This is a genomic window from Pseudomonas sp. C1C7, from assembly GCF_013359595.1.
Taxonomy (GTDB): domain Bacteria; phylum Pseudomonadota; class Gammaproteobacteria; order Pseudomonadales; family Pseudomonadaceae; genus Aquipseudomonas.
In genome coordinates this window covers 56053-112168 of the sequence record NZ_JABFMP010000016.1, presented here as the reverse complement: position 1 = coordinate 112168, position 56116 = coordinate 56053, and the positions used below count along the sequence as shown (strand labels likewise).

The 56116-nt window shown below is 61.4% G+C and carries 53 protein-coding genes, 1 other RNA gene, 1 pseudogene and 1 riboswitch (1 of these 56 cut by a window edge); of the genes and pseudogenes, 19 read left to right on the top strand and 36 right to left on the bottom strand.

From position 1 onward, the window contains the following. From HNO86_RS15450 to rsmI, 6 genes are all read right to left on the bottom strand, one after another. A protein-coding gene (locus HNO86_RS15450; protein WP_175377802.1) for a penicillin-binding protein 2 crosses the window boundary here: on the bottom strand, positions 1 to 1729 show its 5' portion. Its footprint begins 14 nt before the window's first position; 1729 of the gene's 1743 nt are visible here — the first part of the coding sequence; its start codon is at positions 1727 to 1729; its stop codon lies off the left edge, out of view. Then, the gene (ftsL, locus tag HNO86_RS15445) at positions 1726 to 2019 is read right to left on the bottom strand and encodes a cell division protein FtsL (protein ID WP_175377801.1); all 294 of its coding nucleotides are present in this window, start codon (positions 2017 to 2019) and stop codon (positions 1726 to 1728) included. The genes HNO86_RS15450 and ftsL overlap by 4 nt, the downstream gene beginning before the upstream one ends. Further along, positions 2016 to 2963, bottom strand: coding sequence for a 16S rRNA (cytosine(1402)-N(4))-methyltransferase RsmH (gene rsmH / locus HNO86_RS15440; protein WP_372242534.1), 948 nt, complete (start codon positions 2961 to 2963; stop codon positions 2016 to 2018). Before rsmH ends, ftsL begins: the two co-directional genes overlap by 4 nt. Next, on the bottom strand, positions 2960 to 3415 hold the full coding sequence (gene mraZ / locus HNO86_RS15435; protein ID WP_175377800.1) for a division/cell wall cluster transcriptional repressor MraZ: 456 nt from the start codon (positions 3413 to 3415) through the stop codon (positions 2960 to 2962). Before mraZ ends, rsmH begins: the two co-directional genes overlap by 4 nt. A gap of 354 nt (positions 3416 to 3769) precedes the next feature. Beyond that, positions 3770 to 4123, bottom strand: an RNA gene (rnpB, locus tag HNO86_RS15430) — RNase P RNA component class A. Positions 4124 to 4198: 75 nt separating this feature from the next. After that, entirely contained in the window at positions 4199 to 5071 is an 873-nt protein-coding gene (rsmI, locus tag HNO86_RS15425; protein ID WP_175377799.1) for a 16S rRNA (cytidine(1402)-2'-O)-methyltransferase, read from the bottom strand. A gap of 209 nt (positions 5072 to 5280) precedes the next feature. Between rsmI and HNO86_RS15420 the strand changes: the two genes are divergently transcribed. From HNO86_RS15420 to HNO86_RS15405, 4 genes are all read left to right on the top strand, one after another. Beyond that, positions 5281 to 7092: a penicillin-binding protein activator gene (locus HNO86_RS15420; protein WP_175377798.1), complete on the top strand. Its 1812-nt coding sequence runs from the start codon at positions 5281 to 5283 to the stop codon at positions 7090 to 7092. Then, positions 7092 to 7454 (top strand): YraN family protein, encoded by a 363-nt coding sequence (locus tag HNO86_RS15415; protein ID WP_175377797.1) that lies wholly within the window; start codon positions 7092 to 7094, stop codon positions 7452 to 7454. Before HNO86_RS15420 ends, HNO86_RS15415 begins: the two co-directional genes overlap by 1 nt. Before the next feature lie 101 nt (positions 7455 to 7555). Next, complete coding sequence (locus HNO86_RS15410) at positions 7556 to 8149, top strand: phosphoheptose isomerase (RefSeq protein ID WP_175377796.1); 594 nt, start codon at positions 7556 to 7558, stop codon at positions 8147 to 8149. Further along, positions 8146 to 8724, top strand: a complete 579-nt coding sequence (locus HNO86_RS15405) for a BON domain-containing protein (RefSeq protein WP_175377795.1) — start codon at positions 8146 to 8148, stop codon at positions 8722 to 8724. The genes HNO86_RS15410 and HNO86_RS15405 overlap by 4 nt, the downstream gene beginning before the upstream one ends. Before the next feature lie 68 nt (positions 8725 to 8792). On the opposite strand, the gene HNO86_RS15400 is transcribed toward HNO86_RS15405, so the two are convergent. The 7 genes from HNO86_RS15400 to rplM all read right to left on the bottom strand — a co-directional run bounded on the left by HNO86_RS15400 (position 8793) and on the right by rplM (position 13681). Continuing rightward, on the bottom strand, positions 8793 to 9206 hold the full coding sequence (locus HNO86_RS15400; protein WP_110964812.1) for a ClpXP protease specificity-enhancing factor: 414 nt from the start codon (positions 9204 to 9206) through the stop codon (positions 8793 to 8795). Positions 9207 to 9222: 16 nt separating this feature from the next. Beyond that, positions 9223 to 9840 (bottom strand): glutathione S-transferase N-terminal domain-containing protein, encoded by a 618-nt coding sequence (locus HNO86_RS15395; RefSeq protein WP_175377794.1) that lies wholly within the window; start codon positions 9838 to 9840, stop codon positions 9223 to 9225. Between the two features lie 150 nt (positions 9841 to 9990). After that, positions 9991 to 10773 carry a cytochrome c1 gene (locus HNO86_RS15390; RefSeq protein WP_175377793.1) on the bottom strand — a complete coding sequence of 261 codons (783 nt, stop codon included), beginning with the start codon at positions 10771 to 10773 and terminating at the stop codon, positions 9991 to 9993. Next, positions 10773 to 11984 carry a cytochrome bc complex cytochrome b subunit gene (locus tag HNO86_RS15385; protein WP_175377792.1) on the bottom strand — a complete coding sequence of 404 codons (1212 nt, stop codon included), beginning with the start codon at positions 11982 to 11984 and terminating at the stop codon, positions 10773 to 10775. Before HNO86_RS15385 ends, HNO86_RS15390 begins: the two co-directional genes overlap by 1 nt. Continuing rightward, positions 11984 to 12577, bottom strand: coding sequence for a ubiquinol-cytochrome c reductase iron-sulfur subunit (petA, locus tag HNO86_RS15380; protein ID WP_110964816.1), 594 nt, complete (start codon positions 12575 to 12577; stop codon positions 11984 to 11986). The genes HNO86_RS15385 and petA overlap by 1 nt, the downstream gene beginning before the upstream one ends. Positions 12578 to 12845: 268 nt before the next feature. Beyond that, the gene (gene rpsI, locus HNO86_RS15375; RefSeq protein WP_175377791.1) at positions 12846 to 13238 is read right to left on the bottom strand and encodes a 30S ribosomal protein S9; all 393 of its coding nucleotides are present in this window, start codon (positions 13236 to 13238) and stop codon (positions 12846 to 12848) included. A gap of 14 nt (positions 13239 to 13252) precedes the next feature. After that, positions 13253 to 13681 carry a 50S ribosomal protein L13 gene (rplM, locus tag HNO86_RS15370; protein WP_013789889.1) on the bottom strand — a complete coding sequence of 143 codons (429 nt, stop codon included), beginning with the start codon at positions 13679 to 13681 and terminating at the stop codon, positions 13253 to 13255. Between the two features lie 244 nt (positions 13682 to 13925). Here rplM and HNO86_RS15365 point away from each other — a divergent pair, with 244 nt between their 5' ends. Then, a complete protein-coding gene (locus tag HNO86_RS15365; protein ID WP_175377790.1) occupies positions 13926 to 14966 on the top strand; it encodes an NADP(H)-dependent aldo-keto reductase in 1041 nt (346 codons plus the stop codon). Positions 14967 to 15096: 130 nt separating this feature from the next. On the opposite strand, the gene HNO86_RS15360 is transcribed toward HNO86_RS15365, so the two are convergent. Further along, entirely contained in the window at positions 15097 to 16233 is a 1137-nt protein-coding gene (locus HNO86_RS15360) for an acyl-CoA dehydrogenase family protein (RefSeq protein ID WP_175377789.1), read from the bottom strand. A 222-nt stretch (positions 16234 to 16455) separates the two neighbouring features. Here HNO86_RS15360 and HNO86_RS15355 point away from each other — a divergent pair, with 222 nt between their 5' ends. The 4 genes from HNO86_RS15355 to HNO86_RS15340 all read left to right on the top strand — a co-directional run bounded on the left by HNO86_RS15355 (position 16456) and on the right by HNO86_RS15340 (position 20714). Next, entirely contained in the window at positions 16456 to 17376 is a 921-nt protein-coding gene (locus tag HNO86_RS15355; RefSeq protein ID WP_175377823.1) for a GlxA family transcriptional regulator, read from the top strand. Between the two features lie 239 nt (positions 17377 to 17615). Further along, the gene (locus tag HNO86_RS15350) at positions 17616 to 18503 is read left to right on the top strand and encodes a nitrilase family protein (RefSeq protein WP_175377788.1); all 888 of its coding nucleotides are present in this window, start codon (positions 17616 to 17618) and stop codon (positions 18501 to 18503) included. Between the two features lie 13 nt (positions 18504 to 18516). Beyond that, positions 18517 to 19701 carry a hypothetical protein gene (locus HNO86_RS15345; RefSeq protein ID WP_175377787.1) on the top strand — a complete coding sequence of 395 codons (1185 nt, stop codon included), beginning with the start codon at positions 18517 to 18519 and terminating at the stop codon, positions 19699 to 19701. Positions 19702 to 19736: 35 nt separating this feature from the next. Next, the gene (locus HNO86_RS15340; protein ID WP_175377786.1) at positions 19737 to 20714 is read left to right on the top strand and encodes an asparaginase; all 978 of its coding nucleotides are present in this window, start codon (positions 19737 to 19739) and stop codon (positions 20712 to 20714) included. A 78-nt stretch (positions 20715 to 20792) separates the two neighbouring features. Here the strand turns inward: HNO86_RS15340 and zapE are convergent, their stop codons facing one another. The 3 genes from zapE to HNO86_RS15325 form a co-directional block, all read right to left on the bottom strand. Next, a complete protein-coding gene (zapE, locus tag HNO86_RS15335; RefSeq protein WP_175377785.1) occupies positions 20793 to 21887 on the bottom strand; it encodes a cell division protein ZapE in 1095 nt (364 codons plus the stop codon). Positions 21888 to 21977: 90 nt separating this feature from the next. Beyond that, positions 21978 to 23330 (bottom strand): tryptophan--tRNA ligase, encoded by a 1353-nt coding sequence (locus tag HNO86_RS15330; RefSeq protein WP_175377784.1) that lies wholly within the window; start codon positions 23328 to 23330, stop codon positions 21978 to 21980. Positions 23331 to 23354: 24 nt separating this feature from the next. Continuing rightward, positions 23355 to 23984 (bottom strand): alpha/beta hydrolase, encoded by a 630-nt coding sequence (locus HNO86_RS15325; protein WP_175377822.1) that lies wholly within the window; start codon positions 23982 to 23984, stop codon positions 23355 to 23357. A gap of 144 nt (positions 23985 to 24128) precedes the next feature. Between HNO86_RS15325 and HNO86_RS15320 the strand changes: the two genes are divergently transcribed. After that, positions 24129 to 24563 (top strand): ZapG family protein, encoded by a 435-nt coding sequence (locus tag HNO86_RS15320; protein ID WP_175377783.1) that lies wholly within the window; start codon positions 24129 to 24131, stop codon positions 24561 to 24563. A gap of 88 nt (positions 24564 to 24651) precedes the next feature. Here HNO86_RS15320 and HNO86_RS15315 read toward each other — a convergent pair whose 3' ends face one another. The 8 genes from HNO86_RS15315 to HNO86_RS15280 all read right to left on the bottom strand — a co-directional run bounded on the left by HNO86_RS15315 (position 24652) and on the right by HNO86_RS15280 (position 34098). Then, entirely contained in the window at positions 24652 to 26037 is a 1386-nt protein-coding gene (locus tag HNO86_RS15315; RefSeq protein WP_175377782.1) for an aspartate aminotransferase family protein, read from the bottom strand. 21 nt (positions 26038 to 26058) lie between these two features. Further along, positions 26059 to 27531, bottom strand: coding sequence for an NAD-dependent succinate-semialdehyde dehydrogenase (locus tag HNO86_RS15310; RefSeq protein ID WP_175377781.1), 1473 nt, complete (start codon positions 27529 to 27531; stop codon positions 26059 to 26061). A gap of 267 nt (positions 27532 to 27798) precedes the next feature. After that, entirely contained in the window at positions 27799 to 28278 is a 480-nt protein-coding gene (locus HNO86_RS15305; RefSeq protein WP_175377780.1) for an Lrp/AsnC family transcriptional regulator, read from the bottom strand. 68 nt (positions 28279 to 28346) lie between these two features. Beyond that, the gene (gene doeB, locus HNO86_RS15300; RefSeq protein ID WP_175377779.1) at positions 28347 to 29348 is read right to left on the bottom strand and encodes a N(2)-acetyl-L-2,4-diaminobutanoate deacetylase DoeB; all 1002 of its coding nucleotides are present in this window, start codon (positions 29346 to 29348) and stop codon (positions 28347 to 28349) included. Positions 29349 to 29351: 3 nt separating this feature from the next. Continuing rightward, positions 29352 to 30542, bottom strand: coding sequence for an ectoine hydrolase DoeA (gene doeA / locus HNO86_RS15295; protein WP_175377778.1), 1191 nt, complete (start codon positions 30540 to 30542; stop codon positions 29352 to 29354). Positions 30543 to 30596: 54 nt separating this feature from the next. Beyond that, the gene (eutC, locus tag HNO86_RS15290; protein WP_175377777.1) at positions 30597 to 31589 is read right to left on the bottom strand and encodes an ectoine utilization protein EutC; all 993 of its coding nucleotides are present in this window, start codon (positions 31587 to 31589) and stop codon (positions 30597 to 30599) included. Between the two features lie 36 nt (positions 31590 to 31625). Beyond that, positions 31626 to 32597 (bottom strand): hydroxyectoine utilization dehydratase EutB, encoded by a 972-nt coding sequence (gene eutB, locus HNO86_RS15285; RefSeq protein WP_175377776.1) that lies wholly within the window; start codon positions 32595 to 32597, stop codon positions 31626 to 31628. A gap of 106 nt (positions 32598 to 32703) precedes the next feature. Then, positions 32704 to 34098, bottom strand: a complete 1395-nt coding sequence (locus HNO86_RS15280) for a PLP-dependent aminotransferase family protein (protein ID WP_175377775.1) — start codon at positions 34096 to 34098, stop codon at positions 32704 to 32706. A 281-nt stretch (positions 34099 to 34379) separates the two neighbouring features. On the opposite strand from HNO86_RS15280, the gene ehuB reads away from it, so the two are divergent. The 4 genes from ehuB (at position 34380) to ehuA (ending at position 37500) form a co-directional block, all read left to right on the top strand. Continuing rightward, a complete protein-coding gene (gene ehuB / locus HNO86_RS15275) occupies positions 34380 to 35237 on the top strand; it encodes an ectoine/hydroxyectoine ABC transporter substrate-binding protein EhuB (RefSeq protein WP_175377774.1) in 858 nt (285 codons plus the stop codon). A gap of 75 nt (positions 35238 to 35312) precedes the next feature. Continuing rightward, entirely contained in the window at positions 35313 to 35972 is a 660-nt protein-coding gene (gene ehuC, locus HNO86_RS15270; protein WP_175377773.1) for an ectoine/hydroxyectoine ABC transporter permease subunit EhuC, read from the top strand. After that, on the top strand, positions 35969 to 36625 hold the full coding sequence (gene ehuD / locus HNO86_RS15265; protein ID WP_175377772.1) for an ectoine/hydroxyectoine ABC transporter permease subunit EhuD: 657 nt from the start codon (positions 35969 to 35971) through the stop codon (positions 36623 to 36625). The genes ehuC and ehuD overlap by 4 nt, the downstream gene beginning before the upstream one ends. A gap of 80 nt (positions 36626 to 36705) precedes the next feature. Further along, entirely contained in the window at positions 36706 to 37500 is a 795-nt protein-coding gene (ehuA, locus tag HNO86_RS15260; RefSeq protein WP_175377821.1) for an ectoine/hydroxyectoine ABC transporter ATP-binding protein EhuA, read from the top strand. 108 nt (positions 37501 to 37608) lie between these two features. On the opposite strand, the gene HNO86_RS15255 is transcribed toward ehuA, so the two are convergent. The 7 genes from HNO86_RS15255 to HNO86_RS15225 form a co-directional block, all read right to left on the bottom strand. Further along, a complete protein-coding gene (locus HNO86_RS15255) occupies positions 37609 to 38337 on the bottom strand; it encodes an OmpA family protein (RefSeq protein ID WP_175377771.1) in 729 nt (242 codons plus the stop codon). Positions 38338 to 38437: 100 nt separating this feature from the next. Further along, positions 38438 to 39079, bottom strand: coding sequence for an MBL fold metallo-hydrolase (locus HNO86_RS15250; RefSeq protein ID WP_175377770.1), 642 nt, complete (start codon positions 39077 to 39079; stop codon positions 38438 to 38440). Positions 39080 to 39164: 85 nt separating this feature from the next. After that, positions 39165 to 41903 (bottom strand): LuxR C-terminal-related transcriptional regulator, encoded by a 2739-nt coding sequence (locus HNO86_RS15245; protein ID WP_175377769.1) that lies wholly within the window; start codon positions 41901 to 41903, stop codon positions 39165 to 39167. Positions 41904 to 42205: 302 nt separating this feature from the next. After that, positions 42206 to 43570 carry a DUF1329 domain-containing protein gene (locus HNO86_RS15240; RefSeq protein ID WP_175377768.1) on the bottom strand — a complete coding sequence of 455 codons (1365 nt, stop codon included), beginning with the start codon at positions 43568 to 43570 and terminating at the stop codon, positions 42206 to 42208. A 26-nt stretch (positions 43571 to 43596) separates the two neighbouring features. Next, positions 43597 to 45483 (bottom strand): DUF1302 domain-containing protein, encoded by a 1887-nt coding sequence (locus tag HNO86_RS15235; RefSeq protein ID WP_175377767.1) that lies wholly within the window; start codon positions 45481 to 45483, stop codon positions 43597 to 43599. A 339-nt stretch (positions 45484 to 45822) separates the two neighbouring features. Further along, positions 45823 to 47505 carry a fatty acid--CoA ligase gene (locus HNO86_RS15230; protein ID WP_175377766.1) on the bottom strand — a complete coding sequence of 561 codons (1683 nt, stop codon included), beginning with the start codon at positions 47503 to 47505 and terminating at the stop codon, positions 45823 to 45825. 180 nt (positions 47506 to 47685) lie between these two features. After that, positions 47686 to 48315, bottom strand: a complete 630-nt coding sequence (locus tag HNO86_RS15225) for a LysE family translocator (RefSeq protein WP_175377765.1) — start codon at positions 48313 to 48315, stop codon at positions 47686 to 47688. A gap of 91 nt (positions 48316 to 48406) precedes the next feature. Between HNO86_RS15225 and HNO86_RS15220 the strand changes: the two genes are divergently transcribed. The 3 genes from HNO86_RS15220 to HNO86_RS15210 all read left to right on the top strand — a co-directional run bounded on the left by HNO86_RS15220 (position 48407) and on the right by HNO86_RS15210 (position 51242). After that, positions 48407 to 49372 carry a 2-hydroxyacid dehydrogenase gene (locus tag HNO86_RS15220; protein ID WP_175377764.1) on the top strand — a complete coding sequence of 322 codons (966 nt, stop codon included), beginning with the start codon at positions 48407 to 48409 and terminating at the stop codon, positions 49370 to 49372. Between the two features lie 33 nt (positions 49373 to 49405). Further along, positions 49406 to 50404 carry a class I SAM-dependent methyltransferase gene (locus HNO86_RS15215; protein WP_175377763.1) on the top strand — a complete coding sequence of 333 codons (999 nt, stop codon included), beginning with the start codon at positions 49406 to 49408 and terminating at the stop codon, positions 50402 to 50404. Between the two features lie 40 nt (positions 50405 to 50444). Then, a riboswitch (yybP-ykoY riboswitch) is annotated at positions 50445 to 50567 on the top strand. A gap of 90 nt (positions 50568 to 50657) precedes the next feature. Further along, positions 50658 to 51242, top strand: coding sequence for a TMEM165/GDT1 family protein (locus HNO86_RS15210; RefSeq protein WP_175377762.1), 585 nt, complete (start codon positions 50658 to 50660; stop codon positions 51240 to 51242). Between the two features lie 80 nt (positions 51243 to 51322). Here HNO86_RS15210 and HNO86_RS15205 read toward each other — a convergent pair whose 3' ends face one another. After that, positions 51323 to 52138 (bottom strand): M48 family metallopeptidase, encoded by an 816-nt coding sequence (locus tag HNO86_RS15205; protein ID WP_175377761.1) that lies wholly within the window; start codon positions 52136 to 52138, stop codon positions 51323 to 51325. Positions 52139 to 52441: 303 nt separating this feature from the next. On the opposite strand from HNO86_RS15205, the pseudogene HNO86_RS30615 reads away from it, so the two are divergent. Together HNO86_RS30615 and HNO86_RS30610 are read left to right on the top strand one after the other, a co-directional pair. After that, positions 52442 to 53728: pseudogene (locus HNO86_RS30615) on the top strand (HAMP domain-containing protein); the annotation flags it as partial. 12 nt (positions 53729 to 53740) lie between these two features. After that, the gene (locus tag HNO86_RS30610; protein WP_372242536.1) at positions 53741 to 54583 is read left to right on the top strand and encodes a methyl-accepting chemotaxis protein; all 843 of its coding nucleotides are present in this window, start codon (positions 53741 to 53743) and stop codon (positions 54581 to 54583) included. Between the two features lie 372 nt (positions 54584 to 54955). Here HNO86_RS30610 and HNO86_RS15195 read toward each other — a convergent pair whose 3' ends face one another. From HNO86_RS15195 to HNO86_RS15185, 3 genes are read right to left on the bottom strand one after another with little or no spacing between them, the layout of a single operon-like run. Continuing rightward, positions 54956 to 55579: an SOS response-associated peptidase gene (locus HNO86_RS15195; protein ID WP_175377759.1), complete on the bottom strand. Its 624-nt coding sequence runs from the start codon at positions 55577 to 55579 to the stop codon at positions 54956 to 54958. Between the two features lie 36 nt (positions 55580 to 55615). Next, positions 55616 to 55876, bottom strand: coding sequence for a putative signal transducing protein (locus HNO86_RS15190; protein ID WP_175377758.1), 261 nt, complete (start codon positions 55874 to 55876; stop codon positions 55616 to 55618). Between the two features lie 8 nt (positions 55877 to 55884). Next, a complete protein-coding gene (locus HNO86_RS15185) occupies positions 55885 to 56067 on the bottom strand; it encodes a CPXCG motif-containing cysteine-rich protein (protein WP_175377757.1) in 183 nt (60 codons plus the stop codon). Between the last annotated feature and the right edge of the window lie 49 nt (positions 56068 to 56116).

Below are 56116 nucleotides of genomic sequence, written 5' to 3'. Positions count from 1 at the left end.
CATTGGCTTTCAGCGGAACGACCGGGGTGGCGTTGACTTGTTGAACAGGTGGCAGGTTGTCGGGGGTGACGTTCATCAGGCGCAGGGTCCCGGACATCACGCGGCTGAACACCGGCGCCGATACCAGGCCACCGAAGTAACCGGCCTTGGTCGGTTCGTCGATGACCACCACGATGGCATAACGCGGGTCGTTCATCGGCCCGAAACCGGCGAACAGCGAGCGGTAGGAGTTCTCGGCGTAGCCTTTGGTGCCGACCGACGTTTTACGTGCGGTACCCGACTTGCCGCCCACGTGATACGCCGGCACCTGGGCACGGAAAACGCCGCGCGGGGCTTCGATCACTTGCTGCAGCATGCCCTGCATGGTTTTCGCGACGGTTTCCGGCAGGACCTGGGTGGTCTGCGGCGCCTTGTCGGTTTTGATCAGCGTCAGTGGCGCCAGACGACCGTTGTTCGCCAAGGCCGAGAACGCGTGGACCAGCTGAATCGCCGTCACCGAAATACCGTAGCCGTAGGACAGCGTGGCCGTCTCGGCCTTGCGCCACTCGCGGTAGTTCGGCAGGTTGCCGACACGCTCACCCGGGAAACCGAGGCCGGTGTCCTGGCCGAGGCCGAGTTTCTGCGCCAGACGGAAAATGGTTTCACCGCCGATGTCGAACGCGACCTTACTCATGCCGACGTTACTGGAATTGATCAGAATGCCGGTCATGTCCAGCACCGGACCCTCGGTCTTGGACACGTCCTTGATGGTGTACTTGCCGATCTGCAAGGTACCCGGATACACCTCGACGCTGTCGCTCGGTTTCCAGCGTCCGGTTTCGATGGCGGCGCTCATGGAGATCGCCTTCATGGTCGAACCCGGTTCGAACACGTCGATCATCGCGCGGTTACGCATCATCGCCGGCTGCAGGTTGCGACGGTTGTTCGGGTTGTAGGTCGGCTGGTTGACCATGGCGAGGATTTCACCGGTCTTCACGTCCATGATCACCAGGCTGCCGGCTTTCGCGCCGTTCTCGATGATCGCGTTACGCAGCTCGCGGTTGGCCAGATATTGCAGGCGCAGGTCAATGGACAACGCCAAGGGCTTTCCGGCCTTGGCGTTTTTGGTGACCTGGACATCCTTGATCAGCCGGCCTCGCCGATCCTTGATCACTTGCCGTTTGCCCGGCACCCCGGCCAGCCATTCGTCATAGGCCAGTTCGACACCTTCGCGACCGTGGTCGTCGATATCGGTAAAGCCGACCATATGCGCGGTGACTTCACCTGCTGGATAGAAGCGGCGGAATTCTTCGATGCCGTAGACACCCGGCACTTTCAGATCGAGTACGGCCTGGCCCTGCTCAGGGGTCAGCCCGCGCACCAGGTAGATGAACTCTTTATTGGCTTGCGCTTCGAGACGCTCGGCCAGGGCTTTCGGATCCTGACCCAGCGCGGCGGCGAGTGCCGGCCATTTTTCCTTGGCCAGTTGCATTTCCTTGGCGTTGGCCCACAGGGTGGTGACCGGCGTACTGACGGCCAACGGCTCGCCGTTACGGTCGGTGATCAGACCACGGTGAGCCGGAATGGGGATATGACGAACGCTGCGCGCGTCGCCCTGACCTTTCAGGAAGTCACGGTCGACCACTTGCAGGTCGATGATGCGCCAGCAAATCGCCGCCACCATGATGCCGAGCAAGCCCAGCACCAGGCGGAAGCGCCAGGGAAAGAGAGCGCCTTCGACGTTCATCATGGCGCCACCATCTGCACTTCGGCGGCACCGGGAATGCGCATTTTCAGTTGTTCGGTGGCCAGCACTTCGATACGGCTGTGCGCGGTCCAGGTGCTTTGTTCAAGGATCAGACGACCCCATTCGGCCTGGGCCTTGTCGCGCACGCTCAGTTCGTTGTACAGCGAGTTCAGCAACTGGCGGTTCCAGTGCGCGCTGTAGGACACGCCGATGGCAGAAATGAGCACGGCCAGAAACAGCAGCAGCATGAAAAAGCTGCCGCCGGGCAGTGGCTTGGCGAAAAGCTTGCTCACCGCAACTTCTCCGCGACACGCATGACGGCGCTACGGGAACGTGGGTTGGCTTTGAGTTCGGCGTCGGAGGCCGTCTGCGCTTTGCCGTGGATTTTGATTTTCGGTTCGAACGCGACGTGCCGAACCGGCAGGTTGCGCGGCAGGTTGTCGGCTTCGCCCTTCACCAGCTTGCGCATGAACAGTTTGACGATGCGGTCTTCCAGCGAGTGGAAACTGATTACCACCAGGCGACCGCCCACTTCCAGACAATCCAGCGCGGCTTCGAGGCCGGCTTCCAGATCGCCCAATTCGTTGTTGACGTGAATGCGCAGGCCCTGGAACGCACGGGTCGCCGGGTTCTTGCCCTTTTCCCAGGACGGGTTGGCGACTTTCAATACTTCAGCGAGATCCGCAGTGCGCTCGAACGGCTTGACGTCACGGCGCTCGACCACTGCACGGGCCATGCGTCCGGAAAAACGCTCTTCGCCGTATTCCTTGAACACCCGGGCAATTTCTTCCGCAGACGCGGTGTTGACGAACTCGGCCGCGCTGATCCCGCGGGACGGGTCCATGCGCATATCCAGAGGACCGTCATTGAGGAAACTGAAGCCGCGCTCAGGGTCGTCGAGCTGCGGCGAGGACACGCCGAGGTCGAGCAGAATGCCGCTGACCTTGCCGTGCAGACCGCGCTCGGCGACTTCGGATCCAAGCTCGGCAAAGCTGCGCTGCACAACGACAAAGCGGCCGTCTTCGGCCGCTAGCGTCTGCCCGGTGGCAATCGCTTGAGGGTCTTTGTCGAATCCGAGCAGTCGACCGCCCGGACCGAGCCGGCTGAGGATCAACCGGCTGTGCCCGCCGCGCCCGAACGTGCCATCCAGATAGCAGCCATCAGGACGTACGGCGAGAGCCTCGACGGCTTCGTCAAGCAGTACGGTGATGTGGTTAAAGCCGCTATCAATAGTCACAGGATCAAATCACGCAGTTCATCAGGCATCGCGCCCGGTTGTTGAATAGCTGCCAGGTCAGCGGCAGCCACCGCATTCCAGGCATCCTCGTCCCACAGTTGGAACTTGTTCAGTTGGCCTACCAACATCGCGCGCTTATCCAACTTGGCATATTCACGAAGACGCGGCGGAACCAGAAAACGACCACTGCCATCGAGCTCGAGGTCGACGGCATTACCAATCAATAAACGTTGCAGGCGGCGGTTCTCTTCGCGAAGCGAAGGCAGTGCGCGCAATTTGGTTTCGATAATTTCCCACTCATCGAGGGGGTAAACACACAAACATGGATCAACGGCATCAATGGTGACGATCAACTGACCGGAACTACGCGAATCGAGCTCGTCACGGTACCGACTCGGCATGGCGAGACGGCCCTTTGCATCGAGGCTGATTGCATTGGCTCCGCGAAACACGTCAGCGTTTCTCCAAATGTTAGCGTTTTGCGCTCAAAAAACCCACTTCGTGCCACTTTCCGCCACTTGTGCACACTATAGGAATGCGCCCACCGCACCGTCAAGGCGCGCATTAAAGGAAAACCCTTACAGAACTGAGATTTAGGAGCATAAAAGGAAGGGACACGAGAATCGGGCAGAGAAAACCGACCGATAACTTCAATCAGCACAGAGATCTGCGCGCGGAAGTTAAAGTAATTTATTAAGAGTAAGATTTTTTCGGTATTACGAAAGTGCTACGCCGACGATTCTGAAAGGAGGGAAATGGCTATCACTGGCACCCTGCTCAATGATTTAAGCAGAGGAAAGAAAAAGGTGGAGAGTCGATCTGTAAGCCGGGTTCTGTCTTGAACAGTCATTCGTCTACGATGGCCATCACTGGACATCTTTAGCAACCTACCCGGTCCCAGCGCGGGCCACGCCTTGGGACCCTATTTGGTCTTGCTCCAAGTGGGGTTTACCTAGCCACGAACTGTTGCCAGACGTGCGGTGCGCTCTTACCGCACCTTTTCACCCTTACCGGCGCCGAAGCGCTTAGGCGGTTATTTTCTGTGGCACTTTCCGTAGGCTCACGCCTCCCAGGCGTTACCTGGCACTTCGCCCTATGGAGCCCGGACTTTCCTCCCCCCTCTAATTTTCATAGAGGGCAGCGACTGTCCGATCGACTCTCCGCCGCGCAGGTTAACGGCAGAGCGCCTGAAGAACAAGCGCTAAAAGCCTTTAGCCATGCCTTTGCGTCGGTTTTTACTCGCCCTTCTGTTTATCCAGCGCAACCTGGTAGAGAACGTTCTTGCGCTCGCCGGTGATCTGCGCCGCCAAGGCAGCCGCCCGCTTGAGCGGCATTTCTTCGAGCAACAGATTGAGCACGCGCATCGCCTCGCTGCTGACCGTCTCTTCACCCTCGGGTGCGGACCAGCCCGCGACCAGCACGACGCACTCGCCGCGCTGCTGATTGCTGTCGGACTCGACGAACTGGCGCAGCTCGCTCAGCGGCAGCCCCTTGAGGGTTTCGAAGGTCTTGGTCAGTTCACGCGCCAGCAAGGCAGGACGCTCGGCGCCGAACACCAGCTCCATATCCTGCAGGCATTCGAGAATGCGGTGCGGCGCTTCATAAAAGATCAGCGTACGCGGCTCTTCCTTTATAGCCTCCAGACGCGCGCGCCTTCCCACGGCCTTCGCCGGCAGGAAACCTTCAAAGATGAAGCGATCGGACGGCAGTCCCGCCGCCGACAGCGCGGCGATCAAGGCACAGGCGCCCGGAACCGGCACCACATTGATCCCGGCGGCGCGGGCCTGGCGCACCAGGTGATAGCCCGGATCGGAAATCAGCGGCGTGCCGGCATCGGAAATCAGCGCGACATTGTCGCCCGCCAGCAAACGGGTAATGAAGCGGCTGCCTTCATCGCGCTCGTTGTGCTCGTGACAAGCCGCCAGCGGCGTGGAAATGCCGAAGTGCTGCATCAAGCGTTGGGAATGGCGGGTGTCTTCCGCCGCGATCAGCGCGACTTCGCGCAAGATCTTCAGCGCACGCGCACTGATGTCATCCAGGTTGCCGATGGGCGTCGCCACCACATAAAGCGAGCCCGCAGCGGAATTCAAAGCACCTGGAGCAGTCAAAGCGCACACCTCATGATCGATAAAGCGGCCATTGTAGCGCGTAGCGGTACTCGCGACAGACACAGGTAACACCTGGTTTCGCCGTCGTTTGTGGCGCAGCGCAACATTTGCACCAGCTAAATTGATCGATTCATGCCAGCAACATCGCGCCCCGGCCAGCGCTTGGGTACAATTCCACGCTAATTTGATCGAGTATCAGGAACGCTTACATGATCGCTTGCCTGCGGCTGTTCACTGCCCTCTGCCTCGCTGCCTTGCTGGCTGCTTGCGCCAGCTCGCCCTCCTCCAGCCTTGGCGAACTCCCACGGACCCCGGATGCCAGTATCGAGCAACTGCTGGAAAAGGCCGCCCAAAGCAAATCTCCGGAAGATGCCGCCCTGTTGCGCCTGAGCGCAGCGGACCTGGCCTATCGCCAGGGCAATGCCGCCCAATCCGCGCAAATTCTGCAGCAAGTGCCCGTGGAGCAGCTCAAGCCTGGCCAGCAGGTCTTCGCCAGCACACTGGCCGCGGAACTGGCCATGACCCGCAACCAGCCGAAAGCCGCGCTGACTGCCCTGAGCCATCCGAGCATGCAGCGCCTGGGTGAATTGCCGCAAGAGCAGCAAGTGCGCACCGGCACCGTTCGTGCCCGCGCCCTTGAAGCCGATGGCCAGACCCTGGCTGCCGCACGCGAGCGGATCTTCATTGCACCGATGCTCAGCGGTGAAGCCGCCAGCAAGAACCACGAAGCCATCTGGGCGCTGATCGCCTCGTTGCCGACCGACCAGTTGCAGCCGAACACCACCGATGACCTCGGCGGCTGGATGGGCCTGGCCCTGGCAGTAAAAACGGCCGGCACTGTTGAACAGCAACAGGCCGCCATCGACAAATGGCGCGCGGACAATCCGAAACACCCCGCCGCCATTCAACTGCCGTTGCCTCTGACCAAACTCAAGGAACTGGCCAGTCAGCCCCTGAGCAAGATTGCCCTGCTGCTGCCACAGGACGGCCAACTGGCCTCGGTTGGCAAGGCATTGCGCGAAGGTTTCATGGCCGCTCACTACCAGGCCCAACAAGCCGGGCAGAAGCCGCCAGCCATCGAGTTCTATGACAGCTCGAAGCTCACCTCCCTCGACGAGTTCTATCGCAAGGCCCAGGCCGATGGCGTGCAGCTGGTCGTCGGCCCGCTGGAAAAACCACTGGTCAAGCAGCTGAGCACTCGCCCGCAACTGCCAATCACCACGCTGGCCCTGAACTACAGCGAAGGCGATCAAGGTCCGGCCCAACTGTTCCAGTTCGGTCTGGCCGCTGAAGACGAAGCCCGCGAAGTGTCCCGCCGCGCCCGTGCCGACGGCCTGCACCGCGCCGCCATCATGGTTCCGAAAGGTGAATGGGGCGACCGCGTGATGCGTGCGTTCAGCCAGGACTGGCAAGCCAACGGCGGCACTATCGTTGCCACCGAGCGCGTCGATCAGCCGGTGCAACTGGCCCAGCAGATTGCCGACATGTTCCAGCTGCGTCAGAGCGAAGGTCGCGCCAAGAGCCTGCAAAGCACTGTAGGTTCGCAGGTTGCCGCCCAGCCATCCCGTCGCCAGGACATCGAATTCATCTTCCTGGCCTCCACACCGCAACAGGCCCAACAGATCAAGCCGACCCTGAACTTCCAATACGCAGGCGACGTTCCGGTCTATGCCACCTCTCACGTGTTCAGCGCCAGCGGCGACGTGAACCAGTACAACGACATGAACGGTATCCGCTTCTGCGAAACCCCATGGTTGCTGGACGCCAATGACCCGCTGCGCAAGCAGGTCACCGCTCAATGGCCACAAGCCGCCAGCAGCCTGGGCCGCCTGTATGCAATGGGCGTCGACGCCTATCGTCTGGCGCCACGCCTGGGCCAACTCAAGGCCCTGCCGGACAGCCGCATCGAAGGTCAGTCGGGCAGCCTGGGCATGTCGCAGAACCAGCGGGTCGTGCGTCAGTTGCCATGGGCCGAGTTCGTCAACGGTCAGGTCCAGCGCCTGCCGGACACCTCGCGCTGATGCCTGACAGGTCACGCCAGCAAAGCGGTAAGGATGCCGAGCGCCAGGCGCTCGAGCATCTTCAACAACAGGGTCTGCGCCTGGTGGCGCAGAACTGGTTGTGTAAACGCGGCGAGCTTGATCTGGTCATGTTGGATGGCGATACAGTAGTATTCGTTGAAGTTCGTTACAGAAAAAACACTCAATGGGGTGGCGCGCTCGATAGCATCGATGGGCGCAAACGGCAGAAACTGATTTTTGCCGCGCAATTTTTTCTTCAGCGCGAATCGCGCTGGGCCAATTCCCCTTGCCGTTTCGATGTGGTTGCCATTGATAGCGACCTCGATCAGTTGAACTGGTTACAAAATGCCTTCGACAGCTGATCGCCTGCACCCCGAACCGGAAAACGCCCAACACTTTTGCTCTTTGCTTTGCGGGCTGCACATTCACGTGCCGGACAGCCGCGCTCATTAAGGTCACACAGATGGACATGCAATCCCGAATTCGCCAGCTTTTTCAGGCCAGTATCGACACCAAGCAACAGGCGATGGAAGTACTTGCACCGCACATCGAGCAAGCCAGCCAGGTGATGGTCAACGCCCTGCTCAACGAAGGCAAAATGCTCTCCTGCGGCAACGGCGGCTCCGCCGGCGACGCCCAGCACTTCTCCTCCGAGCTGCTCAACCGCTTCGAGCGCGAGCGTCCGAGCCTGCCGGCCATCGCGCTGACCACCGACAGCTCAACCATTACCTCGATCGCCAACGACTACAGCTACAACGAAGTCTTTTCCAAGCAGATCCGCGCCCTCGGCCAGCCGGGCGATGTTCTGCTGGCGATTTCCACCAGCGGCAACTCGGCGAACATAATTCAGGCGATCCAGGCCGCACATGATCGCGAAATGATTGTCGTAGCATTGACCGGTCGCGATGGCGGCGGCATGGCGTCGCTGCTATTGCCCGAGGACGTGGAGATTCGCGTACCCGCCAGCGTCACCGCTCGTATTCAGGAAGTCCACCTGCTGGCGATCCACTGCCTTTGCGACTTGATCGACAGCCAATTGTTCGGGAGTGAAGAATGACCCCTAATCGCCTCGGCCTACTGGCCCTGACCCTGTGCCTCGGCATCAGCGGCTGCACCTCGGTGGTTAATGCCAGCCGTGAAGCACCCATTGAAGATGACCGCGGCACCCGCACCTTCGGCAGCAAGATCGACGACTCCCTGATCGATACCAAAGTCGGCGTGAACGTCGCCAAGGCCGATCCGGCCCTGGATAACGACTCGCACATCGTGGTCACCAGCTTCAACGGCGTCGTATTGCTCGCCGGCCAGACCCCGCGCGCCGACCTCAAGGCCAAGGCCGAACAGGCCGCTGCCGCCGTTCAGCGGGTAAAGACCGTACACAACGAACTGCAGGTCCTGCCGCCTTCCTCGTTGCTGGCGCGCCAGAACGACACCTGGCTGACCACCAAGATCAAGACCCAGATGCTCACCGACCCGAACATCCCGGGTTCGCGGATCAAGGTCGTGACCGAGAACGGCATCGTTTATCTGCTGGGCCTGCTGACCAAGCAGGAAGCCGCCCAGGCGACCAATCTGGTACAGGGTGTATCCGGCGTGCAGAAGATCGTGAAGCTGTTCGAATACATCGACTGATACACACTCATTCCGGCGATGCCGGAATGCAGGCAAATAAAAAGGCGACCCTTTCGGATCGCCTTTTTTTATTTCACCACTTTAAGACTGGGTCGACCGCTTGGGCGCGGCGGCTCGCTATCCGGTGGCGGAATATCGTCATCCGGCTCGATCTCGTCCTCATCGCCCATAGGCGACTCCAGATCGAACACCATGCCTTGACCGTTTTCCCGGGCGTAGATGCCCAGGATCGACGCGATAGGCACATACAGCGTATGCGGCACGCCGCCAAAGCGGCCTTCGAAGCTCACCGCCTCGTTGTCCATGTGCAGGTGACGCACAGCCTGAGGCGATACGTTCAGGACGATTTGCCCATCACTGGCAAAACCCTGCGGCACCTGAACCGACGGATACTCGGAGTTCACGAGTATGTGCGGGGTGCAGTCGTTGTCCACAATCCACTCATAGAGCGCGCGGACCAGATAAGGTCGACTGGAGTTCATAGCGGCTCCTTAAGCCTTAGCGCATATCGCGTTCGACGCCAGACAGACTCGCCTGGAAAGCCTCACGCGCAAACTGGCGCTCCATGTAATCAAGCAGCGGCTTGGCAGGCCGCGGCAGTTCTATACCCAGAATCGGCAATCGCCAGAGTATTGGCAATAGGCAGCAATCCACCAGGCTTTGTTCCTCACTGAGGAAAAACGGCTTGTCGGCGAACAGCGGCGACACGCCCGTCAGGCTTTCACGCAGCTCCTTGCGCGCCACGGCACGGGCCGCATCCTTGGTCCGCGGATCCAGAATCTGATCCACCAGCCCACACCAGTCACGCTGAATGCGGTGCATCAGCAGACGACTGTTGGCACGCGCCACCGGATACACCGGCAACAACGGCGGATGCGGATAGCGCTCATCCAGGTATTCCATCACCACCGTGGACTCCCACAACGCCAGGTCCCGATCGACCAGGGTGGGCAAGCTGCCATAAGGGTTCACTTCGATCAGTTTAGGCGGCTGGCGACCCGCTTCCACGTAGATGATCTCGGCGCTGACACCCTTCTCTGCCAGTACGATTCGCACTCGGTGGGAATAGTGGTCGGCGGGGTCGGAGTAACAGGCCAACCGATTGGTCACGCCCATGGCGGTCCTCCTCGCTTGTAGAAATGATCGAAAGCGGAAAAACGAACGCGCCCAGAGGGCGCCTCCGGTAACGACTGGCGGACCAGACTCGTTACACCTTCAGAGGCGCCCTTGGGCGCGCGCGATTAACAGCAAATGCTTGAAGCTTTATCAGTGCACGTCTTTCCAGTATTCACGCTTGAGCAGGTATGCAAATACGAAGAAGAACGCCAGGTACAGCAATACATACGTACCGATGCGCTGATGCTGCAGCTTAACCGGGTTAGCCGAGTAAGCCAGGAAGGTTACCAGATTCTTGACCTTCTCATCGAACTGCTCTTCGGTCAAAGAACCACTCTTTGGCACGATCGTCAGTTGATCGCACGCCTCATGAGTCAGCGCCGTACCGGTCAACGGATCGAATTGCTTCTTGCCGTCTTCGACGATCTGGACCTGTTTGCAACCCACCACCTGACGACCTTGCAGGCCGACCAGGACGTTAGGCATGCCGACGTTCGGGAAGACCTTGTTGTTCACACCCCAAGGGCGCGACGGATCTTCGTAGAACGACTTCAGGTAACCGTAGAGCCAGTCGGTACCGCGAACACGAGCCACCAGGGTCAGGTCGGGCGGTGCCGCACCGAACCAGGTCTTGGCGTCAGCCGGCTGCATGCCGATGGTCATGTGGTCGCCGATCTTGGCGCCGGTAAACACCAGCTTCTCGAGCATCAGTTCATGAGGGATACCGAGGTCATCGGCAACACGCTCATAACGTTGGAACTTGGCGCTGTGGCAACCCATGCAATAGTTGGCAAAAGTACGCGCGCCATCCTGCATGGCAGCCTTGTCCGATACGTCGATGTCGACTTTTTCCAGCTCCGGACCACCGTGTTCAGCAGCGAAAGCGAACACCGGCAGTGCCGCAAGCATCAATACCGCAAATAGTTTTTTCATCAGCCAGTCACCCTTTCCGGAACCGGTTTGGTCTTCTCGAGCCGGGTATAGAACGGCATCAGAATGAAGTAGGCGAAGTACAGGAAGGTACATACCTGCGACAGCAACGTACGCTCAGGGGTAGGCGCCAATACGCCCAGAACACCCAGGATCACGAACGAAATGCAGAATACCCAGAGCCAGATCTTGCTCATCCAGCCTTTGTAGCGCATCGACTTGACCGGGCTGCGGTCCAGCCACGGCAGGACGAACAGCACCGCGATGGCCGCGCCCATGGCGATTACGCCGAAGAGCTTGTCCGGAACCGCACGCAAGATCGCGTAGAACGGAGTGAAGTACCAGACCGGAGCGATGTGTTCCGGAGTCTTGAAGGCGTTCGCCACTTCAAAGTTCGGCTTCTCGAGGAAATAACCGCCCATCTCCGGGAAGAAGAACACGATCGAGCAGAAGATGAACAGGAACACCACCACGCCGACGATATCCTTCACGGTGTAGTACGGGTGGAAGGCAATGCCGTCCAGCGGTACGCCGTTTTCGTCCTTGTGTTTCTTGATGTCCACGCCGTCCGGGTTGTTCGAACCCACTTCGTGCAGCGCCAGGATGTGCAGCACCACCAGACCGAGAATCACGATCGGCAGGGCAACCACGTGCAGGGCGAAGAAGCGGTTCAGAGTAATACCGGAAATCAGGTAGTCACCACGGATCCACTGGGTCAGGTCGTTGCCGATGACCGGGATCGCACCGAACAGCGAGATGATCACCTGGGCGCCCCAGTAGGACATCTGGCCCCATGGCAGCAGGTAACCCATGAAGGCTTCCGCCATCAGCGCCAGATAGATCAGCATGCCGAAGACCCACACCAGCTCACGCGGTTTCTGATACGAACCGTAGAGCAGGCCACGGAACATGTGCAGGTAAACCACGATGAAGAACGCCGAAGCGCCGGTGGAGTGCAGCAGACGCAGGATCGAGCCGTACTCGACGTCGCGCATGATGTATTCGACGGAAGCGAATGCTTCTTCCGCCGACGGGGTGTAGCTCATGGTCAGCCAGACACCGGTAACGATCTGGTTGACCAGAACGAGCAGTGCAAGGGAACCAAAGAAATAGAAGAAGTTGAAGTTCTTCGGGGCGTAGTACTTGCTGAGATGGTCTTCCCACATTTTGGTCGCGGGAAAGCGCGCATCAACCCAATCCATGAACTTGCTCATCACGCGTTCTCCTTATCGACGCCAATGACAATGATTTCATCGGTCTCATAGGAATGCGGGGGAACTGGCAGGTTCAAGGGCGCAGGTTGCGCCTTGTAGACGCGACCAGCCAGGTCGTAGTGGGAACCGTGGCAGGGGCAGAAATAACCGCCTACCCAGTCCTTGCCCAGATCTGCGGGGGCGACTTCGGGACGGAATGTCGGCGAGCAACCCAGGTGCGTGCAGATACCGATCAGCAGCAGAACCTCAGGTTTGATCGACCGGGTTTCCGGATCGACATAGGTCGGTTGAGTCGAGTTCTTGGAGGTCGGGTCAGACAGTTGACCCTCGATCTTCTTCAGATTCCCCAGGATTTCCGGAGTACGGCGGACGATGAATACCGGCTGGCCACGCCATTCAGCAATCATCTGCTGGCCTGGCTCGACTTTGCTGACATTCACTTTCACCGGTGCACCTGCGGCTTTCGCCTTGGCACTGGGAAACCATGACCCCACGAACGGGACCGCAGCCCCCACCGCTCCTGCAGCACCCACCACGGATGTAGCTGCTACCAGGAAGCGACGCCGGCCTGCATTCACGCCGTCATTGCTCATTCAGTCCTCTCCCATCAGCTTTGTGGCCTGTTAAATCAGGCATCTACTAAGTGAAACTCTGTACTTATAAAAATTTTGCCGAATGGTAATGAAAACCCCCAATTCTGACAAGGTAATTACCGGGAGCTACTCCCCCCAAGCCTTGTAGTATAGGGCGTCTACGGATGTGGCAAGTTGTCACAGAGCAATTCTTTTAAAAATCGCAGGCACAAAAAAACGCCCAGATCCGTGAGGAAACTGGGCGTTCTTTTTTGAACGTGGAAGCGAATTAACGCTTCGAGTACTGCGGACGCTTACGCGCTTTACGCAGACCAACTTTCTTACGTTCAACTTCACGGGCGTCGCGGGTTACGAAACCAGCTTTACGCAGCGGGCTGCGCAGAGCTTCGTCGTAGTCCATCAGGGCGCGAGTGATGCCGTGGCGGATTGCGCCAGCCTGGCCACTAACACCACCGCCGATCACGGTGACGTAGATGTCGAACTTCTCGACAGTCTCGGTCAGCTCCAGCGGCTGACGAACTACCATGCGGGCAGTTTCGCGGCCGAAGAAGGTATCCAGCGAACGGTTGTTGATGGAGATTTTACCAGTGCCCGGACGCAGGAAAACGCGTGCGGTTGCGGTCTTGCGACGGCCAGTGCCGTAATTTTGAGTCGCCGACATAATGAACTATTCCGTTAAATCTTCAGTTCTTGGGGCTGCTGAGCAGTATGAGGGTGAGCAGCGCCCGCATAGACTTTCAGCTTACGGTACATGTCGCGGCCCAGCGGGTTCTTAGGCAGCATGCCTTTTACCGCGGTCTCGATCACGCGCTCAGGGGCCTTGGCGATCAGCTTTTCAAAGTTGATCGACTTGATGCCGCCCGGGAAACCGGAGTGGGAGTAGTACATTTTGTCGCTGGTTTTAGCGCCAGTAACACGAACTTGCTCAGCATTGATAACGACGATGTAGTCGCCGGTATCAACGTGAGGAGTGTACTCAGGCTTGTGCTTGCCACGCAGACGGCTGGCGATTTCGGTGGCCAGACGACCCAGGGTCTGACCAGCAGCGTCGACGACAAACCAGTCGCGCTTTACTGTTTCCGGTTTAGCAGTAAAAGTTTTCATTCTTTATAGCCTCAGGGGCCGCCTGTAAATAAGACGGCGGATCTTACTGAATAGTGCGTACTTTGACAAGTCAAAGGCAGCCGGATACAGACGCTTTCGGGGGCTCGGGTCGGCGCGTCCGTTCAACGGCAAGATTCTTCGGCGGCGGCGCATCACTTCCACTGCAGAAAGAGGTGCGCAATTATGCAGATTGCGAAAAATATTTCAACCTGCTTTTATGATTGCTTTGCCCAAGGAGGACTCGATGGAGTATCGCCAGTTAGGCCGGACCAATCTGAACGTCAGCGCAATCTGCCTGGGCACCATGACCTGGGGCGAGCAGAACAGTGAAGCCGATGCCTTCGCCCAGATCGAGCGGGCCAAGAGCGCCGGGATCAATTTCATCGACACCGCCGAGATGTACCCGGTACCACCCAAGGCCGAGACCTACGCCACCACCGAACGCTACATCGGCAACTACTTCAAGAGCCGCGGCGATCGCGCCGACTGGATCCTGGCCAGCAAGATCGCCGGCCCCGGCAACACCATCGACTACATCCGCGACAAGAACCTGCGGCACAACCGCCAGCACATCACCGAAGCCGTGGATGGCAGCCTCAAGCGCCTGCAGACAGACTATATCGACCTCTACCAGTTGCACTGGCCCGAGCGCAGCACCAATTTCTTCGGACAATTGGGCTACAAGCACAAGATCGAAGCCAATCTGACGCCGCTGGAAGACACCCTCGAAGCGCTGGACGAGCAGGTCAAGGCCGGCAAGATCCGCCACATCGGCCTGTCCAATGAAACGCCCTGGGGCACCATGCGTTTCCTCGCCCTGGCCGAAGCCCGTGGCTGGCCACGCGCGGTATCGATCCAGAACCCCTACAACCTGCTCAACCGCAGCTTCGAAGTCGGCCTGGCGGAAATCGCCATCCGCGAACAGTGCGGCCTGCTCGCCTATTCGCCGCTGGCGTTCGGCTTCCTGTCAGGCAAGTACGAAGGTGGCGCCCGCCCGCCGAAAGGCCGCCTGAGCCTCTACAGCCGCTTCAGCCGCTATTTCAACCCGCAGTCGGAGGCGGCGTGCAGCCGCTATGTGGCGCTGGCCCGCGAGCACGGCCTGGACCCGGCGCAAATGGCCCTGGCCTTCGTGACGCAGCAGCCGTTTGTCACCAGCAACATCATTGGCGCCACGACGCTGGAACAGCTGGACAGCAACATTGCCAGTTTTGATCTGAAGTTGTCGGATGAAGTGCTGGAGGGGATTGAGGCGATTCACAAGGATCATCCGAATCCGGCGCCTTGATTGATCTTCAGATCCCATCGCGAGCAGGCTCGCTCCCACAGGTATCCAGGTTGAACACATCTTGTGTAAACACCCGAAATCACTGTGGGAGCGAGCCTGTTCGCGATGGCGTCGCCGAGGTCAACTCCGATCAGAGCGACCGCGCAATGATCTCCTTCATGATCTCATTGGTCCCCGCATAAATCCGCTGCACCCGCGCATCCGCCCACGCCCGGGCCACCGGGTATTCCCACATGAAGCCGTAACCGCCATGCAACTGCACGCATTCATCGAGGACCTTGCATTGCAGGTCGGTGCCCCAGTACTTGGCCATCGCCGCCGTCGGCACGTCCAGCTTGCCTTGCAGATGCAGCTCCATGCAGCGGTCGACGAAGACCCGGCCGATCTGGATTTCGGTCGCCATCTCCGCCAGCTTGAATCGGGTGTTCTGGAAGTCGGCAATAGATTTGCCAAAGGCCTTGCGCTCGCGGGTGTATTCCAGGGTCCACTCCAGCGCCGCTTCGGCTGAAGCCAGACCGCCAATCGCCACGGTCAGGCGCTCCTGAGGCAATTCCTGCATCAGGTAAGCAAAGCCCATCCCGGCCTGACCCAAGAGGTTTTCCTTCGGCACCCGGACGTCCTGGAAGAACAGCTCAGAGGTGTCCTGGGCCTTCATGCCGACCTTCTCCAGGCGCTTGCCCTTGTCGAAGCCCGGCGTGTCGGCTTCCACCAGAAACAGACTGGTGCCCTTGGCGCCCGCCTTCGGATCGGTCTTGGCCACGACAATCACCAGATCGGCGAGATAACCGTTGGTAATGAAGGTTTTCGAGCCGTTGATCACGTACTCGTCGCCATCCAGCACCGCCGTGGTCTTCACCCCTTGCAGGTCTGAACCGGCGCCCGGCTCGGTCATGGCGATGGCACTGACCATCTCCCCGGAGACCAGTTTCGGCAGGTATTTTTGTTTCAGCATTTCACTGCCGTAATGCAGGATGTACGGCGCCACGATGTCCGAATGCAGGGAGAAACCGATGCCGGTCAGCCCCAGCCGCCCCACCTCTTCGATCACCACCGCGCTGTAGAGAAAGTCCGCCCCCAGGCCGCCGTATTCTTCCGGCAGGTGCGAGCACAACATCCCCGCCTCCCCGGCCTTGTTCCAGAGTTTGCGGTCGATGAAGCCCTGTTTTTCCCACTGCCCATGGAACGGCACCGCCTCTTTTTCGAGAAAGGTTCGCACGCTGTCACGGAAGAGTTCGTGCTCGGAACTGAACAAGGTTCGGGGAATCATGCGGCACCTGTCGTTAGTTTTTAGAAGAGGTTGACCTTCAGAGACTAAGCCGCAGGTCCGATACAGGACACTGGACACATCCGACAAAAAATAAGACGATCCAGCCGTCTGGTGACCACTTTCCCTTATAAAAACAAAAGTTGAATTATGTCTAACCAAGCCTCCACGCCCCTGCGGCGCGTCAGCATCCTGGCCATCGACCGGGTTTTCGCTTCCACCCTCATGCAAGCCAAGGACTTCTTCCACCTCGCCAGCCTGCGCTACGGCAAGCAGCTGGGCCACGGTCTGGTACCGGCCTTCGAAACCCGGCTGGTCAGCCCCGACGGCAAACCGGTGCAGAGCTTCAGCAATGTACTCATGCCGGTAGACGGCGGACTGGAAAATGCCGACATCATCGTCATTCCCGCGTTCTGGGACGACTTCGAAACCCTCTGCCAACGTTATCCACAGGTCCTGCCCTGGCTGCGCCAGCAACATGCCCGCGGCGCGGTACTCTGCGGCGAGGCCACCGGGGTTTTCTGGCTGGCCGAGGCCGGGCTGCTCGACGGTAAGGAAGCGACCACCTACTGGCGCTTCTTCAATGCCTTCGCCGAACGTTTCCCGCGTGTGTACCTGAATCAGGACAAACACCTGACCGACGCCGACAACCTCTACTGCGCAGGCGGCACCACCTCCGCCTGCGATCTGTACATCTACCTGATCGAGCGCTTCTGCGGCGCCAACGTGTCCCAGGCCGTGGCCCGGGACATTCTCTATGAAGTGCAGCGCAGCTACTCGCCGGGACGCATCGGCTTCGGCGGCCAGAAACTGCATCAGGATGTGATCATCCTGCAAATCCAGCACTGGCTCGAAGAGCATTTCGCCGACAAGTTCCGCTTCGAGGACGTCGCCCGCGAGCACGGCATGAGCATCCGCAACTTCATGCGCCGCTTCCAGACCGCCACCGGAGACAAGCCTTTGCACTACCTGCAACGCCTGCGCATCGAAACCGCCAAGGGCCTGCTGTCGGGCAGCCGCAAGAGCATCAAGACCATCAGCTACGAAGTCGGCTACGACGACGCCAGCTTCTTCGCCCGCCTGTTCCGCCAGCACACTGAGCTGTCGCCGAACCAGTATCGGCAGCAGTTCCAGCAAGCGGCCTGACCCCTCCCCCTTGCAGGAGCGAGCTTGCTCGCGATGGAAGACCGGACACCGCTGGGTGTCAGGACGCCAGCGTTATCGTTGACGACCATCGCGAGCAAGCTCGCTCCTACAGGCTTCAAGTTTTCGGAAACAGACTACAACCGGAACAGAAGCGTCTGACTTACACCCACCTGCGACTTCACCTTTTATTGGCACGCCACTGAAACAGCGTGAATAACAATAAAAAGAGGTCATCAGGAATGAGCGAGCCAACAAGCCCCGTTCGTGTCGCCGTCGTGCAATTCGATCCTCAGTTCGGCGTCGAGAATCATGAATCCAACTTGCGCCAAAGCCTCGAACTGGCGCAGGAGGCCGTCAACGGCGGGGCGAATCTCATCGTGCTGCCGGAGCTGTGCAATACGGGTTATCTCTTCGCCAACCGGCAGGATGCTTTCGCCCACGCCGAGCGGGTTCCGGACGGGCCGAGCGTTCAACTCTGGATCGACTTCGCCCGCAAACAAAAGGTTTACCTGGTAGCCGGTGTGGCCGAACTCGATGGCATGCGGCTGTTCAATACGGGCGTCCTGCTCGGTCCGTGCGGTTTTATCGGCAAATACCGCAAGGCCCATCTCTGGAATATGGAGAAGCTCTGGTTCACGCCCGGTGATCTGGGCTTTCCGGTGTTCGATACGCCCATCGGCCGCATCGGGCTGCTGATCTGCTGGGACATCTGGTTCCCTGAGGTGCCGCGAATCCTCAGCCAGCAAGGCGCGGATATCATTTGCAGCCTGAACAACTGGGTCTGGACGCCACCGCCACTGTTCGACGACGCCGGCAAGTGCATGGCGTCGTACCTGACAATGACCGCAGCGCACGTCAACAACGTGTTTATCGCAGCCGCCAGCCGGATTGGCGAAGAACGCGGCGCGCGCTACCTGGGTTGTTCGCTGATTGCCGGCACCCACGGCTGGCCGATCGGTGCCGTGGCATCGGCGGACCGGCAGGAAATCCTGTTCGCCGATATCGACCTGACCAGTTCGCGCAGCGCGCCGACCTGGAATGCCCTCAACGATCTGCATCGTGATCGGCGCACCGATCTCTACGACTCCATGCTCGGTTACACCCACCACCCTCGTCTCCCGCGCTGAAGGAGGCAGGCCGATGAATATCCCGACCGCGAACCATCAGCGCTTCAGCCCTGTGGATAAAACCGTTGTCCTGCTGATGATCGGTACGACGTTGCTGATCATCTGGCTGTGGCTGAGCAACCGTTCGATCTGGACAGCGCACTGGCCCGGTTACGACGACATGGTTTCGGCGCTGCACGACCCCGTTGCCTGGTTGCGTTGGGTGCTTGGCGATATCAGCGAGGTGGCCTTCTACAAACACGAGTTCGCCTCGATCGGCTTGCTGGCCGGTGCCTACCTGGCCTACTGGGCCAACAGGACGGGAAAATCCTGGCAGGGTTTTGCCATTTGTTATGGCACGGGCCTTTGGCCTTGGCTGGTCACCAGTTCGTTGCTGGGGCTGCTTCTAAGCAATCTGTTATGGGGCTGGACAGTGAGCGCCGGTGATTGGCAGCCCACCTTTGTCGCCTTCGTTTCCTTGCCAGCGGCGATGGTGCTGATGTTCGGTGGCGGCTGGAAGGTCACGATCAACGGCGCAATCATGGGGGCTTTGCTGGTCACGCCGATGTGCCTGCTGATCGTCAACTTCGTGTGCAATCCGTTGGCCCTGCCGGCGGTGATCGGCAACGTAATGGGCATGGCCAGCGCCAGCGTGGTGGCCTGCCTGATCTGCCGACATTGGCCGACCCTGGTCAAGTCCGCGCGCCCCGAAATGCCACCCCCAGCCCCTCCCACCAAGACACCCGACTATGGCGTCATCTGGTCCCTGCGCCGGGTATTGGCGGATTTCTCCGAAGCCCCCTTCTTCGGCAATGAACTTGCCAGCCTCGGCCTGCTGCTGGGCGCCCTGCTGGCCTACAGCCTCAACCCCTCAAGCCCAGCCTACGGTTCCGGCCTGCTGTTGCACATCATCGCTGCCCAGGCGCTGACCTCCGCCATTGGCGTGCTGTTCTGGCGCCCCCAATGGAAGGCGCACGGCTGGTATCCCACCTATATCCCGCTGGTCTCGGTCGTGCCCGCGTCGATCCTGACCCACGGCGCCAGCTGGGGAGTCATGGTGACGAGCGCCTGGCTGGGCGCATTGCTGGCCCCTCCCCTGGCCCATGCAATCGCCAAACGCCTGCCGGCCGACATGCACGCCTACATCGCCAATGTCCTGTCGATGGCCATCAGCACGCTACTGATCGTGCCGCTGATCGGTTTCATGTTCGGGGAGTAATCAACTCTTTTCATCTCAAACGAGCGAGGTATCACATGGACCTGCCAAAACTGGCCATCGCGGCACTCGGCGGCACGGTGAGCATGCAAACCGGCAAGGCCGGTGAAGGAGTGACGCCGTCGGTCAGCGGCGAAACCCTGCTGGCCTCCATTCCGGGGCTCAATACGCTGGCCCGGGTGACGGTGGAAACCCTTGGCCTGCTGCCCAGCGCTTCGCAGGATTTCGAGTTTTTGCTGAGCGTGCTGGCCTGGGCGAAGTTTCAGATCAAGCAGGGTGCCGCGGGGGTGGTGATTACCCAGGGCACCGACACCCTCGAAGAGGCCGCGCAGTTCTTCGACTACCTATGGCCCCACGACCAGCCTCTGGTGCTGACCGGCGCGATGCGTTCCGCTGCACAACCGGGCGCAGACGGCCCGGCGAATCTGTTGGATGCCTGTCGCGTGGCTCTGGCGCAGAACAGCCGCCAGCGCGGGGTTCAGGTGGTGATGAACGGGCAAATTCATCTGGCGCGCAGCCTACGCAAGACCGACTCGCTGGCCTTGCAGGCGTTTTCCTCGCCCAACGTGGGCCCGGCGGGCCTGTTGTTGGAGGATCGGGTTTGCTACCTGCGCTCGCCGGACCCGCGCGTCGTGTTGCCCCTGCCGCAACAGACCAGCCACAAAGTCGCGCTGCTCGAGGCTTCGCTGTCGGCCGACACCCTGCTGCTGGAAAACATCGTTGCGCTGGGGTACGACGGACTGGTCATCGCAGGTTTCGGTGCCGGTCACGTCTCGCCTGACTGGGCGACGGAGATTGGGCATGTCGCCAAGGAAATTCCGGTGATCGTCGCTACGCGTACCGGTTCCGGGTCTACGGCGCGGGCTACTTATGGTTTCAGGGGTGGGGAGATGGATTTGATTCGCAAGGGGGTGTCGATGGCGGGGTTTGTGTGTCCGCGCAAGGCGAGGATTCTGTTGTGGTTGCTGATTGGGTGTCAGCAGCAGGATGAGGTGGGGCGGTATCTAAATGGCTGACGCATAAGCCCGCTCCCACAGGGGTTCGGAGGTGAATCAAGCCCATGAAAAAGGCCTGCGATTGCAGGCCTTTTTCTTTTACGGCTTGTGCGCCCGCGACAGGAATTCGTGGGACTGCATCTCCAGCAACCGGCTGAGGGTCCGCTGGAATTCGAACGTCAGGCGTCCGCCGGTGTAGAGGTCTTTGAGCTCCACTTCGGCAGAAATGATCAGTTTCACGTTACGGTCGTAGAACTCGTCGACCATGTTGATGAAACGACGGGCGATGTCGTCGGTGGTGACGCTCATCTGCTCGACGCCGCTGAGCAGCACGGCATGGAAGATCTTGCCCAGTTCGATGTAGTCGTTCTGGCTGCGTGGGCCGTCGCACAATTCGCGGAAGTCGAACCAGGCCACGTCGTCGCAGGTGCGCAAGGCGCGGATTTCGCGGTTTTCGATGATCAGCACATCGTTCTCGACCGCTGCCGTGCATTCCGGCGTCAGCGCGCGGAAGCTCTTGCGCAGGCTTTCGTGGGCGGCTTCGTCGAGCGGGAAGTGGAACAGTTCCGCCTGTTCGAGGTGGCGCAGACGATAGTCGACGCCGCTGTCGACGTTGACGATGTCGGTGTGCTGCTTGATCAGCGCAATGGCCGGCAGGAAACGCGCACGTTGCAGACCGTCCTTGTACAGGCCGTCCGGCACGATGTTCGAGGTCGCGACCAGGGACACGCCGTTCTTGAACAGCTCTTCCATCAGGGTGCCGAGGATCATGGCGTCGGTAATGTCGGATACGAAGAATTCATCGAAGCAGATGACGCGGGTTTCGGCGGCGAAACGCTTGGCGATGATGGTCAGCGGGTTTTTCTCGCCGCCCAGGGTTTTCATTTCTTCGTGTACGCGCTTCATGAAGCGGTGGAAGTGGGTACGGGTCTTTTCCTTGAACGGCAGCGCTTCAAAGAAGGTGTCGACCAGGTAAGTCTTGCCGCGGCCTACGCCACCCCAGAAATACAGGCCCTTGACCGGGGTCTGATCCTTCTTGCCAAACAGTTTGCCCAGCAGGCCCGGTTTGTTCTGCTCGGCCGCGACCAGATCGTCGTACAGGCGCTGCAAATGACGCACGGCGGTTTCCTGCGCAGCGTCATGGAAGAACTCCGGGCGTTTCAGATCAGCTTGATATCGTTCTAGGGGCGTCATAATTCGTTAGCAAGGCAACAAAAACGGGCCGTCACTTTAGCGATGGCCCGTGGGAATGGCAATCAACCCTTGGTCGGGTCGAGCCGTTGGTTATTCCTGAATCGGCGTCAGGGCAATGCGCAGAGCGTCGATCGCAGTGTCGCGGGCGGCGCTGTCGGCGAAAGCCGGGCTGTCGGCAACGCACTCGCCTTCCAGCCAGACGCTGAAGCTCAGGTCTTCGCTGCGCACGTCCAGTGGCTGGCCCGCTTGCAGTTGCTTGGTCACCTGGCCTGCGGTCTTACCGTCGGCGAAGTTGCGCGACAGCAGCAGTTGTTCGCCATCGGCCGCCAGCAGACGGAAACGGAAACTGTCGTCTTCGCGGAAGCTGACGAAACGCGCAGCTTTGGCGGCTTTCTTCTTGGTGGTCGCCGCCACTTGTGTCTGGGCGACGAAGGAGCGCAGGCCCACCGCTTCACGCAACTCTTGAAGGAAAGGCGTCGCGACCGCACGGGCTTTTTTCGCGCCGTGCTGCAGGATGTCTTCCAGGTCCGCCGGGCGCTCGATCAGCTGTTGATAACGTTCGCGGGACTCGCCCAGTTCGTTGTCCAGCAACTGGAACAGACGGTTCTTCGCCTCGCCCCAACCCAGGCCCTGCAGCAGTTCGCTGCGGAACTCGTCAGCTTGCGCCGGGGTGGCGAAGGCCTGGAACAGGGTGAACAGGTGCGAATTGTCCGGATCTTTCGCTTCGCCCGGGGCACGGGAGTCGGTGACGATCCGCGAAATCGCGTCCTTCATGTCCTTGGCGCTGCTGAACAGCGGAATGGTGTTGTCGTAGCTCTTCGACATTTTGCGACCGTCCAGGCCCGGCAAGGTAGCGACGCTTTCCTCGATCAGCGCTTCGGGCATGGTGAAGAACTCCTTGCCCTGGCCGAACAGGTGGTTGAAGCGCTGGCCGATGTCGCGGGCCATTTCCACGTGCTGGATCTGGTCGCGACCGACCGGCACCTTGTGCGCGTTGAACATCAGGATGTCCGCGGCCATCAGCACCGGGTAGCTGTACAGGCCCATGGTGATACCGGCATCCGGGTCTTCGCCGGTCTCGACGTTCTTGTCCACCGAGGCTTTGTAGGCGTGGGCGCGGTTGAGCAGTCCCTTGGCGGCAACGCAAGTCAGCAGCCAGGTCAGCTCGGGGATTTCCGGGATGTCCGACTGGCGGTAGAAGGTTACGCGATCCACATCCAGGCCACCGGCCAGCCAGGTCGCGGCGATTTCCAGACGCGAGCGCTGGATGCGCAGCGGGTCATCGCACTTGATCAGGGCGTGATAGTCGGCCAGGAAATAGAACGAATCGGCATTGCTGTCGCGGCTGGCGACGATCGCCGGGCGGATGGCGCCAGCGTAGTTGCCCAGGTGCGGCGTGCCGGTGGTGGTGATGCCGGTGAGGATACGGGTACGAGTCGTCATGGGTAATCGCTTGTCAGACTGCAATCAATTCGAAAGACGCGGCAGGATAAGATCCTTGAGATCGGTCAGCTTGCCATGAAAAAAGTGTCCGCATTCTGCCACTTTCAGCAGCTCATGGGGGCGTTCAAGTTGTTCGGACCAGTCGTAGACGACCTGCGGAACGATGACTTCGTCGGTTTCCGGCTGGATCACGGTCAGTTCGCCCTGTTGCGGCAGCTGATCCTGATCCCCCAGGCGCATCACCGCCGGGGCGACCATGAACAGGTGTTTGATCTGCTCGCCCCGGGATTCCAGGCGCCCGCCAAGGCTGGCGGCGACGAAACCGCCGAAGGAGAAACCGAACAGGGTCAGCGGCAGATCCGGGCGCTTTTCCCGCAACCATGCCGCGGCGGCCTGGGCGTCATCGACTTCGCCGGTGCCCATGTCGTGCGTGCCTTCACTGGCGCCAACGCCGCGGTAGTTGAAGCGCAGGGTGATCAGGCCGGCATCGCGGGCGGTGCGTTGCAGGGTCGAGACCACCTTGTTGAGCATGGTGCCGCCCTGCACCGGGTTGGGGTGGCAGATCAGCGCAATGCCGCGCGGCTGCTCGTTATCCAGGTACAGGGCTTCCAGTTGACCGACCGGGCCATCAATCACTACAGGGGTTTCACGCATCAGCAAGGAAAGAACTCCGTGACCTTGAATCGGGTCGACTCGTCTAGCAAATTGTCTGCGACTGTCTATTGCGAGCGAATCGCGGTATACAGCGCAGGTTCGAGCCGTTAACGTAAAGCAAAGCCGTTTATAGAGGAAGGACTCGTGGAACACTCGCTCTTAGTTTGGTTGTTGCCGACTCTTGCCCTGGTTGTGGGTGTCGCCATTGGATTCCTGATCGCTCGCCTTGCGCCGAATGCCGCGCCTAGCAGCACGCAACGTCAGCTGGACGATATTCAGGAACGTTTCGACAGTTATCAGAACGAGGTGGTGACCCACTTCAACAGCACTGCGACGCTGGTCAAGAAACTGACTCAGAGCTATCAGGAAGTGCAGGAACATCTCGCCGAGGGCGCCAACCGCCTGGCCCTGGACGAGCAGACCCGCCAACGCTTGCTGGCCTCCCTGCACGCCGACGCGACACAGACTCCACGGGAACGCCTGACGCCACCGCGCAGCCAGGAACCGCCGCGCGACTACGCGCCAAAAGCCCCGAATTCCCCGGGCATGCTCGATGAGCATTATGGTTTGAAGAAGTAGTCGGTCTTCGCGCCAACAAAAAGCCCCCGGACATGTGAATGTCCGGGGGCTTTTTTGTGTCTGTCAGTTTTGTGGTGGCTGATAGCACTCAGCCCAGCACCTCCTGCGCCACCTGATCAATCGCATCCTTGGTAATGCCCACAATCAGATCCGCCTCGGCCTCGGTCAGCACCAGCGGCGGCGCGAAGCCGAGGATGTCGCCATGGGGCATCGCCCGGGCGACCATGCCGCGCTCAAGGCAAGCGGCGGACACCTTCGGACCGACCTTCAACGCTGCATCGAACGGCGTGCGCTGTTCGCGATCAGCCATGAACTCCACGGCAGCGAGCATGCCATCGCCACGCACTTCGCCCACCAGCGGATGGCCTTCGAGGGTTTCGCGCATCCGGCGGTTGAGGTAGGCACCCACCTTGTCGGCATTGGCCGTGAGGTTTTCCCGTTCCAGGATGTCGAGGTTGGCCAGGGCCGCCGCCGCACAAATCGGGTGCCCGGAGTAGGTCCAGCCATGGCCCATCGGACCGTGGGATTCGGACGCTTTTTCGATCACGTCCCAGACCTTTTCCCCGACGATCACCGCCGACAGCGGCGCATAGGCGCTGGTCAGCCCTTTTGCGGTGGTGATCAGGTCCGGACGCATGCCATAACGCTGGCTGCCCATTTTCGAACCCAGGCGACCGAAGGCGCAGACCACTTCGTCGGCGATCAGCAGCACGTCGTATTTGTTCAGCACCGCCTGAATCGCCGCCCAGTAGCCCGCCGGTGGAACGATGATGCCGCCAGTGCCCATCAGCGGTTCGCCGATGAACGCGGCCACGGTGTCCGGGCCCTCGGCCAGGATCATTTTCTCCAGCTCGTCGGCGCAGTAGCGCACGAACGCCGCTTCATCCATGCCGGTCGGCGCCTTGCGGTACCAGTGCGGGCAGACGGTGTGCTTGATGCCTTCGGCCGGCAGGTCGAAATGCTGATGGAAGCTCGGCAGGCCGGTCAGGCTGCCGGTCATGATGCCCGAACCATGGTAGCCACGGTCGCGGGAGATGATTTTCTTCTTCTGCGGCCGGCCCAGCACGTTGTTGTAGTAACGCACCAGCTTGATCTGGGTTTCGTTGGCGTCGGAACCGGACAGGCCGTAGTAGACCTTCTTCATGCCTTCCGGCGCCCAGTCGATGATGCGGCTCGACAGTTCGATGATCGCCTCGGTCGAGTGGCCGACGTAGGTGTGGTAGTACGCCAGCTCCTTGGCCTGCTTGTAGATGGCGTCCGCCACTTCGGTGCGGCCGTAGCCGATGTTGACGCAGTAAAGGCCGGCAAAGGCGTCGATCAGTTCGCGGCCTTCATGGTCGCGAATGCGGATGCCCGATGCGCCCTTGATGATGCGTCCCTTCAGCGCACCGCTGGCGTGGTCGTGGGCGTGGGTCGAAGGGTGCATGAAGTGGGCACGGTCTTGCTCGAACAGCGCGTCGAATTCTTGGTTCATGGCAATCTCCTTAAAAGGGCCTTAGAACTGGCCTTGATGGTGCAGACAGAAGTATTTGGTTTCGACAAAGGCTTCGAAGCCCTCGGTGCCGCCTTCACGGCCCAGCCCCGAGGCTTTCATGCCACCGAAGGGAATCGGATGGCCGGTGAACTTGACGCCGTTGACTGCAACCATGGCGTGGTCGAGACGGCGGATCAGCGGGTAGATCAGGTCCAGGCGATTGGAACAAATGTAGGCCGCCAGACCGTACTCGGTGTCGTTGGCCATCCGGACGGCCTCATCGAGGGTGTCGAACGGCATCACTCCGGCAATCGGCGCGAAGTTCTCCTCGCGGTAGATGCGCATTTGCGGGGTGACATCGGCCAGTACCGTGGGCTGATAGAACAGGCCGCCGAGGGCATGGGCTTCGCCGCCCACCAGCCGTTGCGCGCCCTGTTGCAACGCATCGGCCACGCGCTCGGCGGTGACGTCGAACGCGGCCTGGTGCATCAACGGGCCGACATCCACCTGCTGCTCCCGCTCGCCGATCATCGCCGGGCCGACCCGCAGCTCGCGCACGGCCTCGGCAAAGCGCTTGAGAAATTCCGGATAGACCGCACGCTCGACCATGATCCGGTTGGCGGCGCAGCAGTCCTGGCCGGAGGTCTGGAACTTGGCGGCCACCGCGACTTTCACCGCCAGCTGCAGATCGGCATCGGCGCAGACAATGAACGGGGCGTTGCCACCCAGTTCCAACGAGACTTTCTTCACGTCCTGGGCGGCGGCTTGCAGCACCAACTTACCGACACGGGTGGAACCGGTGAAACTCACCGAGCGCACGCGAGTGTCCTGCACCAGGGTCTGCATGGCCATCTGCGGCTCGCCCAGTACCACGTTGAATACGCCGGCGGGGTACCCGGCTTCTTCCGCCAGCTGCGCCAAGGCAAATGCGGAATACGGGGTTTCGTGGGCCGGTTTGACGACCACGGTGCAACCGGCGGCCAGAGCGGCGGCGGCTTTGCGGGTGATCATCGCCGAGGGGAAATTCCACGGGGTCAGCAGTGCGCAAACACCGACCGGCTCCTTGACCGTGCCCAGATGCGCGCCGGGAATGTGGCTGGGAATGTTCTGCCCATAGAGACGCCGGGCTTCTTCGGCGAACCACGGAATGAAGCTGGCGGCGTAGGCGATTTCACCCCGGGATTCGGCCAGGGACTTGCCCTGCTCCAGGCTGAGAATCCGCGCCAGGTCCTCCTGATGCTCCAGGATCAGCGCCGCCCAACGCCGCAGAATCACCCCGCGCGTCTCCAGGCTCTGCTCACGCCAATCGGCGAACGCCCGGTGCGCGGCATCGACGGCGGCGGCGATCTGCGGTTGATCGAGCATCGGCACATGGCCGATCAGTGTCTGATCCGCCGGGTTGTGCACGGCGATGCTGTGGCCACTGTCGCTGTGCACCCAATGGCCATCGACGTAGCAGAGGGCTTTGAACAGCAGGGGATGTTTGTAGGTCATGGCATTGACTCCGAACCGTGTGCGTGGAGTCCATGCTAGGGCAGCGAGGTGTTGGGGAATTGGGGTTTGGAGGGGGTTGGGCAGGTGGTTTTTTCTGATTGAGCGGGGGGGATTCGGAGGTTTTTGCGGTGGGGCTACAACCACCCCCCTGCAGGAGCGAGGCTTGCCCGCGAAGGCGGTGTGTCAGGCCATGATGATTTTGAGGCTGCCGGCCTCTTCGCGGGCAAGCCTCGCTCCTACAGAGGGTGGCTGGTTGTGGATAAATGTTCAGGATTCCTGAGACAGCTCCGCCGGCAAGGCCCCCGCCGTCTTGATGGTCTTGGTGACGATGTAGGTGAAATACCGCTCGATCCCCAGGTCATCGAGCAGCAGCTGATCAATGAAGCGCTGGTAATGATCAATGTCCGGCGCCTGGATCATCGCCATGTAATCCACACCACCACCGGTGGCGTAACAGAACGCCACTTCCGGCGCGTCGTTCATGCGCTGTTCGAAGCGCCGCATGTCCTGCGCGGTGTGCCGGGCCAGGGTGATTTCCACCAGCACCTGCTGGCTCTTGAACACCGCGCCCCAATCGATCTGCGCGCGGTAGCCCTTGATCAGGCCGAGGGATTCGAGCTTGCGCACGCGCTCCCAGGCCGGGGTGACCGACAGGTTGATCGCCTCGGCCAGGCTCGACTTGGTGATACGCCCGTCGTCAGCGAGGATTCGCAGGATTTTCAGGTCATAGCGATCGAGTTTGTGCATGGGCCGGGAAGCTCCTGAATGAATGGAAAACCCCTTTGGAAATTGAACCTGTGGGAGGGGATGGCGTATTACTCCAGTATGTCCGCGATTACGGCAAGGGTATCGCCACACTGCACCAACCCCGGGAAATGCCGCGCCGCCAGCAGGCCGCTACGTGCTGCGCGGTACTCCACCGGCGCCACGCCGCTACGGGTGGCGTCGTAGACCCGGGCGATGACTTCGCCCTTGTCCACGCTGTCGCCCAGATCCCGGCACATTTCCAGCAGGCCGTCGTGCTCGCTGGCGATGAAGCAATCGCCGTCAGGCATGTCGAGCATGACCGACGGCCCCGTCTGCACCTCGCCCTGAAGAATCCCGGCATGCACCAGCAGGTTGCGCACGCCGCGCTCGGCAATCGCCACGCTGCGCGCGGTGGAGGAACCGCCACCGCCCAGTTCCGTGGTGACGAACACCTTGCCTTGGGACTCGGCGGCCGTGTCGTACATCGCCCCGGCATCCAGCTCCAGCATGCGCATGCTGTACGGCGCATTGAACGCGCGCATGCCGGCCTCGCAGCGGGCCTGCTGCTGCTTGTCCGGCAGCACATGGCAGGCGGCGAACGGCAGGAAATCCAGGGTGCGCCCGCCGGAGTGGATGTCCAGCACGATGTCCGCCAGGGGCAACAAGGTGCGGGTGAAGTAGTCGGCGATTTTCTCGGTCACCGTGCCGTCCGGCTTGCCGGGAAAGCTGCGGTTGAGGTTGCCCTTGTCGATGGGCGACGTGCGCCGCCCGGCATGGAACGCCGGGGTGTTCATGAATGGAATGATGATGACCCGCCCGCTGACCTCGGTGGCCGTCAGGCCCTGAGCCAGCTTGCTCAGGGCCACCGGCCCTTCGTATTCGTCACCGTGGTTGCCGCCGGTGAGCAGCGCGGTCGGACCTTCGCCCCGCGCGATCACCGTGACCGGAATCATCACCGCGCCCCAGGCCGAATCGTCCCGGGAGTACGGCAGCTTGAGAAACCCGTGCTGCACGCCTTCACGAGTGAAATCCACGGTGGCGCTGATCGGGTTGGCAGGCAGATCGCTCATGGTTCAATCCTTCACGAACAGTTGGCGTGGCACGTTGCACAGCGTCTCGACGCCGGTGTCGGTGATCAGAATGCTCTCGGTGATTTCCAGCCCCCAATCGTCCATCCACAGGCCCGGCATGAAGTGGAACGTCATGCCCGGTTGCAACACGCTGGTGTCGCCGGGACGCAGGCTCATGGTGCGCTCGCCCCAATCCGGCGGATAACTGATACCGATCGGGTAGCCGCAACGGCTGTCCTTGTGGATACCGAACTTCTCCAGCACCTTGAAAAACGCCACGGCGATGTCACCGGTGGTGTTGCCCGGCTTGGCCGCTTCCAGGCCGGCGGCGATGCCTTCGACCACGGCTTTCTCGCCCTCGAGGAAATGCTGCGGCGGCTTGCCCAAGAAGACCGTACGCGACAGCGGGCAGTGGTAACGCTTGTAGCAACCGGCGATCTCGAAGAACGTGCCAGCGCCCTTTTCGAACGGCGAATCGTCCCAGGTCAGGTGCGGCGCGCTGGCATCGGCGCCGGTGGGCAACAACGGCACGATGGCCGGGTAATCACCGCCATGGCCGTCGGCGCCCTGGATGCCGCTGCTGTAGATCTCGGCCACCAGGTCGTTCTTGCGCATGCCCGGTTCGATCCGCTCGAGGATCCGCCCGTGCATGTTTTCGACGATGCGCGCGGCGATGCGCATGTATTCGATTTCCTGCGGCGACTTGACCGCCCGCTGCCAGTTCACCAGCCCCACCGCATCGATCAGCCGGGCCTTGGGCAGATTCTTCTGCAGCGACAGGAAAGCCGCGGCGCTGAAGTAGTAGTTATCCATTTCGACGCCGATGGTCAGCGCGTCCCAGCCACGGGCAGCGATCACTTCCCGGGACAGGTAGTCCATGGGATGACGCTCACGGGACTGCACATAGATGTCCGGGTAACCGACGATGTTCTGCTGCTGCATGAACACCGTGCGCTTGGCGCCGTTGGCGTCCTGGCCACGACCGAACCACACCGGCTCGCCATCCAGCGCCAGCAGCACGCACTGGTGAACATAAAACGACCAACCGTCATAGCCGGTCAGCCAGGCCATGTTCGACGGATCGGTGACCAGCAGCAGCTCGATGCCCTGGGCCTGCATGGCCACTCGCACCTTGGCCAGCCGCTGGGCGTATTCCTCCCGGCTGAACGGGAGATTGACGACTATCTCAGACATGCACCTGCCCTCTTGTAGATGAAGCGGGATAAATGACGCGCGGATAAAAAATCTTTAGCTGCCGAACTGGAAACCCTTGCCCGCCGAGCGCGCACGCTCGAACGCAAGATTGGCCATGGCCGTGTCCTGGGCCCCGGTGCCGGTGAGATCACACAAGGTGACCTGCGCCGCCTCCGTGCGACCGGGGCGTTGGCCGGCCAGCACCTGCCCCAGCTCGGCGAAGTTCGATTCGTCGCTGACCACGCCTGCATCGAGGGCGTGATGCAACTCGCCGAGGATGCGGGTCTGGCTCAGGCGATCGGCCACGTAGCGGTCGACCTGCGCCAGCGCCTGCGGGGAAATTTCATTCTTGTGCTCGGCGTCCGAGCCCATGGCGGTGATGTGCAGGCCCGGATGCAGATGGCGCACATCGATCAACGGCTCGCGGCTCGGCGTGCAGGTGATGGCGATGTCGACCTCGGACATGGCTTGGTCGATGCTCGCGCACGGCTGGACGGCAAGACCGGTGTCACGGGCCAGTTCGACACTGAAGGCCCGGGCCTTGGCCGAGTCCCGCGCCCAGACCCGCACGTTGTCGATCGGTCGCACCAGGCGCAGGGCCTGCAACTGCAAGGCGGCCTGCTCGCCGGCGCCGATCAGCGCCACGCTGCGGCTGTCGGCCCGGGACAATGCCCGCGCCGCCACCGCACCGGCGGCCGCCGTACGCACGGCGGTCAGGTAACCGTTGTCCAGCAACAAGGCGTCCAACAGACCGGTGCGCGCCGACAGCAGCATCATCATGCCGTTGAGGCTGGGCAGGCCGAGTTTCGGGTTGTCGAAAAAGCCCGGGCTGACCTTGATCGCAAAGCGCTCCAGTCCCGGCAGGTAAGCGGTCTTCACGTCCACTTCGCCGTTGTGCTCGGGAATGTCCAGACGCAGGATTGGCGGCATCGCCACGGCGGCGGTGGCCAGCAGCACGAAGGCTTGCTCGATGGCTTCGATGCTGGGCAGATCCAGCGCCACACAGGCGCGCAGATCGGCTTCGCTCAACAGGGTGATTTCACTCATCAACGGGCGCTCCCATGGCGTCGTTATTGTTCGGTTTCAGGCCTCGGCTCCGGCGAGCACCCGCAGGTGCTGCTCGGTGTCGACGTTGCGCCCGCTGACCACCACCACGACCGGGCCGCGAGGCTCGATCAGGCCATCGAGCAGCGCGGCAATCCCCACCGCAGCCGCGCCCTCCAGCACCAGGCGCTCCTCGCGATAGGCATGGCGGATGGCGTTGGCGATAGAGGCTTCACTGAGCAAATGCAGGTGATCGCAGGTGTCGCGGGTCATGCTCAAGGTGTACCGGTTATCCAGGCCGATACCGCCGCCCAGGGAGTCGGCCAGGGTCGGCAACTCCTCGACCTCCACCGGATGGCCGGCTTTGAGGCTGGCGTGCATCGCCGCGCCGCGCTGCATGCTGATGCCGTGGGTGACGATCCGTGGGTTGGCGGTTTTCAACGCCAGCGCCACGCCGGCGAACAGGCCGCCACCGGACAACGGCACCAGCACCTGTGCGACGTCCGGTTGCTGTTCGAGGATCTCCAGCCCCAGCGTGCCTTGGCCGGCGATGATCGCCGGGTGGTCGAACGGCGGCAGCAGGATCGCGCCCTGTTCGGCGGCGATCCGCTCGGCCTCGCGCTGGGCGTCGTCCTGGGAATGGCCGACGATGCACACTTCAGCGCCCAGATCGCGAATGGCCTGGACCTTGTTGGCCGGAACCAACTGCGACAGGCAAATGGTCGCCTTCACGCCCTGACGGGACGCGGCATAGGCCAACGCGCGGCCGTGATTACCCGTGGACGCCGCCACGACGCCACGGCGCTTTTCCTCAGCACTGAGTTGCGCCACGGCATTGCTCGCACCGCGCAATTTGAAACTGCCGGTGATCTGCTGGGATTCGAGCTTGAGGTAGACCGGCACACCCAGCAGCCGGGACAGGCTGGGCGAATGCTCCATGGGCGTGCGCCGCACCAGCGCTTCGATACGCTGGCGGGCGAGGTAGACATCGTTGAGCTGTGGCGTTGGCATGACCGCGTCCCGATGAGGTGTTGGGCGCAGTCTAAGAGGGCAGGATTGTCGCGCTGAATGTACTAGGGCAATTTAGCGACAAATTTTTCGGCGTCTTTTTTCTCGCTCAAAAATCGTGGATCCGCGGGTACTGGCCGAAGATTTCGCGCATGGTGATCAGGGCTTCGCGCGCTTCATCATCGCTGCATTCGGCGCCAACACACACCCTCACTGCCCGTGCCTTGGGCGTGCCGCGTACGGTGAACGGGTCCGGCGAGGTGACGGCGATGTGCCGATGACGCAGGGCCCGCACCAGGCTGTCGACCTCCCAATGCGGCGGGATGCCGACCCAGGCATTCAAGGCATGCGGGTGCTGGCCCAGCACGAACTCGCCCAAATATTCGGTGACCATCGCCTGGCGCACCGAGAGCAACTGGCGCTGCAAACGCAGCAGCGTGTCGGCGCGACCATCGCGAATCCAGCGCGTGGCAATTTCCGAGACCATCGGTGTGCCCATCCAGCTGTTCACCCGCAGGATGCTCTCGGTGCGCAGCGCCAGGCGCTTGGGCATCACCAGATAACCCACGCGCAAACCGGTCAGCACCGACTTGGTCATGCTGGTGCAGTAGAAGGACAGCTCCGGCAGGTAATGACTGATCGGTGGCGCGTGACGTTCTTCGAGCAGCGGGCCGTACACATCGTCCTCGATAATGTGCACACCGAAGCGCCGGGCGATCTCAGCGATCTCCCGGCGGCGACTGTCCGGCATCAGCGTGGTGGTCGGGTTGTTCAGGTTCGGCGTGCACACCAGCGCGGTGATGCGCTCGTTGCTGCACATGTCTTCGAAGTGCTCGGGATCGATGCCGTAGCGGTCCATTTCCAGCCCCTTGAGGGTGAACCCCAGCACCTGGGAATTGCCGATGACACCGTGATCGGTGCTGCCTTCACACAACACCACATCGTCGGGCCCGGCCAGAGAGGCCAGGGCGAGAAAGATCGCGTGGGCCGCGCCGTTGGTGATCAGGATGTCGTCACGCTCGACCTTGAGGCCCTGGCGGCCGATCCAGTGCATCGCCGCTTCGCGGTGGGATTCGAACCCGGCGATGGGGCGAAAGGCGTGAATCCACGGCTGATCTTCTTCGGTGCTGAGCTCCCGGCAGGTGTCGCGCCAGAACTGGTCGTGCTCGCGGGTATGAAGGATGCGTGCGATGGAAAAATCCACCAGCGCCCGCTCGGGGCTGTCGAGTATGTAGGTGGCGACCCGGTCGCTCATGCGCCGCGAAACGAAACTGCCGCGCCCCACTTCGCAACGCACCAGGCCCTGACGTTCCAGCTCTTTGTAGGCATTGGTCACGGTCTGCACGCTGATGCCCATGGCATCGGCCACATTGCGTTGCGGCGGCAGACGCTGATCGTTGGCCAGCACGCCCTGCTCGATGTCGGCGGCGATGGCCTGCACCAGAATCTTGTATTTGGATTCGCCGCTGCGGGCGGCATCCAGTGCTGTTTTCCATTTGTTCATCAACGCTGGAACCCGCGTGGTTGGCCGTGCCGACAGCATCTCCCGAGAATCTGTGCAAAGCAATTGTCCTAGTGCAATGCAATGAGGCGCAGGGCTTTTGTATGCTCGGTCCAAGGTCGATGTCCGGACTTGCCAGCAGGTCCGAAAAATAAAACCAATCGATCTGTACGGGTGCGGTGTCCAATCTCAGATATCAGCTTTCGTACGCTTTGCTCTTGCCACACTGCCTCCTAACACAGAGCCGTCAACGACGGGTCCACAAGAAACAGGAGATTTTATCGATGAGCAATTCCTTTCCCCGCAAGTCCCATGCTTTACGCCACCTGTTCGTGGCCTGCGCGATGTTCGGCCTCGCCGCCGGTGCCCACGCCGCCACGACGCTGGAAACCATCACCGAAAACAGCAAGATCCGCATCGGCTACGCCAACGAAACCCCGTTTGCCTTCACCGAAACCGACGGTCGAGTGACCGGTGAATCGCCGGAAATCGCCAAAGTCATCTTCGCCAAAATGGGCATCAAGCAGGTCGACGGCGTGCTGACCGAATGGGGCTCGCTGATCCCTGGCCTGCGCGCCGGGCGTTTCGATGTGATTGCCGCTGGCATGTACATCACTCCCGAACGCTGCAAGCAGGTGATCTTCACCGACCCGCAATACCAGTTGCCCGATGCGCTGCTGACTGCCAAAGGCAACCCGAAGAACCTGCACAGCTATGAAGACATCGCCAAGAATCCGGACGTGAAGCTGGCGATCATGGCCGGCACGGTGAACCTGAAATATGCCCGGGATTCTGGCGTGAAAGACGCGCAGATCCTCCAGGTGCCGGACACCACCGCCCAGTTGCAGGCCGTTCGCGCCGGTCGCGCCGATGCCGCCGTGGGCACCCAGCTGACCATGAAAGGCCTGGCCGCCAAGGGCGGTGACAAGGTCGAGGCGGTCACCGAGTTCAAGGACGACCCGTCGCACACCGGCTATGGCGCCCTCGCCTTCCGGCCGGAAGACAAGGACCTGCGCGATGCCGTCAATGCCGAACTGAAAAAGTGGCTGGGCTCCGAAGAGCACCTCAAGACAGTCGCGCCATTCGGTTTCGACAAATCCAACGTGACAAGCAAAACGGCTGCCGAGCTCTGCGCTCAATAGTCGAAACAGGCATGGCGCTGCGGCGCGATGCCTATTTCTGCTTAATCGGGATGTTGAAACGCGCAGGTAAAAAATATGGGTGAGTTACTTCCGCTGTTGATACAAGGCGCCTGGGTCACGATCCAGGTGACCTTCTTCGGTTCGCTGCTGGCGATCGTCGCGGCCATTCTCGCGGCCCTCGGGCGCATGTCGCCGTGGCGGCTGGTGAGCTGGTTCTCGGTCACCTACATCGAAGTGTTTCGCGGCACGTCGTTGCTGGTGCAACTGTTCTGGCTGTTTTTCGTGCTGCCGCTGCCGCCGTTCAATCTGGAACTGAGCCCCTACAGCGTGGCGATTGTCGGCCTCGGCCTGCACATCGGCGCTTACGGTGCGGAGGTGATGCGCGGTGCGATCGGCTCCGTGGCCAAGGGTCAGTATGAAGCGGCGACCGCGCTGAACTTCAGCGCCTACAAGCGTTTTCGCCGGATCATTCTGCCCCAGGCGCTGCTGGCGGCGATTGCGCCCGGCACCAACCTGCTGATCGAGCTTTTGAAAAACACCTCGCTGGTGTCGCTGATTACCTTGTCCGACCTGAGCTTCCGCGCTCGGCAGCTGGATCAGGCCACCTTCCAGACCCTGGAAATTTTCACCCTGGCGCTGGTGATGTATTTCATCCTCGCCCAGGCGATCAACCTCGGCATGCGCGGCATTGAACGTCGCCTGGCACGCGGCCGGATGCGTGGAGGTCTGTCATGAATCTGTTCGACTGGACGTATGCCTGGCAGATCCTCCCCGATCTGTTGCGCGCCTCGCTCAATACCGTGGGCATTACCCTGATCGGCTTCCTGATCGCCATCGTGCTGGGGCTGTTTCTCGCCATCGGCCGGCGCAGCCGCCTGCACTGGCTGTCGTGGCCGATCGCCGGGACGATCGAGTTCATCCGCAGCACGCCGCTGCTGATCCAGGTGTATTTCCTCTACTACGTGCTGCCCAACTACGGGGTGAGCATGTCCGCCATGCAGGTGGGGATCATCGGGATCGGCGTGCATTACGCCTGCTACATCGCCGAGGTCTATCGCGGCGGGCTGGACGCGGTGCCACGGGCGCAATGGGAGGCCGTCACCGCGCTGAACATCGCGCCGTACAGCGCCTACCGCAACATCATCCTGCCCCAGGCCCTGCGGCCGATCCTGCCGCCGCTGGGCAACTACCTGGTGGCAATGCTCAAGGACACGCCGGTGCTGTCGGCCATTACCGTGGTGGAAATCATGCAGCAGGCCAAGAACATCGGCTCGGAGAATTTCCGCTACCTGGAACCGATCACCATGGTCGGCCTGTTTTTCCTCGCCCTGAGCATCGCCCTGGCTTATCTGGTACGGCGCCTCGAACTGCGCCTGGAGCTACGCTAATGACTTCTCCACTCTCGACTTCCCACGACCTTTCCCGGCGCGGCAACCTGACACCGCTGCATCCGCAGGAGGCCACGGCCATGCAACAACCGAAGGCGGTCAAGCCGATCGTCAGCTTCCAGGACGTCACCAAGAGTTATGGCAACTTCACGGTGCTCGATCACTTGAACCTGGATGTCACGCCGGGGGAGAAAGTCGCGATCATCGGCCCCAGCGGCTCGGGCAAATCCACGCTGTTGCGGGTGCTGATGACCCTGGAAGGCATCGATGACGGGGTGATCCGCATCGAAGACGATCTTTTGACCCACATGCCCAATCGTAACGGCGTGCTGGTGCCCGCCAACGACCGGCATATCCGCCGGGTCCGCGGCAAGATCGGCATGGTGTTCCAGAGCTTCAACCTGTTCCCGCACATGACCGCGTTGCAGAATGTGATCGAAGCGCCGGTGCAGGTGCTGGGCATGAAGCCGGCCGAGGCCCGCGAGCGGGCGGCGGAATTGCTGGAGCTGGTGGGCCTGGGCAGCAAGATGGGGCACTACCCTTCGCAGTTGTCCGGTGGGCAGCAGCAACGGGTGGCGATTGCCCGGGCGTTGGCGATGCGGCCGAAGGTCATGCTGTTCGACGAAGTGACCTCGGCGCTCGATCCTGAGTTGTGCGGTGAAGTGCTCAACGTGATCCGCAAGCTCGGCGCCGAACACAACCTGACGATGCTGATGGTCACGCACCAGATGGGCTTCGCCCGGGAGTTCGCTGATCGGGTGTGCTTCTTCTACAAGGGGCAGATCCACGAACAGGGCACACCGGCACAGATCTTCGAGCATCCGCAGCAGGAGCGCACTTGTGCGTTTCTGAGTGCGGTGAAAGAGGCCAATTAAGCGGTTGGCCGATCTGGCCCTATCGCGAGCAGGCTCGCGATAGGGCCGGGAAGGTTCATGCAAAAAAATGCCCGATCATCGAATCGGGCATTTTTCATTGGGCGGGTGTTACGGGTACTGCTGGACGGTGCCCTGCTGCTGGGCGCCGTACTCTTGGCCCGGGATGGCCTTGAGGTTGACCTCTACGCGGCGGTTCTGGGCGCGGCCGTTGACGTCGCCGTTGCTGGCAACCGGGTTGTCCGGGCCTGCGCCACGGGAGCTCAGGTTGGTGCCGCTCACGCCCTGGGAAGTCAGGTAGGTGGCGACGCTCTGGGCGCGGCGCTGGGACAGGTCCATGTTGTGCTGGCGGCTGCCGGTGCTGTCGGTGTATCCGACGATTTCGATCTGGTTCTGGTTAAACTCTTTGAGCGAGCCGGCCAGGTTGTTCAGCGGCTGGTAGAAGCTTGGCGCAATGTTCGCCGAGTCGGTGGCGAAGGTGATGTTACCCGGCATGATCAGCTTGATCTGATCGCCCTGGCGCTGCACTTCAACCCCGGTGTTGGCCATGCTGGCGCGCAGTTTCTTTTCCTGCTGGTCGGCGTAGTAGCCGTAACCGGCAGCGGACGCACCCACTACCGCTGCGCCGATCAGCGCGCCCTTGCCACGGTTGTTGTGGTCGATCGCGGCACCGGCCAGGGCACCGGCCAGAGCGCCCAGGCCGCCGTACTTGGCGGTCTTGCTCATGCCTTGGGAGCCGCCGTCGGCCTGCCCCTGATTGTCGTATGGGTTGGGCGATGCACAACCGGACAGGATCGCCACGGCAGTAGCAGCAATAATCAGACGACTTTTGGTGAACATGAAGGTGCTCCTGGTTTTTCATTCTGTGGTGCAGGGGACGTAAACATCACCTTGCGGGCGTTGGATCATTTCGCCGGGTGAAAATTCCGCTTGTTACAAATCAGGCCCGAACGAACGGGTTCTCGCGCATTTCATCCCCCAGACGCGTGTCTGGACCATGCCCCGCCACCACGGTCGCTTCCTCGTCGAGGGTGTACAGGCGCTGCTTGATCGAACGCACGATCGTCGCCTGGTCACCACCCCACAAATCCGTGCGCCCGACGCCACGACGGAACAGCGTGTCGCCGGCAATCAGCAGTTTAGCCTCCGAAAACCAGAAGCTCATGGAACCCGGGGTATGACCCGGCGTGTGCAGGGCAACACCACAGCCGCAGGCCAGCTCTTCATCGTCTGCCAGCCAGCGGTCCGGCGACGGCACCGGCGTGTAGGGCACGCCGAACATCTGGCATTGCATCTCCAGGTTGTCCCAGAGGAACTGGTCTTCCTTGTGCAGATGCAGGGTCGCGCCGGTTTTCTCCTTCAACTGGCCGGACGCCAGGAAGTGATCGAGGTGCGCATGGGTGTGGATGATGCTGACCAGTTTCAGGCCCAGCGCTTCGAGTCGGGCAAGGATCAGCTCATGATTGCCGCCCGGATCCACGACGATGGCCTTTTTCGTGACCGGATCGCCGATGATCGTGCAGTTGCACTGCAACGGACCGACAGGAAAGGTTTCGCGAATGAGAGAGGGTTGCTGAGACATCGGGGCCTGCTCGATAAACGGGACGGGCGATTTTCGCACACTTGAGTATCGAGGGATTCAGCGGGCGATGTAACGTGAAGATTCCTTAACCCAGGACGCCCAGCTCCTTCGCTCGCGCCACCGCCTGTGTGCGCCGCTCGACGCCCAACTTGCTGTTGATATGGCTGGCGTGGGTCTTGACCGTGTGCAGGGAAATGAACAACTGGTCGCTGATTTCCTGGTTCGAGCAGCCCTGGGCGATCAGGCGCAGAACGGCCATCTCCCGGGTACTCAGTTGCTCGGACACCGGTGCGGCCTCCAGCGCCGGGCGTCCGGCCTGCGCCGGAAGCTTTTCCACCAGATCCTGGGAAACAGTGGTCATTGCGCCACCCAACAGCTGCCCGCGAAGCCAGTCGGGATGCTCCGCCATCAGCTTGTCGAACGGTTGCAGAATGCCGCCGGCCGCGGCGTCCAGCGCTTGAGCCAGGGCCTTGCGAGCCTCGGGTTCGCGCCCGGTGCCGAGCAGCAGCGAGACTTTTTGCGTCAACGCCATCACGCTGAGCATCTGCCGACCGGTTTGCTGACCGTTCTCGTGCAGCGAATTCAAGCGCCCCTCGGCCAGCATTGGCTGACCCTGGATCATTTCCAGCAAGGCCTGCTGCAATTCGATGTGCAGCGGCAATTGCGGGTGGAATTCCGGCGGTGCCGCCGGGTGTTCGCCGTTATAGGTCTGCCCCAGTCGCGCCAGCCAGGCTTCGGCCAGATCGATACGACCCTGGGCCAGCCACAACTCGCATTTGACCAGGGTGATCATCGCCAGGTAGTAAATCGGCGGCACGTCCCAGATATGCATCAGCCGCTCGGCTTCGGCCAGTTCGGCGAAAGCCTTGGCGAACTCGCCGCTGTTGCCTTCGAGCCGGGCGATCACGCAATGGCCGATCAGCACGCTGATATCGCGACAGGCCCGTGCTTCGTTCAAGCCGACCTGCAGACGCTGACGCGCGGCATGCGGTTGTTGACGCAGCGCCAGCAGGAAACCTTCGTACAGCGTCAACCGTGCGCGAACAGCGTACAGGCGCTGCGGTGACAGCCCTTTCAAGCGCTGCAAACCCTGCCGGACCTCCTCCATGGCGCGCAGGATTTCCCCCCGCGCCTGAAGCACACGGGCGCGATCGTAATGGGTCAGCGCTTCGAACAACGGGTTGCCGACCCGCTGCGCCAGCTCCAGGGAATCACGGTTCAACTTGCGCGCACGCCACAGGTCGCCATCGGCAATCGCCAGGTTGGACAACGTGGACAGGCACATCAGGCGCTGGCCGTAACGCTTGGCGGGCAGGCTTTCCAGCGCTTCGCTGCAATAGCGCAACGTCAGCTCACGGTTGCCACGACCCCGGGCAATGATCCCGCTCAAGGCCAGCCATTGCGCCAGCATCGACTTTTGCGCGGTGGCCGATGGTGCCGGGAGGAAACGGCTCAGGTGCGCGGCCAGTTCCTCGGCGGCATCCAGCTGGCAAGCCAGGCCTAATGCCCAACTGTAAAGCACGATCAGCCGTGGCGTGCTGATCAGCAGGCTGTCGGGCAAGTCCATTTTCCAGCGCAGCAACATGCCGACATTCTGCTCGGCCAGCAGTTGCTCTTCCGACAGGTTTTGCACCAGGTTCGCCGCGACATCCAGGTGCCCGGCGCGCAATGCCTGCTCCACGGCTTCGTCGAGCAGGCCCTGGGCATTGAACCAGCGACAGGCGCGCAAATGCAGGCTGGCAGCCGGCACCATCGACTGGGCGGCAGGCCGCGAGCGCAGCAGGTCGGAAAACAGGTGGTGATAGCGATACCAGTGACCGTGTTCGTCCAGCGGCACCAGAAACACCTGGTGAGCCGCCAGGAAGCGCAGGATTTCGGCGCTGTCATGGGCATCGCGAACCGCGTCGCACAGTTCGCTGCAGAAACGTTCCTGGGGCGCGGTGTCGTAGAGGAAAGCCTGCACTTCGGCAGGCAGGCAATCGATGACTTCTTCAAGCAGGTAATCGCGGATCAACCCTTCGCCGCCATGCAGCGTCTGGGGCAGCTCGCCCTGGGTGCCGGCTTCCGACGCCGCCAGCAGCCAGAAACGCAGGCCGGCGACCCAGCCTTCACTGCGCTGGATCAACTTCTCCAGCGCTTCGCCGCGCAGCGAACTGCTGTGACGAGCGAGCAGGCTAAGGGCTTCGTCGTGGGTCAGGCGCAGGTCCTGCTCGTGCAGCTCCAGCAACTGCCGCGACAGGCGCAGGCGCGCCAGATGCCAGTCGGGACGCTGACGGCTGGTGACCATGACCAGCAGGCCATCGGGAAGGTGATTGAGGAAGAATTGCAGGCAACGGTCGAGTACCGGACCCTGGGCCAGATGATAGTCATCGAGCACCAGCAGCAAGGGCGTCGCCGTCGACAGGTGCACGGCCAGTTCGTCGAGCAGCCCGTCCAGCCATTCCTCGAAGGCGAAAGGTTGATGCCGCTGGCGCATTTTCAGCAGCCCCAGGGACTGCCTGCCCAGTTGCGGGTAATAGTCCTGCAGGCCTTCGAGCAGTCGCTCGAGAAAACGTCCGGGATCACTGTCCCGCGGGCTCAACCCCAGCCACAGACTTTGCCAGTGCCCCGGCAGCGCCTGGCAGAACTCCACCGCCAATGAACTCTTGCCGAACCCCGCCGGTGCGCTGACCAGCAGCAACCGCCCCTCCAGCCCCGCGCTCAGACGCTCGCAAAGCCGCGGACGCAGCACATGGCCGTCGGGCAATGGCGGCCTGTAGAAGCGCCCGTCCAACGCAGCGACAGCAACGCTTGCAGGACCTGGTGGTGGAGACAGATCAGTCATGGCCGGCTCTTGTGGAATTGCGGGTGGCGGCGTTGCAGATGTCCGCAGACTAGCGGTAAACGATGAGGGAATGAAGATAATTGCTACAAATGGCTACAAAAAGACTACAGGACATTCCGAACGCCCTTCTTCCCGCAGGAGCCGAGCTTGCTCGCAATGCACCCGAGAGCGCCACGGGGTGTCAGGCAGCCAGCGTCATCGTTGACGACCGCCTCCTGCAGGAGTCAGGTAGCGGCCGCAAAAAAAAACGCCCCGAACCAGTCGGGGCGTTTGAAGGGAAGGAGCTTCGATTTGATTGACGCTTAGCGGATACCGTCCTGACGCAGGGCGTTCGGGGTGAAGTCCGAAGTGGTCGCAGTGAAGCCGAAGTCATACGCCTGCTTCTCTTCGTTCTTCATGCCCAGCGCCAGATAGCGACCCGATTGCAGGTCGTACAGCGCTTCGAGGGTGTACCACGGCACCTGGACGTTGTAGTAGTCCTGGGCATGGGCTTCCGCCACGCGCCAGAGCTGGTTGCGACCGTCGTAGTGATCGATCACCGCCGCTTGCCAGGTGTCTTCGTCGATGTAGAAGTCACGCTTGGCGTAGATGTGGCGCTGGCCTTCCTTCAGGGTCGCCACGATGTGCCAGACGCGGCGCAGCTCGTAGCGAGCCAGGTCCTGGTTGATGTGGCCGGCCCTCAGGATGTCGGCGTACTTGAGCTTCGGATCGTCGAGCTTGTAGCTGTCGGACGCGATGTACATCTCTTTCTTGCCTTCCAGCTTCCAGTCGTAGCGATCCGGCGCACCGTTGAACATGTCCAGGTTGTCGGAGGTACGCAGGCCGTCGGCGGCGGTACCCGGGCCGTCATAGGACACTTGCGGCGCACGACGCACGCGGCGCTGACCGGCGTTGTAGACCCACGCCGAACGTGGTTCCTTCACCTGGTCGAGGGTCTCGTGAACCAGCAGAACGCCACCGGCCAGACGTGCCGGCGCGGTCACTTTCTGCTTGAAGTAGAACAGGATGTTGCCAGGGTTCTTCGGATCGTAATCCTTCATCCGGTCACGGAACACGAACTGGTCCTGGAAGTACACCAGGCTGTAGGAGCCGTTCGGCTGCGGCGTGGCCTGGGTCACCAGACGGGTCACGCTGCCACCGCGATAGCGGGTGATGTGGTTCCAGATCACTTCCACGCCGCTTTTCGGAATCGGGAACGGCACGGCGGTTTCAAAGTTTTCCAGACCGTTGCCGCCGGACACCAGCGTGGTGTTGGTGGCGTTTTTCTTGATGGCGGCGAACACTTCATCCGGCACGGTGGCGCCGCGATGAGATGGATAGACCGGCATCTTGTAGGTTTCCGGGTAGCGCTTGAACATCGCCACCTGGCCTGGCGCAAGCTTGTCCTTGTACTGGTCGACGTTCTGCGCCGTGATGGTGAACAGCGGCTTTTCGCTGGCGTACGGATCGGACAGGAAGCCCTTGCTGTCGACGGTGCCGGCATTCTTCGGCAGCGGTTTCCAGGCCGGGATCGAACCGTCGGCGTTGCCCGCCATTTCGGCGCCCATCGGGGTCAGGCTCTTGCCCAGTTTGTCCGCTTCGGCCGCCGGGACCGCAGCCATCACGCTGGTCGCCAGCAGCGACAGTCCCAGAACACCGGCGTGGAACAGACTCTTGGTCATTTTCATGTGTGTAGTCGTCCTGAAAAGAGTGCTTAGAAGTTCACGCCGAAGCTGAGCGCAACGAAGTCGCGGTCATCCACGGTGGTGTACTTGCCGTCGAAGAAGTTGGTGTAGGCCAGGCTCGCGGTGTAGGTGTTCTGGTATTCGGCGTCGACACCCAGGCTGACCGCTTTGCGACCTTCCTCGAAGTTGCCGCCAGGACCTGGGGAGTAACCTTCCACGTCGTGGGACCAGGCCACGTTCGGCTTGAGGTTCACACCGGCGAACACGTCGTTGTATTCCCAGATTGCACGAGCGCGGTAACCCCACGAGGTTGCAGTGGTGAAGCCTTCGTCGTTGCAATTGCGGCTGACGTTGTTGGTCGGCGTGCCCGGGCCTGCACCGTTGATGGTGCTGGTGTTGAGGGCGATACAGGTGTTCTGGCCGCCAGTGGCTGGCAACTCGCCTGGACCGTAGACCGGGTCACGGCCGTAACGCACGTCGGAGGTGCTTTCCAGGCCGCCGACGTGGGTCACGCCCACTTCGCCCACCAGGGTCAGACGGCTGGCGCCCATGACCTGATCGAAGAAGTGCGTCAGGGTGGTCTGGAACTGGGTGATTTCCTTGCGGCGGTAGCCGTGCAGGTCCTGACCCGGTACGCCGTTGAGCAGCGAAGCGTTGGTCAGCGCACCGCCCAGGGGACGGACACCGGCGAACAGAATGTCGGTGGTGTTGAGCTGTACCGGCGCGTTCGGACGGTAGCTGAGTTCACCGCTCCACGCCGTACCGGTAGGCAGGGTGGTGGAGAAGCTCAGGCCGTACAGGCGGATGTCTTCCGGATACTCGATGAAGTAGCTGGAGTTACCCGCGATGATCAGCGGCGCCAATGGGCGCAGGGCTGCCGGCAGGCCGCCGACGCGAGCGAAGGTCGCGGCGGATGCACCGGTGGCGCTGAAGATCGGCGCACGGCTGTGGTAGTTCATGAAGTAGGCACCGAACTCGGTGTCCAGCGGATCGAACATGTACTTGAGGGACGCACCCCATTGGCCGCTGTCCCGCGCATCGCGGTCCGGACCACGGCGTACCAGCACACCTTCGCTGTTGGCATCGACGCCCAGTGCGGTCAGGGTCGGCAGTGCTGCGGCCGGAATCGTCGAGCGGCTGTTCAGCACGCGCAGGTTGTTGGTGCAACCGTCGGCGACGATGTCAGGCTGGGAGAAGAAGGTGCCGCAGTTGTCGACGACGGTCTGGTCCCATTCGATCTGGTAGAAGGCGTCGGCCGACAGGTTGTCGGTCAGGCTCTGGGACACGTAGAACATGTTGACCGGGATCAGGCCTTCCTTGATCTCGGCGCCAGGACGGCGGAACGCGGACACGTCGATCGGGTTGATCGAGTTGATGCCGCCGCCGATGAAGGTACTTTCACCCCAGCTCACCACCTGCTTGCCCAGACGTACGGAGCCCGGCTGCTCGGCAATGGCGTAGTTGTGGTAGACGAAGGCATCGAGGATCTGACCGCCGGCGGACTTGGCGCCTTCCTTGCGGTTGCTGTCGCTGATGTCCTTGAACGGACGGCTTTCGTCTTTGAGTTCGAAGTCGTACCAGTATTTGCCACGGACGAAGGCGCCGGTGTCACCGTACTTCAATTCGAGGTCGTGGATGCCCTTGAAGATCTTCGAGAAGGTCTTGCCGCTCTCGAAGTTCAAGTGACCGTCATCGGAGGTCTGGGACAGGCCTTTGCCGCCGTTGTTGACGCCGATGAGGTTCTTGTTGGCGCTTTCAGTAGACCAACTGGCCCCGATGGACAGGGACGAGTCGAATTGACCTTCAATTTCTCCGATGTTGAAACTGACGCCGAATGCGGGTCCGGCGAGCGTAGAGGCAAGGCTGACAGCCAGGGGCAACTTGGCCCGGCGCCAGAACTGGTTTACTGATGTCATCGACGCTACTCCATGTGCATTTTATTTTTATGGCAGTGAGCACTTTTAAAAACGCTCTGGATGACAGGGAGCCAAGGCTTCCCAAAGTCCTTCCAAAGTTGCATCGCCCCGACTTGTGCGTTTGCCCCGTTCTTAAAAATCCTTGAGCGGACTATAGCCAGCAGGTAGTAGTGCTTGATCCCTCTAAAGTGTGATTTGCACCTGCCAGGCACTCTGGAACAGTCCTTTGCCAGGCCGACGACCGTCGGCACGGCAAGGATGGCTGAAATTTCGGATTTGACAAGCCAAGCGCTTGCTTGGTGGGGCTGGCGCGCCCTTTCGGGCACGCCAAAGGAGGGATTAAAGCGTCGAAAGGAAGGTGCTGTTGGTGGCCTGCCATTCGGTGATGTCGAGGCGGATTTTCTTCTTGTCGAGCTTGCCGACACTGGTCTTGGGAATTTCAGTAACAAGGGCTATCTGACTCGGGATCGCCCACTTGCTCAGGTGCCCCAGCTCCACGAATGGCTTGAGGTGTTCCTTGAGTTCCCTGGCCCCGACCACATGGCCTTCACGCAGCACCAGCAAGGCAAACGGGCGCTCGCCCCACTGCGGATCGGCAATCCCCACCACTGCTACTTCGCGTACCGCCACATGGCGACTGATCAGGTCTTCGAGGTCCAGGGAGGAGATCCATTCGCCCCCGGTCTTGATCACGTCCTTGATCCGGTCGCGAATGTCGATCACGCCCATGCTGTCCAGGGTGGCGACGTCACCGGTGTGCAGCCAGCCGCCGGCCCAGAGCTCGGCACCTTTCTGCGGTTCATTGAAATAACCCTCGGTGAGCCACGGCGCACGCAACACCAGCTCGCCCTGGGTCTCGCCGTCGGCGGGGAGGAAATTGCCGTCGCAGTCGACAATCGCCGCTTCCACCAATGGCCCCGGCACACCGGCCTTGATCCGGTAGGTGGTGCGCTCGTCTTCGGTGCCGGCCATCAATTCGTCATTGAGGTGCGCGCAGGATACCAGCGGCCCGGTTTCCGACATGCCGTAGGCGGCGGTCAATTGAATGCCCTTGGCCTTGGCCGCCTCGTACAGCGCACGATTGAGCGCGCTGCCGCCAATGACGATTTTCCAGCCGCCGAAATCGACGTTCTGCGCCGCCTTCGCGTTGAGGACCATTTGCAGGATAGTCGGCACGCAGTGAGAAAAGGTGACCTTTTCCTTGCGCCACAGCTCCACCAGGAACTCCGGATCGTAGCGGCCCGGATACACCTGCTTGAGCCCGAGCATCGTCGCCACGTACGGCAGGCCCCAGGCATGCACGTGGAACATCGGGGTGATCGGCATGTACACGTCATTGGTGCCCAACAGACGCACGCTGTCGATGGCGCCCATGATGGTCGACACGCCCATGGTGTGCAGGACCAGTTGCCGGTGTGTGAAGTACACGCCCTTGGGATTGCCGGTGGTACCGGTGGTGTAGAAGGTGGTCGCGACCGAGTTTTCGTCGAAGTCCTGGAAGTCGTACTGCGGGCTGGCCGCGGCCAGCAGTTGCTCGTACTCGCCGATCAGGTTCGGCAGGTCGGCGGTCTTTTCCGGCTGGTCGGTCAGCAGCAAGGTTTTCTCGACGGTAGTCAGGTGCCCGGCGATCGCGTTGTACAAGCCCACGAATTCGCTGTTGACCAGCACGTAGCGGTCCTCGGCGTGATTCATGGTGTACAGGATCTGCTCCGGCGACAGGCGCACGTTGATGGTGTGGATCACCGCGCCGATCATCGGAATGGCGAACATGCATTCCAGATAGCGATGGCTGTCCCAATCCATGACGGCGACGGTGTCACCGGGTTTGACCCCGGCGGCCGTCAGCACATTGGCCAGGCGCGCGACACGCTCGATCAGGGTCGGATAGCTGTAGCGCAACTGATCGCGATAAACGATTTCCCGGGTTTTCTCGTAACGAGCTCCGGACATCAGCAACCGCTTGATCAGCAGTGGATACTGGTAAGCGCCTTCGGCTGGGGGGATAACGCGAGTCTGCAACATGAGAACCCCTTTTTCTGACTGCACGGTCGTGGCTGAAAGTAAGCACTCTAGTGCGCCTTTTCGCCGGCCAAATCAGCCAAAGGAATGATTTGCAGAGCCGCACAAATGCTAGCTTTGAGCCATCACCCAGGGTTTATAACGGCCCCTGTAGGAGCAAGCTCGCTCCTACAGGGGGGGTGCTTAATGCATCTCGGTAAACGCAAGCTTCACGCCGATGGCGATCAACACCGCGCCCATGGTGCGGTCGAACCAGTGCCCCATGCGGGCGAAGCCGGCGCGTACGCGCTGCTGGCTGAACAGCATCGCCACCAGGCAGAACCAGGTCGCCGTCGCGGCCGCCAGGTAGATCCCGTAACCGGCTTGAACCGACAGCGGGGTGTGCGGGTTGATCACCACGGTGAACAGCGACAGGAAGAACAGCGTGGCCTTCGGATTGAGGCCGTTGGTCACGAAGCCCGAGGTGAACGCGCCACGGGCTGTGCGCTCCCCTGCTTCCTTATGCAGATCGTCCGCCACGGTCTTGGCCGGTTGCGCACGCAGCGCCTTGAAGCCGATGTACAGCAGGTAGGCCGCCGCCGCCCATTTCAGCGCATTGAACAGCACAATCGACTGGGACACGATCAGGCCGATACCCAGCAGCGAATAGCCCACATGCAGGAAAATCGCCGTGCCGACGCCCAGCGCCGTCCAGGTGCCGGCACGACGCCCGTGGGTCACGCTCTCGCGTACTACCACGGCGAAGTCCGGGCCCGGGCTGGCCACCGCCAGCAGGTGGATCAGGGCAACGGTCAAGAACTCGGTCCAGTACATGAGGACTCCTTTTAGCTAAGCGTAACTGTTTGTTTCATCTGTTAGGCTCGGCAGATTACGCCTTCAGTTCATTGCACAAAAGGTACAGTTGATGACGAACAACCGCCGCGCCGTTTTCCTCGATCACCCGTCCCTGGATCTCGGCGACCTCGACCTGAGCCCGCTGCGCCAGTGTTTCGGTGAACTGCAACTGTTCGCCCGGACCTTGCCCGACCAGGTGATCGACCACCTCAAGGGTGCCACCGTCGCCATCACCAACAAGATCATGATCGACGCGGCCGCCATGGCCGCCAGCCCGGATCTGAAGCTGATCCTGATCACCGCCACCGGCACCAACAACGTCGATCTGGCCGCAGCCCGTGCTCACGGGATCACCGTGTGCAACTGCCAGGGCTACGGCACACCGTCCGTGGCGCAGCACACCATCATGCTGCTGCTCAACCTGGCCACGCGTCTGACCGACTATCAGAAAGCCGTCGGTGAAGGGCGCTGGCAACAGGCCAAGCAGTTCTGCCTGCTGGACTACCCGATCGTCGAACTGGAAGGCAAAACCCTGGGCCTGCTCGGCCACGGAGAACTGGGTGGCGCCGTCGCGCGCCTGGCAGAAGCCTTTGGCATGCGCGTGCTGCTGGGCCAGATCCCGGGGCGCCCTGCCCGTCCCGACCGTTTGCCGCTGGATGAACTGCTGCCGCAAGTCGACGCACTGACCCTGCACTGCCCGCTCAACGAACATACCCGGCACTTCATCGGTGCCCGTGAACTGGCCTCGATGAAGCCGGGCGCGTTCGTCGTCAACACCGCCCGTGGCGGCCTGATCGATGAGCAGGCGCTGGCCGATGCCTTGCGCAATGGTCATCTGGGCGGTGCCGCCACCGACGTGCTGAGCGTGGAGCCGCCAGTCAACGGCAATCCGTTGCTGGCCGGCGATATCCCGCGCCTGATCGTCACCCCGCACAACGCCTGGGGCAGTCGCGAAGCACGGCAGCGGATCGTGGGTCAGGTCACTGAAAACGCCCTGGGCTACTTCAGCGGTAAGGCGCTGCGGGTCGTCAGTTGATAAACTGCCGGACTTTTTTTCACAGGAGCAGTTATGGATCCGCGCAGTGAAGTACTGCTTCGTCAGGCCGAATTATTTGAAGGTGCCGTGCTGCTGGCCGGCCTACCCGCCGACGATTTGCTCGGCCGCCTGCCCGCCGCCCACGGCTGGTGCTGGCATGCCGGCGATCAGGCGGCGCTGGATGCACGCTTTGCCGGGCGCAGCGCGTTCGGGGTGAATGTGCCCGACTTCGCGTTCGACAGCGCCGTGGTGTTTCTGCCCAAGGCCAAGGACCTGACCGACTACCTGCTCAACGCCGTGGCGTCGCGCCTGCAGGGTCGCGAGGTGTATCTGGTGGGGGAAAAGCGCAGCGGCATCGAAGGCGCGGCCAAGCAGTTGAACCCGTTTGGCAAACCGCGAAAGCTCGACAGCGCACGGCATTGCCAACTCTGGCAGGTCACCGTGGACAACGCTCCCCAGGCCAAATCGCTGGAAAGCCTGGCCCAGGAATACGAACTGCCCCTGGCCGAAGGCCCGCTCAAGGTCATCAGCCTGCCGGGCGTCTTCAGCCATGGCCGTCTGGATCGCGGCAGCGCCCTGCTGCTCGAACATCTGGACAAACTGCCGGGCGGTCATCTGCTGGACTTCGGTTGTGGCGCGGGGGTATTGGGAGCTGCGGTAAAACGTCGCTACCCGGACACTCAGGTCACGATGCTGGACGTCGACGCGTTCGCCGCCGCCAGCAGCCGCTTGACCCTGGCGGCCAATGGTCTGGAAGCCGAGGTGATTACCGGTGACGGAATCGATGCGGCTCCCACCGGGCTGAATGCGATTTTGACCAATCCGCCGTTCCATACCGGCGTTCACACCGACTATCAGGCGACGGAAAACTTGCTGCGAAAAGCAGCCAAACATCTGAAAAACGGTGGCGAACTTCGCTTGGTGGCCAACAGCTTCCTGAAGTACCAGCCGTTGATCGAAGAGCATCTCGGGGTGTGCGCAATCAAGGCCGAAGGACAGGGCTTTCGCATCTACCGGGCCAAACGCGGCTAGAAATTTGTGCTTGCACGATGGGTTTTGCCTAGGCAGAATCCGCTCCGTCCTAGGGGAGTAGTCTCCCACGAGCGCCATGCTCGTCCGGCGTGCGTCAACATACTTGGTCCTCAGACCATGGCGCATGCGACCCAAGCGACCGCATCAGACGGATCGCAGGGTTTGACAAGACCTATGACACGCACACCTTACCCGGGGCGGGAAGGCTGTACGTGTCATAGCCGTGTCGACCTGCCCCTTAGGAAAACCCCTGATGCTGGATTCATTACTGGTCCCCACCGCAATCGTTGCCTTGGCCGAAATCGGCGACAAGACGCAACTGCTCGCGCTCATTCTGGCTGCCCGCTTCCGCAAGCCCTGGCCGATCATCGCCGGTATCGTCGCCGCGACCCTGGCCAACCACGCGGCGGCTGGTGCAGTAGGCGCCTGGGTCGGCAGCTTCTTCTCCGACACGTTATTGCACTGGATCCTCGCAGTGAGCTTCGCAGCGACCGCCCTGTGGACCCTGGTGCCGGACAAGATGGATGACGACGAAGCCAGCACCGCCCGCAAGTTCGGGCCGTTCGTGACCACGCTGATTGCGTTCTTCCTGGCAGAAATCGGCGACAAGACCCAGATCGCCACCGTGATGCTCGCGGCGCAGTATCCGGAGTTGTGGCTGGTGATCATCGGCACCACCGCGGGCATGCTGATTGCCAACGTGCCGGTGGTACTGGCAGGTAACTTCGCGGCGGACAAACTGCCACTGACGCTGATTCGCCGACTGGCGGCTTCGGCGTTCTTCATTCTGGCGATTGTTGCGGTGTACAAGGCGATGCAGAGCAGCGGGTGGGTGTAAAGCAGCGGCAAGCTTCAAGCCATGAGCCGCAAGTTTGAAGCAGAGCAGATCTGCTTTGCTTCAAACTTGTAGCTTGCAGCTTACTTCTTGGCGCTGTTGTAAAGCGGCATCACCTTCGGAATCGCCGCCTGCAACGAGGCGATCCGGCTCGACGAGTTCGGGTGAGTGCTCATGAACTCCGGCGGCGAGCCTTCCGAAGCCTTGGTCATCTTGTTCCACAGGGTGATCGCGGCGTTCGGGTTGTAGCCGGCACGAGCGGCCAGTTCCAGGCCGATCAGGTCGGCTTCGTTCTCGTTGGCACGGCTGTTGGGCAAGGTCATGCCGTAGTTGGCGACCGCGTCCGCCAGCGCCAGGCTGTCCTGACCCAGACCCAGCAATGCGCCCGCGCCCTGCTTGGCCATTTCGATACCGTAAGCCTTGGACATCGCTTCACGACCGTGCTCGCGCAGGGCGTGGGCGATTTCATGGCCCATGACCGCGGCGATTTCATCGTCGGTCAGTTGCAGCTTGTCGATCAGCCCGGTGTAGAAAATGATCTTGCCGCCAGGCCCGCAGTTGGCGTTGAGCTCGTCGCTCTTGATCAGATTGACTTCCCATTTCCACTGGGCCGAATCCGGACGGAAATTCGGTGCCTGGGCGATCAGCCGGTCGGCAATCACCTGAACGCGCTTGGCGTCGCTGCTGGTCTTGTCCAGCACGCCCTGGGTGGTCGCCTCGCCCACCGTCTTTTGATAAGACTGGGCGTACATCTGGTTGACCTCCTGCTCGGACAACATGCTGAACATGTATTGCTTGCGCTCCACGCCCACGGCGCCGGCGCTGGTGGTATTGACCGACTGGCATCCGCCGAGCAGCAGACTTGCGCTCAGGCCACACAACACCAATGTCTTGTTCATCAAAGGACTCCCTGGAAAACCTGTCCGTATCCTAGGCGCGTAAATGTATCGGCGCCAGATACAACGAAACCTGCAACAAATCTAAGACGCAAATTTAAATCTAAGACGCAAATTTCGGACAAAGCACGCGTCAGCGCAGCAAAAAATTCACAAACCCGGCAAACCCGCGTCGTTTACGAACTGCTGCAATCCATTTGCGACATCTGCCTCGCGAAAAGCAGGAATTTGCACCAGACCCGCTCATGCCCTTGGAACCCCCTGCCGATATTGCTCCGCAGACGACCTTTTGCGTGCGGAGCACCCATGAAATTCAAGTCAATCCAGTTTTCCGTGGCGGCCCTGGCGGGCGCCATCGTTCTCAGCGTGGTGGCCGCGCTGGTGGTCTACGCGCTGTTTTCCGGCGCCCGGACCCAGGACATGGTCCAGGAGCGGACCCAGGCACAATTCGAACAGGTCATCGAGCAGCGCCTGACCTCCCTGGCGCAGACCCAGGTCAGCCAGATTCAGCGTGAATTGGAAGCGCCATTGCTGATCGCCGGTGGCCTGGTGCGGGTCAACACCCTGATCGGCACCAAGGGCGCCGACGGCCAGCCGGCGCTGAGCCTGAGCCGTGAGCAATTGATCGGTCTGATCAAGGAAAACGTGGCGAAAAACCCGAAAATCCTCGGCACTTATATCGGCTGGGAGAAGGATGCGCTGGATCACAACGATGCCGCCTATATCGGCACCCATGTCGTCGGTATCGACGCCAAGGACGGCCGTTTCCTGCCCTGGTGGTTCCGCAATGCCGACGGCAGCCTGGGCCAGGACAAGCTGGTGGACGTGGATGACCAGAAAACCCTGTCCACCGGCGTGCGCGCCAGCGAGTACTACCTGTGTTCCAAGGAAACCCAAAAGCCCTGCGTGATCGATCCGGCGCCCTACAAGGTCGGCGACAAGATCGTCATGCTCGCCTCCTTCATTGAACCGATCATGCTCAACGGCGCCTTCCAGGGCATCGTCGGCGCCGACCTGTCGGTGAACTTCATCCAGGAAATGCTCCTGACCGCCAACCAGAAACTCTACGGCGGCGCCGGGCAAATGGCCCTGATCGGCGGCAACGGCCGGATCGTGGCCTACACCAAGGACCCGAGCAAGTTCGGCGAGAAGGTCAGCGACATCCTCGACAGCCAGCAGATTGCCAACATGGCCAATCTCAAGCGCGGCGAAGTCACCTACAGCGTCGACAAGGCCCAGGGCCGCATCGAGTTGTACCTGCCGTTCGGCATCGGCCAGACCGACGCGCGCTGGACCATGATGCTGCAACTGCCGCTGAACGCGGTGATGGCCGACCTGCAATCGCTGCAGGCTGACCTCAATACCCAGCGCAAATCCGACACCTTCGGCATGGCCATGGTCGGCCTTTTGATTGCCGGTCTCGGCCTGCTGGTGATCTGGCTGGTGGGCCACGGTATCGCCCGTCCGCTGAAGCAGATGGTCGCCATGCTCGACGACATCGCTCAGGGCGAAGGCGACCTGACCCGCCGTTTGACCAGCGACCGCGCCGACGAACTGGGCTCGATCGCCAAGGGCTTCAACACCTTCCTGGCCAAGCTGCAGGCGATGATCAGCCAGGTCGTGACGTCGGTGCAGAGCGTCAGCGATTCGTCCGAGCACACCGCCGATATCGCGATTCGCACCAACACCGGCGTGCACAAGCAGATGGCCGAGATCGATCAGGTGGCCACCGCCGTGCAGGAAATGACCGCCACCGCCCAGGACGTGGCGCGCAACGCGACCCAGGCCGCACAGGCCGCCAGCCATGCCGATCAGGCGGCCAGCGAGGGCAAGCAGATCGTGCATGACACGTCGAATTCGATTGGCGCCCTGGCGGTGGAGATCGGTCGCGCGGTGGGCGTGGTGCAGACCCTGGCCAAGGACAGCGAGAACATCAACGCGATCCTCACCGCCATTCGCGGCATTGCCGAACAGACCAACCTGCTGGCCCTGAACGCGGCCATCGAGGCGGCGCGGGCCGGTGAACAGGGTCGCGGTTTTGCCGTGGTGGCCGACGAAGTGCGCAACCTGGCGCAGAAGACTCAGGGCGCCACCGAAGAAATCCAGACAATGATCCAACAGTTGCAGCAAGGCACGCGGGACGTGGTGCGGGTGATGGAGGACAGCCAGCAGCGCACGGACGAAAGCGTGCAGCACGCGGCGAAAGCGGCCCAAGCACTGGAAACCATCACCCAGGCGGTATCGGTGATCAACGACATGAACACCCAGATTGCCAGCGCCGCCGAAGAACAGAGCGCGGTGGCCGACGACATCAACCGCAACGTGATCAACATCGGCCAGGTGGCCAATGAAGTGGCAGGCGGCGCCGATGAATCCAGCGCGGCCAGTGCCGACCTGACCAAACTGGCCGAGCAACAGCGGCGGTTGATCAATCAGTTCAAGGTCTGACCATCAAGGAAGGTCCTGCGGACCTCATCGCGAGCAGGCTCGATCCCACAGTTTTTTGTGTTGTTTGGAGGATCCGGGTACGACACAAAACCTGTGGGAGCGGGCTTGCCCGCGAAGAGGCCGGCATATCCGACATCGATGTCAACTGCCCTGACGCCTTCGCGGGCAAGCCCGCTCCCACAGTGGCCGGTGGTATTGGCTGATTCTGTGATCGACACAAAACCCTGTGGGAGCGGGCTCGCCCGCGAAGAGGCCGGCACATCCGGCATCGATGTCGATTGCCCTGACGCCTTCGCGGGCAAGCCCGCTCCCACAGTGTCCGCTGGCGTTGGCCGATTCTGTGATCGGCGCAGAACCCTGCTCGCGATGCTTTCAGCCCGGCGTCAGGCACTCCGGCCCGTTGAGCTTCGGATCATTGACCATGTTCGCCAAAACCCGCTCGCGCAATGCAGCCGGTTCGCTGGCCAGCAAGGCTTGCAGGGTGTGCAATGGGGTTTCGTGGTTGAGCCAGGCTTCCTGCCCGGCCGCATCCAGAATCAACGGTCGCCGCTGACTGGCCGCCGGCTGGGTGATGACCGCCGTGCTCAGCCACACCTGCTCCTGCACCGGATACGCCTCCCAGATCGCCGCGAAAAACAGTGACGAGCCCTCCCCCGGCGTCAGCCAGTACGGGCGCTTGCGCGTGCCGCCGCGCCATTCGTAGAAACCGTTGGCCGGCAGCAGGCAACGGCGCAGGCGCAGGGCTTCGCGGAACATCGGCTGCTCGGCCACGGTTTCGGCCCGGGCGTGGGCCGGGGTGCGGGACATATCGGTCAGCCACGGCGGCGTCAGCCCCCAGCGCGCACGGGCCAGATTGCGCTGGCCGTCTTCGCCGGCACGCAGGATCAACACCGAATCATTGGGGGAAATGTTCCACTGGGCCTGCTGATCGGCGGGAAAGCCAGGCAGGGCGGCAAAAGCGGGATTCCAGCGAAACAGGGCATAACGTCCACACATGGCGCAGCACGACTCTTGATCAAACGAACGGCCAGCCTAACAGACCAGCGTGCCCGGAAAGCTCTCGGGTTCATCCCCCGCAAGCGGCAGCGCGGCATTGTACGCGCTGATCAGCTCGCGGGCGTAGGCAGCCTGGTCGTTTTCCACCGCCAGGCCCAGCAGCCCGAAAATCGGCAATTCGCCGCTGGCACCGACCAGGTCGCGCCCCACCAGATGCGCCTCGATGCCCTCGCTGGCGAGCATGCCTTGCAGCAACTCGCCCTCCATCAGGTTTTCCGGTTCGTAGATTCGCTGCATATAGGCCTTCAATCGTTCTCGCTGAACACTTCCAGGTGCCATTCCTCGCCGTGAACCTGCAGGACAAAGGTTATCGGCCGACAACACACCTGACAGTCTTCAATATAGGTCTGATCGCCTGCGGACAGGTCGATGGTGGTTTCGACTTCCTCGCCACAATACGGACATTCATAAACTGCGCTTTCCAGCATCGCGGTCTCCCGAGTGACTTGTGCGTATAATCGCCGGTCTATTTGCAGG

Coding starts and splice junctions, on each gene's coding strand:
- HNO86_RS15280 (WP_175377775.1), bottom strand. CDS start 34,098: ATGAACAAATGGAAAACAGCACTGGATGCCGCCCGCAGCGGCGAATCC.
- HNO86_RS15245 (WP_175377769.1), bottom strand. CDS start 41,903: ATGACTGATCTGTCTCCACCACCAGGTCCTGCAAGCGTTGCTGTCGCT.
- HNO86_RS15225 (WP_175377765.1), bottom strand. CDS start 48,315: ATGTACTGGACCGAGTTCTTGACCGTTGCCCTGATCCACCTGCTGGCG.
- HNO86_RS15195 (WP_175377759.1), bottom strand. CDS start 55,579: ATGTGTGGACGTTATGCCCTGTTTCGCTGGAATCCCGCTTTTGCCGCC.
- HNO86_RS15405 (WP_175377795.1), top strand. CDS start 8,146: ATGACCCCTAATCGCCTCGGCCTACTGGCCCTGACCCTGTGCCTCGGC.
- HNO86_RS15230 (WP_175377766.1), bottom strand. CDS start 47,505: ATGTTGCAGACTCGCGTTATCCCCCCAGCCGAAGGCGCTTACCAGTAT.
- HNO86_RS15185 (WP_175377757.1), bottom strand. CDS start 56,067: ATGCTGGAAAGCGCAGTTTATGAATGTCCGTATTGTGGCGAGGAAGTC.
- HNO86_RS15310 (WP_175377781.1), bottom strand. CDS start 27,531: ATGACCTACAAACATCCCCTGCTGTTCAAAGCCCTCTGCTACGTCGAT.
- HNO86_RS15360 (WP_175377789.1), bottom strand. CDS start 16,233: ATGATTCCCCGAACCTTGTTCAGTTCCGAGCACGAACTCTTCCGTGAC.
- HNO86_RS15330 (WP_175377784.1), bottom strand. CDS start 23,330: ATGACGACTCGTACCCGTATCCTCACCGGCATCACCACCACCGGCACG.
- HNO86_RS15250 (WP_175377770.1), bottom strand. CDS start 39,079: ATGTCTCAGCAACCCTCTCTCATTCGCGAAACCTTTCCTGTCGGTCCG.
- HNO86_RS30610 (WP_372242536.1), top strand. CDS start 53,741: ATGATCAGCCAGGTCGTGACGTCGGTGCAGAGCGTCAGCGATTCGTCC.
- HNO86_RS15210 (WP_175377762.1), top strand. CDS start 50,658: ATGCTGGATTCATTACTGGTCCCCACCGCAATCGTTGCCTTGGCCGAA.
- ehuC (WP_175377773.1), top strand. CDS start 35,313: ATGGGTGAGTTACTTCCGCTGTTGATACAAGGCGCCTGGGTCACGATC.
- HNO86_RS15325 (WP_175377822.1), bottom strand. CDS start 23,984: ATGCGTGAAACCCCTGTAGTGATTGATGGCCCGGTCGGTCAACTGGAA.
- HNO86_RS15215 (WP_175377763.1), top strand. CDS start 49,406: ATGGATCCGCGCAGTGAAGTACTGCTTCGTCAGGCCGAATTATTTGAA.
- HNO86_RS15315 (WP_175377782.1), bottom strand. CDS start 26,037: ATGAACCAAGAATTCGACGCGCTGTTCGAGCAAGACCGTGCCCACTTC.
- HNO86_RS15340 (WP_175377786.1), top strand. CDS start 19,737: ATGGACCTGCCAAAACTGGCCATCGCGGCACTCGGCGGCACGGTGAGC.
- HNO86_RS15410 (WP_175377796.1), top strand. CDS start 7,556: ATGGACATGCAATCCCGAATTCGCCAGCTTTTTCAGGCCAGTATCGAC.
- ehuA (WP_175377821.1), top strand. CDS start 36,706: ATGCAACAACCGAAGGCGGTCAAGCCGATCGTCAGCTTCCAGGACGTC.
- zapE (WP_175377785.1), bottom strand. CDS start 21,887: ATGACGCCCCTAGAACGATATCAAGCTGATCTGAAACGCCCGGAGTTC.
- HNO86_RS15345 (WP_175377787.1), top strand. CDS start 18,517: ATGAATATCCCGACCGCGAACCATCAGCGCTTCAGCCCTGTGGATAAA.
- HNO86_RS15350 (WP_175377788.1), top strand. CDS start 17,616: ATGAGCGAGCCAACAAGCCCCGTTCGTGTCGCCGTCGTGCAATTCGAT.
- HNO86_RS15420 (WP_175377798.1), top strand. CDS start 5,281: ATGATCGCTTGCCTGCGGCTGTTCACTGCCCTCTGCCTCGCTGCCTTG.
- doeA (WP_175377778.1), bottom strand. CDS start 30,542: ATGTCTGAGATAGTCGTCAATCTCCCGTTCAGCCGGGAGGAATACGCC.
- HNO86_RS15395 (WP_175377794.1), bottom strand. CDS start 9,840: ATGGGCGTGACCAATCGGTTGGCCTGTTACTCCGACCCCGCCGACCAC.
- rplM (WP_013789889.1), bottom strand. CDS start 13,681: ATGAAAACTTTTACTGCTAAACCGGAAACAGTAAAGCGCGACTGGTTT.
- HNO86_RS15190 (WP_175377758.1), bottom strand. CDS start 55,876: ATGCAGCGAATCTACGAACCGGAAAACCTGATGGAGGGCGAGTTGCTG.
- HNO86_RS15255 (WP_175377771.1), bottom strand. CDS start 38,337: ATGTTCACCAAAAGTCGTCTGATTATTGCTGCTACTGCCGTGGCGATC.
- HNO86_RS15220 (WP_175377764.1), top strand. CDS start 48,407: ATGACGAACAACCGCCGCGCCGTTTTCCTCGATCACCCGTCCCTGGAT.
- HNO86_RS15355 (WP_175377823.1), top strand. CDS start 16,456: ATGCAAGCCAAGGACTTCTTCCACCTCGCCAGCCTGCGCTACGGCAAG.
- HNO86_RS15205 (WP_175377761.1), bottom strand. CDS start 52,138: ATGAACAAGACATTGGTGTTGTGTGGCCTGAGCGCAAGTCTGCTGCTC.
- HNO86_RS15400 (WP_110964812.1), bottom strand. CDS start 9,206: ATGAACTCCAGTCGACCTTATCTGGTCCGCGCGCTCTATGAGTGGATT.
- HNO86_RS15365 (WP_175377790.1), top strand. CDS start 13,926: ATGGAGTATCGCCAGTTAGGCCGGACCAATCTGAACGTCAGCGCAATC.
- petA (WP_110964816.1), bottom strand. CDS start 12,577: ATGAGCAATGACGGCGTGAATGCAGGCCGGCGTCGCTTCCTGGTAGCA.
- HNO86_RS15390 (WP_175377793.1), bottom strand. CDS start 10,773: ATGAAAAAACTATTTGCGGTATTGATGCTTGCGGCACTGCCGGTGTTC.
- HNO86_RS15415 (WP_175377797.1), top strand. CDS start 7,092: ATGCCTGACAGGTCACGCCAGCAAAGCGGTAAGGATGCCGAGCGCCAG.
- HNO86_RS15385 (WP_175377792.1), bottom strand. CDS start 11,984: ATGAGCAAGTTCATGGATTGGGTTGATGCGCGCTTTCCCGCGACCAAA.
- HNO86_RS15235 (WP_175377767.1), bottom strand. CDS start 45,483: ATGACATCAGTAAACCAGTTCTGGCGCCGGGCCAAGTTGCCCCTGGCT.
- eutC (WP_175377777.1), bottom strand. CDS start 31,589: ATGAGTGAAATCACCCTGTTGAGCGAAGCCGATCTGCGCGCCTGTGTG.
- HNO86_RS15240 (WP_175377768.1), bottom strand. CDS start 43,570: ATGAAAATGACCAAGAGTCTGTTCCACGCCGGTGTTCTGGGACTGTCG.
- rpsI (WP_175377791.1), bottom strand. CDS start 13,238: ATGTCGGCGACTCAAAATTACGGCACTGGCCGTCGCAAGACCGCAACC.
- ehuD (WP_175377772.1), top strand. CDS start 35,969: ATGAATCTGTTCGACTGGACGTATGCCTGGCAGATCCTCCCCGATCTG.
- doeB (WP_175377779.1), bottom strand. CDS start 29,348: ATGAGCGATCTGCCTGCCAACCCGATCAGCGCCACCGTGGATTTCACT.
- ehuB (WP_175377774.1), top strand. CDS start 34,380: ATGAGCAATTCCTTTCCCCGCAAGTCCCATGCTTTACGCCACCTGTTC.
- HNO86_RS15305 (WP_175377780.1), bottom strand. CDS start 28,278: ATGCACAAACTCGATCGCTATGACCTGAAAATCCTGCGAATCCTCGCT.
- eutB (WP_175377776.1), bottom strand. CDS start 32,597: ATGCCAACGCCACAGCTCAACGATGTCTACCTCGCCCGCCAGCGTATC.